Source organism: Paenibacillus phytorum (genome assembly GCF_013141715.1).
GTDB lineage: Bacteria > Bacillota > Bacilli > Paenibacillales > NBRC-103111 > Paenibacillus_E > Paenibacillus_E phytorum.
In genome coordinates, this window is sequence record NZ_WHOA01000242.1 from 1 (window position 1) to 57671 (window position 57671).

The window sequence follows — 57671 nt, forward strand, 5'->3', positions numbered from 1 at the left end:
TTATCCCGAAGGATAAATCCGCTCGACTTGCATGTATTAGGCACGCCGCCAGCGTTCGTCCTGAGCCAGGATCAAACTCTCCATAATAGTAAACGATTGCTCGTCCGTATATCTGAAAGCTGAAGTGCTCATTTGCGTTGCTAGCGAGATTTTGCAATCTCTTTTTGAACGATTTCTCGTTCGTGCTTACTCACTCGTTGTTCAGTTTTCAAAGATCAATTTCTCTTGTTCAACCTGCCCTCTTTCGAAAGCCGGAAGACCAATATACCATACCGAGAATTACTTTGCAACTTATTTTTGTAAGTTGTTTTTGTTAAGTTCTTTGTTGTCTCAGCGGCAACTTTTATAAGATACCACAGACGCCATGGACATTGCAAGTACTATTTTAAAAAATTTCGAGACACCGATCGGTGCCTCGAAACGCAAGCCATTATTCACCTTGACGTTCACGCATAAGCGGAAACAGCAGTACATCACGAATAGACGGTGCATTCGTCAATAGCATAACCAATCGGTCAATTCCTATTCCTAAACCACCCGTTGGAGGCATACCATACTCAAGTGCACGAATGAAGTCTTCATCCATCTCATGCGCCTCGTCATTGCCCTGCTCTTTCTCACGAAGCTGAGCTTCAAAACGCTCTCTTTGATCGATAGGATCGTTAAGCTCCGTAAATGCATTGGCATGCTCACGCGCTACGATAAAGAGTTCGAAGCGATCCGTGAAGCGCGGGTCCTCGGGGTTCTTTTTGGCAAGCGGTGAAATTTCTAAAGGATGTCCGTAAATAAAGGTCGGTTGTATTAAGGTCTCTTCAACAAATGTTTCGAAGAATTGATTCACAATATGACCGAATGTCATATGAGGTTCAACTTGTACATGATGCTCTTTGGCCAAGCGATGAGCTTCCTCGTTCGACATGTGAACGCTAAAGTCTACTCCCTTAACTTCTTTAATAGCATCCACCATGGATACACGTCTCCAGCCAACAGCTAGATTGACCTCGTGATCGCCATATGGAACCGTTGTATTACCAAGAACCTCTTGCGCTATATGTGCAATAAGCTCCTCCGTAAGCTTCATGATGTCTTTATAGTCAGCATAAGCCTCATAAAGCTCAATCATCGTAAATTCCGGGTTGTGACGCGTAGAGATACCTTCGTTACGGTATACACGCCCAATTTCGTATACTTTCTCTAATCCACCAACAATCAAACGCTTCAAATGAAGCTCAATTGCAATACGCATATGCAGCTGCATATCTAAAGCATTATGATGTGTGTTAAAAGGACGCGCAGACGCTCCACCCGCTACGGAGTGTAATGTAGGTGTCTCCACTTCTAAATAGCCCAGAGAATCCAAGTACCGACGCATGGACTGAATAATACGGGAACGAAGAATAAATGTCTGCTGCACATCTTGATTCATAATCAAATCAACATAACGTTGACGATAACGCAGTTCCACATCACTAAGACCATGGAATTTATCCGGCAGTGGAAGCAAGGATTTGGTCAAAACCTCAAGCGATTTCACTTTAATAGAAGTTTCACCGGTTTTTGTTTTGAAAACAACACCCTGAACCCCAACCATATCGCCTAGATCCAGAAGATCAAAGGCTTGGTATTTGTTTGCGTCTAGTGCATCTTCACGCACATAGATTTGAATTTTACCTGTGATGTCTTGAAGATGTGCGAAGCTGGCTTTACCCATGCCTCTTTTTTGCATTATACGTCCGGCAATACTGACCTCATGGTGTTCAGCATCCAACTCTTCTTTGGTTTTATCTTGGTAGGCTGTAAGGATTTCTTTGGTTGAATGCGTCCTTACGTATTTGCTACCAAACGGATCGACTCCTAGACCGCGAAGCTCGTCCAATTTATTACGGCGAATGACGAGCAATTCGTTCAATTCCAATTCCTGGCTCATGCTTTCATCTCCTACTTATTAGTAAAGGGTGCTAAAACCGGAAAAAAGCTTCCGAAAGGAAGCTTTCCAAAGGAATGCGGCTGCACGCTACTTTTTAATATCAATAATTTGATACTGAATGACGCCAGCTGGAACGGTAACGTCAACGTTCGCGCCCCTTTGTTTACCTAAAATAGCTCTACCTACAGGGCTTTCATTGGAAATCTTATTCATCAACGGATCGGATTCCGCCGTACCTACGATGTTATACTCAACCAAATCACCGAATTCCAAATCCTTCAGCGTTACGATTGAACCAACACTCACGGTGTTGGTATCGACATCATCGTTATTAATAATACGCGCATTGCGCAGCAATTTTTCTAAAGTAATGATTCTGCCTTCAATAAAAGCTTGTTCGTTCTTCGCGTCTTCGTACTCTGAGTTCTCACTGATATCGCCATATCCGATGGCAACCTTGATTCTCTCAGCCACTTCCCGGCGCTTCACTGATTTCAGATGCTCAAGCTCATCTTCGAGCTTTCTTAAACCTTCTGGTGTAAGAATGACCTCTTTTTCAGCCATTTCCAACTGATCTCCCGTCATGTGAAAGATTTTCATATCGTTGAATCGATGCTTCCTGCTAGGAGTTGGGTCTTAAAAGAGCTGATTCAAGTAGTATGAATTCACGTTTCTTAAATAAGTTAGTTGCTCGTTTGTCTTTCAATATATGCAGGAACACATTAATATTGACTGATTATATTGCAACGGTTTCAAAATGTCAATCTCAACCATAGCTGCATTTTTTACTGAAGTACGGCTGATTCTTCATTTGTAGATAATGGGGAATGCGCATATAGATGCTCGACATAATCATTCAAAGCTCGCACCATTTCATCACGCTTCAACATCTCCATAAGCGCATCCTTCACACGAGCCGCCCCTGTCATACCCTTGAGGTACCACGCCATATGTTTGCGCATCTCTTTCACAGCAACATGCTCACCCTTAAGAGCAACAAGACGGTCCATGTGTAAGATCGCGATACGGATCTTCTCTTCCGGTGTCGGCTCAGGCGGCAATTCACCATTAGCAAGGTATTGTACGGTACGGTAAAGCATCCAAGGGTTGCCTAACGCGCCGCGCCCAATCATCACGCCGTCTACACCTGTATGGTCTAACATGCGTTTTGCATCCTCAGGTGTCACAACATCACCGTTCCCGATAACGGGAATCGACAGAGCTTGCTTAACATCGCGAATGATATCCCAATCCGCTTTACCTGTATACAGCTGCTCACGCGTACGGCCGTGGACGCTTACTGCGCTTCCTCCGCCTCTTTCGACAGCTTTAGCATTTTCTATGGCATAAATGTGCTCGGAATCCCAACCGATACGCATCTTCACAGTTACTGGTTTGCTTACTGCCGCAACAACGGTTGCGATCATTTCTTCGATTTTCTCTGGTTGGAGCAACCATCTTGCACCCGCGTCACACTTTGTGATTTTCGGCACAGGACAGCCCATATTTATATCAATAATGTCTGCATTCGTCTGTTGGTCAACGATTCTAGCTGCTTGCACAAGCGTCTCAGTATCGCCACCAAAGATTTGCAGACTTAGCGGTTTTTCTCGATCATCAACATAAAGCATTTCCATCGAACGGGAATTCCCGTGAACAATGGCTTTATCACTAACCATTTCTGCACAGACTAAACCTGTACCAAATTCTTTGGCAATGAGTCGGAACGCAGGATTACATACACCCGCCATTGGGGCAAGCACGACTTTATTGGGAGCTTCGACATTTCCTATTTTCAGCACCGAAGATTCCACTCCTCTCATCTCGCAACCGCCGCGACTAACTCATCCGGTTCAATATTCAGAACTTGCGAGATTTTATTTATTATTTTGGTATCCGGTTTACGCGTACCTCTTTCAATAGCACCTAAGATGGCAATCGACACACCGAGTAAATCAGCTAATTCGTTCTGAGTGTACCCTTTTAACTTACGAAAAGCGCGTATACGCTGAGCTACTGAGCTTTTTTCCATAGGATGACGCCTTCCTTTCCTTCCAGTTTCTCCAAATGCGCGGAGATGAATTCAAATGCAGCATCTTGTCGCTTGTAGAGAACCTCAGTGAGAGGAACTAATACAAAAGCCCGCTCATGCATCCGCGGATGCGGAATGATCAAGTCGGGGGTTGTAAGCTGATGGTCGCCGTAAAGGAGTAAATCCAAATCGATCGTTCTCGGGCCCCAGCGCAAGTCGCGCGTTCGACCCAGTCTTTTCTCGATGGCTAGCATAGTGAACAACAACTCTTCTGCAGGTAAAACGGTGATGATTTGAATAACCATATTAAGAAAAGCAGATTGATCTACATAGCCAACCGGCTCGGTTTCGTAGATGCTGGACAATCCAGTCACCGTTATGCCCGATTCCTGATTCAGCGCTGTAATTGCATCCTGCAGATAGTGTTCACGATCATCTATATTGGATCCCAATGCGACATAAGCTTTCGTGCCTTGTTCTCGTTCTTCGGCTGTCATTCATTTGCCCGCTTTCGGTTAATCTCTACAGTTACCCCGTCAAAAAATACGGCAAAGGGCGGATGCGGCTTAATGACGCGAACCGTCACTTCATTGATACTAGTATAAGTATGCAGCAGCTCGGATGCAATATTTTCTGCTAAAGCTTCAATTAATTTATAAGTGCGACCTTCCACAACCTCTTTGACTTTGAAAAATACTTCCCCGTAATTAACCGTATCATCCAGATGATCCGACTTGCCGGGTTTGTCCAGCGGAAGCATAAGCTCCACATCTACATAAAAGCGTTGACCGAGCTTATTCTCTTCCGGAAAAACACCATGATTACCAAAGAACTGCATGCGGGAGAGTGTTATTTTGTCCAATGTAAGAGCCTCCAAGTTTAGGTTAACTGCGAACGAATGATGGCATCTGTCATAACCGATAAACGTTTCATCGCTTGAATATCGTGTACTCTGATCATCCCACAGCCTTGGGCAATTCCAAGCACCACGGTCGATGCTGTTCCTTCCAAACGTTCCTCAGGAGGCAGATCGAGCGTTAAGCCAATGACGCTTTTGCGGGATGTGCCTAAAAGGACCGGATATCCGAGATCGACGATCGTACGCAGATGGTTCATGAGGAACAAGTTCTGCTCGTAGGTCTTAGCAAATCCGATGCCTGGGTCTAAAATAATACGCTCTTCCCGAACGCCAACTTCTCTGGCTTGATTCGCATAGAGCTGTAAGTCGGTTGTGACGTCACGGAGAAAATCGGAATAAGTCGGGTTCACACGATTATGCGTGATAATAAACGGACAATCGTAGCTGGCCGCGACTTCTGCCATTCCAACGTCGGCTTGGCCGCCCCATACATCGTTGATGATATGCGCTCCCGCTTCTAATGCTTGCTTCGCGACCTCCGCTTTGTAAGTATCTATAGAAATAGGAATGTTTACTTCCTTACTTATTGCCTCAATGACCGGAATAACCCGCTGCAGTTCTTCTTCTTGTGTGACCTTGGCAAAACCCGGTCGGGTCGATTCTCCCCCGATATCAATGATGTCAGCGCCTTCGGCTACCATTTGGCGAGCTCTGCGCACCGCATCCTCGGCCCCAATGTAATTCCCACCGTCAGAAAAGGAGTCCGGGGTTACGTTTAATATGCCCATAATGATCGTCCGATCACCAATGGGCAGCTCATGTCCTCTACAGGATAACACTTTCATTACCGTTCACTTCCTGTTGTTTTCAAATGTTAGTTATAAAGCTCGCATAGTTGGCGGGTTATCGGACCTACGACACCCTTTCCAACGGCTTGTGATTGTCCACTGGGTGTGAACAATGTCGTGATGGGTACGATCTCTTGTATGGAATTAACGATAAACACCTCATCGGCTTCCAGAAGATCTTCCCATCTGTATAGGCCGCCCTGTGTTGGAATCTGCTGCTGCTGTGCCAGCTGTAACACATAGGCTCTTGTGATGCCAGGTAAGATGCCTGTATCCAGCGAAGGCGTATAGCAGGCTCTATCCTTTATGAAAAAGATGTTGCTCACGATGCCCTCAGCTACGTAACCTTCTTCGGTCAGCATCAGGCCTTCTGCGCAAGCTGCCCAGTCATACTGCTGCAGCTCTCTTTTAGCAAGGATATTATTCATATAGTGAAAGGACTTGAAGCGGTATAGACCTTCCGGCGTATTACGAGGCAGCTTCAGCAGCTGCAGCGCTTTGCCCTGTGTATAGATCTGCTCGTCCCTTGGTGGAAGCGGCTTGATGTAAATGATCTCTGTTGGGTTTTGATAGACGCCTGATGGCAGCCCAAGGATATCAACTCCGGCCGAAACGGAGTAGCGGATATACGCATCCTCTAGGTTATTGGCTTTAAGCAGTTCATCAATCAGACGCTGAATGTGTGCAAGGTCCGGCTCATAGCCAATCCCAAGCTCACGGCAGCCCTCTGTTAGACGCCGAAGATGCTCGGGCAGCAGGAACGGTTCTTTCTTATAGGTGCGAAATGTCTCAAAAAGGCCGAGGCCGTAAAGAAAGCCGTGATCGTAAACCGAGACCACAGCTTCCTTATCATTTGTTAGAATCCCATTGACGCTAAGAATCATAAATTAAACTCCCGCTTTGGCTGTGCGGCTAAGAAAATTCCGCAGGATCTGATGACCGTGCTGTGTAATGATCGATTCTGGGTGGAACTGCACGCCTTCAATCGGATATTCCTTATGGCGCAATGCCATAATTTCACCCTCAGCTGTACGCGCACTAACTTCCAAGCAATCAGGCAGCGTCTCGGTTTTGACGATTAAGGAATGATATCGAGTCGCTATGAAAGGGGATGGAAGCCCCTCGAACAAGGTTTTACCATCATGGAAAATCTCCGAAGTTTTACCATGCATTAAGCGCTCTGCGCGAATGACGTCGCCGCCAAAAGCTTGACCAATCGATTGATGACCTAGACAGACGCCGAAGATGGGGATTTTACCCTTGAAATGGTCGATAAGTGATAAGCTAATTCCGGCTTCATTCGGCGTGCAAGGACCCGGAGATATTAGAATATGATCGGGCGCCAAAGCCTCAACGCCAGCTAGATCAATTTCGTCATTACGACGAACGACGACTTCTTCACCGATCTCCCCCAAATATTGGACGAGGTTGTACGTAAACGAATCATAATTATCAATCACTAAAATCATTCTAAGCTCCCCTTTCGTCAGCCCTGCTAGGGCTTAAGCTCGGCTCATGCTCCGCTCGCTATATTCTATCGCTTTCCACATCGCTTTGGCTTTGTTCAAGGATTCAATGTACTCACGTTCAGGAATGGAATCAATGACGATGCCTGCCCCTGCTTGAATGTGGCCCATCCCTTGAACAGCTACCAGCGTGCGTATAATTATATTAAATTCCATATTTCCATTATAGTCAATCCACCCCATGGATCCTGTATAAGGTCCGCGGCGAACTGGCTCTAATTCTTCAATAATTTCCATGGTGCGAATCTTTGGAGCACCTGTAATCGTGCCTCCTGGGAAGGTCGCAGCAATGACATCATAGGCGTCCTTCCCCTCTGCGAGCTCGCCAACGACTTCCGAGACGATATGCATCACATGGGAGTAGTATTCGATGACCATGAAGTCTTTCACTTGGACGGAGCCGTACTTCGAGATGCGGCCGAGATCGTTGCGCTCGAGATCGACCAGCATGACGTGCTCGGCGCGCTCTTTGTCGTTGTTGATGAGCTCGCCGGCTAGGCGCAAGTCATCCTGCTCGTCCTTGCCGCGCGGGCGCGTGCCAGCGATAGGACGCGTCCGCAGGACGCCGTCCTCGAGCTGCACAAGCAGCTCCGGCGAGCCGGAGACGAGGGCGAAGCCTGCGAAGCGCAGCAAGCCCATGTAAGGCGAGGGATTGACGATGCGCAGCGCCTCGTAGATCTCCTCCGGCGTCGTGCGCAGCTGCCGGCTCTGTCTAACGGACAAGTTGACTTGGAACACGTCACCTTGGGAGATGTAGCCTTGGATGCGCTGCACCGCCGCGATGTAATCGGCTTTGCCGAAGGCAGGCTGGATGCCTGCGATGCTCTCGACGTCGATATGCAGCTGCTCGCGCGCGATCGTCGGTTGGTCTGTACCGCTCAGGTGCGAGCCTGACCAGCTGCTGGAGCGGATCGCATGCCAGCGAGCAAGCATCGCCTCGGCCTCAGCGTGCGCCTGTGCGAAAAGCTGCCGGAGATAAGTGTCATCGGCTGCTCGGCTCTTCTCAAGCGGCATATGCACCGCAATGTACAGGCTCTTATCGATATGATCCAAGGTCCAGACTTGATCATACATAGCGAAGCTATAATCCGGAATCGGCAAGTCATTTGCCGCTTGCTCTTGGAGTTTCTCAATGGTGCGGATCACGTCATAGCTCCAATAACCTACACATCCGCCAAGAAACTTGGGTGCTCCTTCGACTTTGGGGCTGTGATAAGCTGACATCCATTGCTTCACAATATCGAGCGGTTTGCCTTGCAAGCGTGAAACTTGAGGCTTCCCCTTATCAACTTGGTTGATCATGGTCAATTCCGCATCCAAGCCGTATCCATGAACGGTAGAAACCGGCTGTAAACCGAAGCACGTGTAACGCCCCCCTTTGCCGCTTTCCAGGACAAAGGAATCAGGCGCGGCTTCTTTCCACGCTTCTTGCCAAGAAGCGATCCGGTCGTCGGCAAGTCCGAGTTTAATGACATAAGGCAGCATCGTGTATGTGGAGGACCAGTTACGCCAATGCTCTACTGTAGTTAGGATCATACTTGCCCTCCTTCCTGTGATATCCGATGATTAGTTGTCCATTAGTATACTCCAACCTTAGACAGAAAAAAAGCCCCCAGCTGCAGCAGCTGGAGGCTCGTTCGTAGCAAGTAATCTTATTGCTCTTCGAATTGATAAAGTGGCGTAGAAAGGTAACGCTCACCGTTACTTGGAATAACAGCAACAACACGTTTGCCTGCACCAAGTTCTTTAGCAACTTTAAGCGCTGCAAAAATCGCTGCACCAGAGGAGATACCACCAAGGATACCTTCTTCTTTGGCTACACGACGTGAAGTTTCGAAAGCATCTTCGTTTTCTACAGCAATAATTTCGTCGTAGATGCTTGTGTTCAGAATGTCTGGAACAAAGCCTGCGCCGATACCTTGAATTTTATGAGGACCTGGCTTGCCGCCGGAAAGTACCGGGGATGCAGCAGGTTCAATGGCATAAATCTTGATGTTCGGGAAGTTTTCTTTCAGTACGCCACCTGCGCCTGTAATTGTTCCGCCCGTACCGATACCCGCAATGAAAGCGTCCAATTTGCCGTCGTGAGCATTAATCGCTTCAACGATTTCCGGACCTGTTGTTTCACGGTGAACTTTCACGTTTGCTAGGTTTTTGAATTGTTGCGGGATGAAGTAGGAAGGATTCTCTGCTTGAAGCTCCTCAGCACGTTTGATCGCGCCCTTCATTCCTTCTGCTCCTGGCGTCAGAACCAACTGAGCCCCGTAAGCGCGAAGCAGGTTACGTCTTTCCAAAGACATCGTTTCTGGCATAACCAGAATTGCCTTGTATCCTTTTGCAGCTGCGACTAAAGCTATTCCGATTCCTGTGTTACCGCTAGTTGGCTCAACAATCGTATCGCCCGGCTTCAATATACCTTCTTGCTCAGCTACTTCGATCATGGAGATGGCAATACGGTCTTTTACGCTGGCACCTGGATTTTGGTACTCGAGTTTCACATAAATCTCTGCGCTTCCTTCTGGAACAACGCGGTTTAAACGAACAAGCGGTGTATCGCCAATCAAATCCGTAATGCTTTGCACTAATCTTGCCATGCTATTTCCCCTCCAGGTTAAATAATCGATGATTTCCGAGTTAATTAGTCGGTATTAATACATTCATCTTATCAATGCACTTACTGGTTGTCAACCAAATTTTCACAGAATGTCAACGCAATTGAGGGTCAAGGATGTTAACCTTCCATTTTCCTCGAAGCTGCTGCACATAATCCTTGAGAGGCGGTGCTTCCCGAAGCGCTAGCTCTCTCCGTACATTTTCTCGAACGAAAGCAAGATCTGGATTTACTTTCTCTCGCCGATTTTTCAGCTTCACAATCGCGAATCCTTGTGGCAGAGGGACAGGCTTACTCACTTCTCCAACCTTCAGCAGTTTCGCCGCTTCAAGAACGGGAGCAGCAACAAAGGGATCGTCTCCTTCAATCCAACCCAAATCACCGCCGGTGTTATTGGTTGCATCATCCAGGGAACGATCTCTGGCAAGGGTCGCAAAACTCTCTCCTTTTGCCAACTCCGCAATGACTTTATTCGCTTGATCCTTGGTCGACACGATAATCTGAAGAATATTATATTCGATATCTTGCTTGAACTCATCGGCATGCGTCTTCATATAGTCTTCTACCTGAGCATCCGTTATTTGAATATGTTTGGTTGCGAGCTTCTCGAGTAAGAGCTTATTGGTTACATCTTCCTTGATTTCTTGCTCTGACAAACCTAACTGATTTTGCATGGATGCATAAAATTGTTGCTCACTCTCATAACCTTGACGCATCCGTTTCAACTCACGGTTAATCTCCGCGCTTCCAATCGAGGTCCCTGTCTCGTTTCCTTCAAGACGTATCACTTCACGATCCAACATTTGACCCAGCAGTTCTGCCCCATAATGACGTTCAAGAGCTGTTTGAAGCTCCAGAATGGTCAAATCACGATTTCCAACTTTGGCGACTACCCGATCATTCTTCTGCTCACCCTGCTTCTCAGGTTCTGGTGGTTGACTTGGTTCTGATTGGTTCATGGTATGGGTGACCAGCATGGATGCGAGCACGAGATTACCTACAGCCATTACGATAATGACTCCCCACAATCGCTTCACGTTTGCATCCTGACTCCCTCTTTACATCTATAATGCTGCTTGCTCTATAGTTCAATCATCCGTTTCAAATCATCTTCGTTAAACCGATAAGCTTCATTGCAGAAATGACAGACGACTTCAGCAAACCCTTCATCTTCAAGAATTTCTTGCAGCTCAATCTTCCCTAAGGAAATAAGCGTTGTTTCAACTCTTTCACGACTGCATTTACAACGGAACATGACATCCATCTGATCAAGCTTCTGGAAAGATGGTAGTACCGTTCGAAGGATTTCTTCTAGATTCAACCCCCCACCTAGCATACTTGTGAAGGATGGAATGCGAGAAAGCATCTCTTCAATGTCCCCAATTTCATCATTTGTTAATCCTGGGAGCAATTGAATAACGAAACCGCCCGAGGCAAGAATGGAGTGATCCGTATTAACCAATACCCCTAACGCTACAGCCGAAGGCGTTTGTTCAGACTTGGCAAAATAATAGGTGAAATCTTCAGCTAACTCTCCTGAAACGATCGGAACGCTGCCTTTATAAGGCTCTTTCATACCTAAATCCTTCGTTATGTACAAAAATCCATCAGTTCCCACCGCAGCAGCAACATCTAGCTTGCCATTCTCTTTAAGGGGAGGATCGACTAACGGATTATCGACATAACCGCGTACCTCACCCTTCGCATTCGCATCGACTACAATTTGACCGATGGGTCCATCGCCTTTAACTTGAACAATGAGATGCTCTTCACCCTTGAGCATGGCTGCAATGAGAAGTCCCGCAGCTGCCGTTCTTCCTAATGCGGCCGTGGCCGTTGGTGTTGTTTGGTGTCTTTGGCTAAGTTCTTCTGTGAGGACAGTCGTTTCCACGGCAAAAGCGCGAACTTTTCCGCCCAGCGCCGTTCCTCGAATTAAATAATCGCTCATGTTAAATCCTTTCCTTAAACAGCTTATGCATTTTTCTCATAAATCATTTGCAGACCTTGCAGGGTCAGCAGCGGATTGACGATCTGAATGGTACGAGATTCACTGGAAATCAGCTCCGCAAGACCACCCGTAGCAATAACTGTTGGATTGACATTAAATTCTTGAATGACACGCTCGACAATCCCATCAACTTGGCCTACATAGCCGAAAATAATCCCTGCCTGCATCGCCGCTACGGTATTACGACCAACTACGCTCTTCGGCTTGACCAGCTCGATGCGCGGCAGCTTCGCCGCCTTTTGATATAAAGCTTCCGTTGAGATACCGATTCCCGGTGCAATCGCGCAGCCAACAAGCTGCTGGGAAGGATCGATGTAGTCGTATGTTGTGGCCGTCCCGAAATCAACAATGATACAAGGTGCCCCGTACAGTTCAAGAGCCGCGACAGCATTTACTATGCGATCAGCGCCGACCTCTTTGGGATTGTCTACACGCACGTTCAGCCCTGTCTTAATACCAGGACCAACGATGAATGGCGTCCTTTTCAAATAGTGTAAGCAAAGGTTTTCCATTACATTCATAAGCGGAGGAACAACAGAAGAGACAATGACGCCTTCCACATGCGCAAATGAGATGCCCGAATGTTGAAAAAGGTTATGCAGCTGCATCCCATACTCATCGACTGTCGCTGAACGGTTCGTACTAACCCGCCAGTGATGAAGGAGCGTTCGCTCTTGATAGAGACCGAGCACAATGTTTGTATTCCCAACATCGATAACGAGAATCATAGCGCCGTCTCCTTCCGCTCATTCAGATCTAATGAGATATCCAGCGCTGCAACCGAATACGTCAAGCGCCCAACGGAGATCACATCGACGCCCGTTTCTGCCATCGCTTTAATGGTCTGAGGTGTCACAGAACCTGATCCCTCTACTACAATATGCGGCGCTTTACTTTTAATTATGGAAACTGCTTCTTTCATCTTCGCAGGAATCATATTATCGAGCATGATGATATCCGCACCAGCCGCTAATGCTTCGTGCAATTGGTCAAAATTCTCGACCTCCACCTCGATCTTCATCGTGTGGGGGATCTGCTGCCGAGCCGCTTGTACAGCTTGTGTGATGCCTCCTGAGCCTTTAATATGATTATCTTTAATCATCACAGCATCATAGAGTCCGAATCGGTGATTATGACCGCCACCCACTCGTACAGCATACTTCTCAAGCAGCCTGTGTCCCGGAGTCGTCTTCCGTGTATCGACAAGTCTAGTCGGCACGCCTTCTAAAGCATCGACAAACTCACGCGTCTTGGTCGCAATTCCTGATAATCGTTGCATCAAATTAAGGCTTAATCTTTCACCCAGCAAAATACTGCGCGTATTGCCTTCCACTTCAGCTAGTATGGTCCCTTTATAAACAGACGATCCTTCAACTACTTTAGTTTCAAAACGAAGTGAAGCATCGACCACAGCAAAAACTTCTTGGGCGATTCGGAGTCCACAGACAATTCCGTCTTCTTTGACGTGGATAATCCCTTTGGACGCATGTTCCAAAGGGATCGTTGTCAGAGTCGTGACATCGCCGGTTCCAATATCCTCTTCCAGCCAAAGCCGAATATGTTTACGAATAAGTTCCATATTTAAATCGAGCATGTTAAATCCACTCCTCAATGCTATCTTCCCCGCGCTTAAAAACAATATGCTTCTTCCATGCTTGATCATCCCGTTCAGGGAAATCTTCCCGGTAATGACCGCCACGACTTTCTTCACGCGCTAGAGCCGATGTTGTCGTTAGAAGCGCACAGTTAAGTAAATTCGCAAACTCATAATCTTCGCGTTTCGTCATCAAAGAACCGAAGATGGAGAGTTGTCTTGCCAATTCGTCATACCCTTTTTGCAAGCCTTTGGCTGAACGTTTCAGTCCTGCGTAACGAAGCATAACCTTTTGCAGCTTAAGCTTTTTCTCGACAACGGCTTGATTTGGGATTTCCGTTCTTGGCGCTTTGGATTCAGCGCGTATTTGAATGTTACCTTCCAAAGGAGCGAGCTCCTGTATCCGTTCGATGATTCTTCTACCAAACACAATGGCTTCAGATAAGGAGTTACTGGCTAATCGATTAGCGCCATGTACACCTGTAGAAGACACTTCCCCACAGGCGAAAAGACGGCGGACGATCGTTTCACCGTGTAGATCTGTCTTGACGCCGCCCATCATATAATGAGCTGCGGGAGCAACCGGAATCCAGTCAGTGCTCATATCTAGACCGTAGTTGAGGCAATATTCGTATATCGTCGGGAATCGATGTTTAATTAACTCTTCGGATTCGTGCGTAATGTCGATATAGACGAAGGTCGATTTGCAATTCTCCATCTCGTCGACAATGGCACGGGCTACGACATCCCTAGGCGCTAGCTCAAGCTGGGGATGGTAATGCTCCATGAAGCGCTCCCCCTTGATATTGCGGAGATAAGCCCCCTCGCCGCGCACCGCTTCCGAGATCAGGAAGCGCGGAGCCCCAGGGTAGCAAAGCGCCGTAGGGTGGAATTGAATAAATTCCACGTCCTGAATCTGCGCGCCGGCGCGATGAGCAATCGCAATCCCATCGCCTGTGGCGATGTCAGGGTTTGTGGTGTAGCGGAACAGCTGTCCCGCCCCGCCGGAGCAAAGAATCGTGGCATTGCCGCGGACGAATACCCGCTGGCCACTAGGCTTCTGTACGAGTGCGCCATAGCACTCGCCATCTTGCGTGATCAGGTCGATCACGAAGTGATCGTCCCAGATCTCAATGTTCGGACCCTGCTTCGTCCGTTCCGAAAGAGCTCGTACAATTTCAGCGCCTGTGGCGTCGCCATGCGCATGCAAAATACGACGTTGGCTGTGCGCTCCCTCTTTGGTCAAAGCAAACTCCCCGTTCTCAAGGTCGAACTGGGTACCCATCCGAATGAGATCCTGAACGCCGTTGGGGCCTTCATGAACGAGAACGTCAACGGCCTCCGGCGAACATAGACCTGCACCTGCTATCAGGGTATCCTGCATATGATATTCCGGTGAATCCTCGTCCGATATAACAGCAGCAATTCCGCCTTGCGCATAGCGTGTGTTACTGTCGAGGAGCGATTTCTTCGTAATCATCAGCACTTTCTTATTTTCACTAGCGCGAAGAGCAGTAAATAAACCTGCAATGCCCGCGCCAATCACAATAACATCTGTATGTACATGAGGAATGGAATCTAAATCTACATCTACGAGGTATCTAGGAATCATGCCGCTTCACCTGTTCTTCACCATTAATAGCTCGCAAAGCAAACGTATCCGATGGATTAATCGAATATAGGAGTGCTTTGCGAGGGTACCCTACCTATTAAACAAGAGAGTAGCGCATGCTACTTTACTTGTAACATGCGCTCTAAGGACAATCTTGCTTTATCAGCTACATCTTCTGGCACATAAATCTCTGGCTGCATCGTTTCAAGACACTTCACAATTTTCTTCAAATTGTTTACTTTCATATTCGGGCATACCAAGTATTTGGTTGCAAAATGGAACTGTTTATCTGGACTGTCCAGACGAAGCTGGTATCCAGTTCCATCTTCCGTTCCAACGATAAACTCTTTGCAATCGGACTCTTTGCAATATTTGATAATCGCTGTCGTACTACCGACGAAATCCCCCAGTTTGACAACTTCTGGACGACATTCTGGATGAACAACAAACTGAGCATTCGGGTATTGAGCTCTCATTTCTTCCACATCTTTAACGGTCAGCATATCATGCGTATTGCAATAGCCTTCCCAGATGATCACTTTTTTGCTTGTGAATTTTGATACATAGTCACCCAAATTTTTATCCGGTACCCAGATGATCTCATCTGAATCGACGGAATTGATGACGTTGATGGCATTTGCCGAAGTACAGCAAATATCTGTTTCTGATTTCACATCAGCAGATGTATTAATGTAAGCAACAACTTTGGCATTAGGATGCTGGCGTTTCAAAGCACGCAGACCTTCTACATTCACCATATCCGCCATCGGGCAGCCTGCACGTTCGTCAGGAATAATGACTGTTTTGTTAGGAGCAAGAATCTTAGCACTTTCCCCCATGAAATGAACGCCACAGAATACTATCACATCAGCATCGGTTTGCGCTGCCTTCTGCGCGAGCAGAAAGGAATCCCCCCGGAAATCGGCAACCTCTTGAACTTCGTCACGTTGATAATAATGAGCAAGAATAATAGCATTCCGTTCTTTCTTTAGCTGCAGCAACCGTTCTTTGAGTTCGCGGTTCTGCTCGGCTTTGCGTTCTAATGCTAGAGCTTCCATGGTGCTTCCTCCCCTGTCTGGGACGTATAATGTACTTCTTGTCTATCTAAAAATAGGATTAACAGTAGTATGATCTAATCGTAATAAAATTAGAGATTTACAACTAATTTACACATTCTCACATCCCCTGTCAATGCGCAAATATGCCGAAAAAACCAGAAAATCCGGGTACACCTGACGTGTACACCGGATTTACGAGTTGCTATTGCTTGTTACTCTTCGGAATGATCCGAATTGGAATCTTTATCTTTGTTTAACTCCAATTTATTGCTTTCGCTAGATTGGCTTTGCCCTTGAATGTTCACTTTGACCTCTTCGTCATCCGCGCTTGCATTCAATTTGCCTTTCTCTAGAAGCTCGATGATTTCGTCTTTATCGAGTGTTTCTTTCTCAAGCAGCGTTTTGGCTACGAGATGAATCTGATCTGCATGCTCCGTAAGCATCGCACGAGCACGATCATAACAAGTGCGAATAAAGCTTTGCATCTCTTGATCAATCTCATAAGCAATCGCATCACTGTAGTTTTGCTCATGTCCGATGTCGCGGCCTAAGAACACTTGGCCTTGCGAACTGCCGAACTGCATTGGTCCTAGTTTATCGCTCATTCCATATTCCATAATCATGCGACGAACAATACCGGTTGCTTTCTGGAAGTCACTATAAGCTCCAGTGCCAATTTCTCCGATAAATAGTTCTTCGGAAACACGGCCGCCCAGGAGTCCTGTTACTTTATCCAGCAATTCGTTCTTCGTCTGCATCATGCGATCTTCGCCTTCTTTGGGCAGCATCATGACATAACCGCCAGCGCGTCCGCGCGGAACGATCGTAACTTTGTGCACCATATCGGCATTCTCTGCATAATAACCAATGATCGCGTGTCCGGCTTCATGATAAGCAACAATGCGCTTCTCAGACTCACTGATAATCCGGCTTTTCTTCTGCGTACCAACAATAATACGGTCAAAAGCTTCCTCGATCTCAGCCATCGAAATGTCTTTACGGTTACGACGAGCAGCAATCAAAGCTGATTCGTTCAAAAGATTCTCTAGATCTGCGCCTGTGAATCCAGTTGTGTAGCGAGACAAGGCATCCAGCTTCACGTCTTTGGCAAGCGGTTTATTGCGGGCATGTACTTTCAGTACAGCTTCGCGGCCTTTGATGTCCGGACGATCTACCGTGATTTGACGGTCGAAACGACCTGGACGCAGTAAGGCTGGGTCAAGGATATCTGGGCGGTTAGTCGCTGCAACGATAATGATACCTTCGTTCGCGCCAAATCCGTCCATTTCTACTAGCAATTGATTGAGTGTTTGTTCACGCTCGTCATGTCCGCCGCCTAAACCAGCGCCACGTTGACGACCTACAGCATCGATCTCATCGATAAAAATGATACAAGGTGAGTTCTTCTTCGCGTTCTCGAACAAGTCACGAACACGGGAAGCACCGACACCGACGAACATCTCAACGAAGTCAGAACCTGAAATACTGAAGAATGGTACGCCTGCTTCACCAGCGACAGCTCGTGCAAGAAGGGTTTTACCAGTTCCCGGAGGACCATTGAGCAGAACCCCTTTAGGAATTCTAGCACCGACAGCTGCGAATTTCCGTGGATCTTTGAGGAATTCGACAACCTCGATCAATTCTTGCTTCTCTTCGTCTGCACCTGCCACGTCTTCAAATGTGACGCGTTTTTTCTCCTCATTATATAAGCGGGCACGGCTTTTGCCAAAGTTCATCACTTTGCCGCCGCCACCTTGAGCCTGATTTAACAGGAAGAAAAACAAGATGAAGATAATGACGAATGGGATGATGGAAGTTAGGAAACTAATCCAAACGCTATCCCGTTCCATAGTCTCGTACGTTTCTGATGGAACGCCATTCGCTTCAATCAGCTGGACGACCATAGGCTCGAACGGAGCATGGGTTTCGAAGCTCTTCTTATCAGCACCACTTGGTGGGTTAATGTACTTACCTTTAATCAAATATGTGTATCCATCAAACTTTAAGGTCACGGATTCCACATTTTTGTTAACCACCGCTTGGCGGAATTTATCGTAAGTAATTAGCTCCTTTTGCTCGTTTTGGGTACTAATGAAATGGACGATCCCTACAGTAACCAAAAATATAAGTAAATAAAAGCCGGTATTCCGGATAATTCGATTCATCCCGAGCCTCCTCTCAAACGGCACACGTTTATTATTTTACCACATCCCGGTAAAGCACTACAACATAACAGCGCTGATGAGTCTGCGGGAAATGACATTAGCTACTGTAGATCTCTGGTTTCAATATGCCTATAAATGGAAGGTTGCGATATTTCTCTGCATAATCCAGACCATACCCGACTACGAACTCATCTGGAAGCACATAACCTGCATACTCAGGTTCGAGTTCCACAGTTCTGCGTGCCGGTTTATTAAACAGCGCAACGACCGAAATCGTCTTAGCATTGCGTCGCTCTAGCACATCTATCAGATAACTCAGCGTTAAACCGCTATCGATAATGTCCTCCACGATAAGAATATGACGTCCTTCTACGGGAACATCAAGATCTTTAATAATCTTGACAACACCAGAAGACCTCGTGGATTGACCATAGCTGGATACAGCCATGAAATCGAGTTCCAATGGTACTCTGATTTGCTTTACAAGATCAGCCATGAAAATGAAAGCTCCCTTAAGCACACAGATAACCAATGGGTTCTTACCTTCGTAATCGATGGAGAGTTTCTCCCCTAATTCTTTGATCTTACCTTGAATCTGTTCTTCACTGTAAAGAACTTCTTGAATGTCGCTGTACAAGGATGAACCCCCTAGTTTTATATTATGAATCCTTATAAATTTACATTCTAGAAGAACGAAATTTACGCATATTACTTCAGCACTAGCTTCATATGAAGTACACGTACTGTATCTGGTCCAACCAGAGCGTGCTTGGACCTACGAAAGCCAGCAATCCAAAGGATTTGCCCGGAAGCATCGACTAGCAGTGGAATGACATCACGCCGGCTTAGCGGCATTTTGGCATCAATGAACATATCCTTTACTTTTTTGGATCCATTTAAACCATGCGGCTCAAACCGATCTCCTGTCTTGCGACTCCTTACAACAAGCGGCAAGTTAAGTTGATCCAGATCCAAAAACACGTCCGTTGCAGATGAGAAATAAACAGCTGTCTCCTTCGAACTAGCCGGCACCCATGAGCAGATCAGTTTGGCTTCCACTTCTGGCAGGCTCAGCTCGCTTGTATCTAATCCAACCTCATAAGCATAAGGCTTCGGAGAAGGAGCGAAGGTCTGAAATTGAATAGATTCATATTCTCTCACAATATAAACCTGTTCATCCACCTGAAGGATTTGATTAGAAACCTTATCCTGTAAAATCAACTCACGCATACTTTCAATTCGCGTAAAATCCAACCGATCTCTTTCCAAACAAAGACAGTTTAATATTAATTTAATCAAACGCCTTTGTAAAGCAACGTGCAGCTCAGTGAAATCACGTCTTACTATACGGCAGCAGGCTTGCTGGAAAGTCGTTATTCGGCGAAAAATCTGCTCGGCTTCTTTGGCCAAATAATCATCCTCAGCTCGCATCAAATCCGTCAATCGATTCAGTGACTCTGGAAGTTGTTCATTATACTGCTTCAGCATCGGCATCACATCAAGCCGAATCTGATTTCGAAAATACTTCCGCAGCTCATTGCTGCTGTCCTTACAATACGCCATTTCATGCTGAGCGCAATAATTCACAATATCTGCTTTGTATATACGTAAAAACGGACGAATCAGTTCCACTTTTTTTTCGCGCCTGCGTTCCGGCATGCCAACCAGGCCTGAAGGGCCTGTCCCTCTCAGAATCCGCATCATGACGGTTTCGGCTTGATCATCCGCATGATGAGCGAAAGCAATACGCTTAGCGCTGTATTTCGCTGCGATCTGATGTAGAAATTCGTAGCGCTTCTCACGTGCCGCGGCTTGCCCATTGAGTGACGTTTCCTCTATATAGGCAGGCACATCAATGACGCCGATTTCACATGGAAGCCCTAGGTCGTCTGAAAGCTTCTCTACGAAAAAGGCTTCCGCATCCGATTCCGCGCCGCGGAATTGATGATTCACATGCGCAACAACGAGCTGCCAGCTATAACGCTCAGCAAGGGCAAAAAGGACATGAAGCAGCCCCACGGAATCAGGTCCTCCTGAAACCGCAACGACAACTACATCTCCTGGATCGACGAGTTTTTCTTCAATAATTCGCTGTTCCACCTTGGCAACAAGATCGATTTCCATCGGGTATTCCTTTCTATTCCTGCACTTTCCGTCATGCTACCAATACATATAGAGCGTTGCCCCAAAAATAAAAATAGAAGCGGCGAAGCATATTTTCAGCCATGGCATTTGGAGCGTTGACTGCGTAATCTTCTTACCTGAAACCAACGTTCTCCAGTACTGATAGGCTTCTTGCGAAGAATTAAACTCATTATTTAAAGCTTTGTTAAGAAATGGCGCGATATAGGCGGCAACTGAATTTTCGCGCATGATGGCCGTTAATTGATCTAAATCTCGGTTTTGAGGCAGCATTTTGGATAAACCAGTGAAGCGTTTGCGTTGATCGAGCGATTTTAATAGTAAAATAGCAAATGAAAATAGATCATAGCTCTCTTCCGCAACCCGCTCCCCCATATTCCAAAAGCCGCGGTCATACACTTCGGTTAACTGTTTAATCGCTCTGCCTTTAGGAGTCACACCCCCAAAATCAATGAGATCCACATCGCCATAATTGGAAACGATCATATTCTCGATCTTCAGATCACCGAAAACATAGCCGCTCTTATGAACCTCCGTTAACTTTCGAAGCAGGTTAGAACCAATCACATAGATCCAATCCTGACCACGTTTATGTATAAAATTAGAAATCGTGATTCCCTCAATATAGCGCATGACATAGAAAGAAACTTCTTTCCCATTTATCGTCATATCATCGGCATCTATTAAAAAGTTCTTGAACGAAGTTTCTGTCAGTGAGATGGCAAGCAAGGAATTAATCTCCGATTGATGATCAACCGTCTCATGACCTGCTTTAAGCGCAAATCTAGCTGTCCCTCTTCGTACGAGCGCCACTACTCCGTTGGAACCAGCACCTAATAAACGTTCGACCACATACATCTTGCCGTTCCATTTCCCTTGGATTTCTGACCCTGGACGGAAGGCGTCTTCATACCACGTAGTCACTCAGCATCCCATCCTCGGTCTTTGGTAAGATAGGCTTCTCCGTTATGAACTGCAAAGTTTGCAGTAACGCCGGACCTGTCGGAGTTGTACCCTTCATGTTTATTTTATAGAACATCTTGTCTAAATTTGCAAGTTGATTCGTCCAGCTGAGATCCATTTCTAATTCCTGATCTCTCGTTTTGGTTGACGGAAAATGGAAAACTGCTAGCTCACTCTTGCCGCTGCGGGCTCTAAGACTAAGCAAAAGATCATGAATCGCTTCACGCACAGCTGCATGCTTAGGCTTCATACTAGCACTCGCATCTATTAAAAGAGCTACGCGGAGTGAGGTGGTTTCACTCATGGTATCGATCACTTGAACCACTTCAGCGCGCTTCTCTGGTGGTAACTGCTCCAATTGATTAAAGCCTAGAATACTTTGCAACTCTTTGCCTACGGCATGCTGAATTGTTGTGGTTACCGTTTTACGCGTCATCATCTGAACCGTCTGGGAAAGTTGTCCTGAATTCACGATTCGGCTCATCCCACCACCCGCCGCAGCAATCTCTTGAATCTCCTCAGAACCTAGCACCCCTAGCTCCCCATGGTCAATCACCCCGATGACATTCACGGTAACGCCTTCAGTATGCGCTTGTGCTGCTGCTATTACCGGACTCACTCCTACATTGGAACACCCATCTGTAATTAAAAGAATCTGCTTCATCATGATATTTGCCTCCCTGGCCCAAGAAAAGATTAGCTCTCTAGTAGTTCTACTCCTAGTTTTTCCATTTATGAGAGAGTCTAATCACGAGCTAATTAAGCGAAATTAAAAGACAGCCTGCCCAATGGTAATGGCAGACTGTCTCGAGATTGAAGAGTTATCGAGTGAATCTCCTTCTTAAGATAAGACCTAGTAGGATTAAGGTGATACCTGCGATTTCCACGTACAGATGGCTAGATTCTCCTGTCTTCGGGAGGGTCTCTGGTTTAGTGATAGGGGGTATTCCCCCCAGAGGCACATCATTATCAGTATCAATCGGTATGTCCGGATCCGTCGAAGGAGTAGGAACCGTTGGCGGTGTTGGCGTTACACTTGGCGCTGGTGTTATAGATGGCGGTGGCGTTGCACCTGGTGTCGGGCTTGGTGTTGGTTTTGGCGGTGGTGTTGGTGTCGTTGGCGGTGGTGTTGGCCCCCCCGGTGGGTTTGTTGATTCTGGGGGCGGTGAATCCGTATTAGTTGTCTTCGTGTTGATCACATTGAGATGAAGTTCATCTCCCGGATGAAGTGTTATCGGATTATCCTCTTTATTTAATACGTATCCAGGAGGAGCTGTTATTTCACTCACTACATACTCGCCTGCAAGTAGATTATTAAAGACAACCGTACCTGTTTCATCCGTTGTTAACTTGTTAATCTTCTCACCCGATTTACGTTTCAGTTCAAAGGTTGCGCCGTCGAGCAATAACGTGTTGTTTGCAGAATCAATTTTCTTAACCGTCAATGACCCTCGAACTCCGCTGCCTGTGCCAGATCCGTCAGAAACACCTACCACGATTTCCTTGGTCGTTTCTCTCGTAATAGTGGTTTCGTTAGTGCCGCTAAGACCGATTCTATTCGTGATCGTTTCGTGATCGTTGGCCATAATTAAAGATTGATATTCCAAAATGTACGCGGTTGATATCTGTTTGACGAAACTCAGTTCAAATGTTTGCTTACCTTGATTGTCCGTATTAATAACTAGCTTGTAATCCACTCCCTTCGTTAATTCAGTCCCTTTCGTGACATTCCCGTTGCTAGTCACAATCGTTGCAAACAAATGGAATGAATTCGGCAATAATTGTTGATTGATTGACGGTGTATCTATGATTTTCGCATCATTTAACGTCGATTGACCATAATTGATTTGGACGGACCAGTTTATTTTATCTCCGCTTTGCGACCCACTTTTACTCACGTATTCTCCGCCCTTAGGAATGGGCAGGGTCGCGCTGAGATTGCCGGAAACGGGCTCAGTTCCATTAAATGCTCTAGCCGTGTTAGAAACCGAACTGTTAATCACTTGACCTTGCAGACTCGTTTTAAAAACGATGTAAAATGGTTCCGAAATGGGTTGAAGAAAATGAACAACTAGCCTGTTTTGGCTATCCACTGCGTACTTATATTTTGAGGGGGCTATCTTCCCGCCCAGTGAGTGGTCGCCATTTGCCTGAATGTTCATTTGGTATACAGCAAGCAAATCAAGCGGTTTAAGCGGATCATCAATAAACTTTTGATTAGACTCTAACGTATCCTGTACGATAGCATCTGCAATAGCTTTGCCGTTATAGTTAGCTCCTACTGTCCATTCTAGTTTTTTTGAAGCAGCATCGTAGGCACCGTATTTAATCCCATTGTTCTTCACTTCATTTCTTGGAATAAATGTTGCTGATGCCGTTTGTGTCTTTGTTTTCTCAGAGCTGTCGATCCAATCGACCTTAGCTGAATTAATGAAATCAGTAGTTCCCGGAGGACTGATCAAATCTAGATTAAAATCTGTTTTGTAATCAATCGAAATTGGTTCTGAGATCGCATTCGTGAATTTCACTTTGAACCCATCCTCAACGGGGACAGAACTATCAAAGATATAATCCGTCGACGGTACGATCACGTTTCCTTTTTTTATGACTAACGAATCAGGTATGAAACGCAATCCTTTTTTCGGAAATGTATCTGTCACAACCACATTGTTCATCAACTGACTGTCTCTGTTAATAACTATATGCCAAGCTACAGTTTTGGCCTTGTAATCTACGGTTCCAGGATACTTGTGAACAGCCCCCTGTTCAATAGGCTGTGTTGCTGAATCACTTGCTTCGCTGCCTGACGTAACAGTATTCGTAATGATCGCAATATTCATGACTGGATTGCTTGCCTTGGTCTGATAAGTAATTTTATATGCGGATGAAATGTCATTCTTGAATTGGATTTTAAATCCTTTCTTGCCAGCGGCTTCTTCGTTTGTCACGGTGTACTCCCCACTCGGCAATTCACTTCCCAATATCTCATTACCATTCGAACTGAACGTTACGGGATAGACATGTAGGGATCCTGCAACTATCTCTTGTGTATCATTGAATAAGTCTTTTAGGAATGCCGCTGACTGGGCAATTGTCCTTTCGTTATAATTATATTTAATTCCCCAACTAATAATTTGCGTAAATGGATTATAGCTCTCCACAATTTTATCCAAAGAGCTGCCAAGAGTTACTTGGACTGTCGCAGAGGCTTGAACAGGGTTTTTATTACTTCCTCCAAAAGTTGCCGTATTCACAAAGGTCTTTTTATTAAAATCAGTAATTGGCGTCGTATATTGAATGCGATAAGCCGTATGAATAGGAGACTCCGTGAATCGAACAGTGAGATCTGATCCTGTGATACTTACTGTATACTTACTGACATCCACCAATGCTCCTTGTACGACAGTCCCATTTAAATGAACCCCTAAATCATAGACGGCTACAGTAACAGGAACTGATAGACCTGTAGGGATCGGGTCCGTCACCACGGCGTCCTGAACAGAATCCAGCGTCTTATTCACATCAATGGTCCAATGAATATCTTTCGAATTAAAACCAGATGATATGCCTCTTTTTTCGATTGTAGAAGTGACCGATGGTCTAAGATGAAGAGTGAAAATCTGATCACCAGATTTAACCGGTATGCTAATCGTTACCGTTGTGCTTTCCGTAAGTTGACTTGTATCTAACTTTGTTCTGAAAGTAAGCGTGCCATGTACATTATCATGGCTTTCTATGTAGTTGTTAAAGGTGATCAGCACTTGATGACTAGCTCGATCAACATGGAAAGTTCCTAACTGATCCTGCCCCATTACCAAATTACTGCTGATATCGTTGAAAAGCAAAAATTGCTGCGGCAGTGTGAATGTATACGTATCACCACTTTTATACCCATGACCGTTTGGCAGCGACCACGTATAGTCAAGCTGAATTGTGGAGTTTGGCTCGTAAACATTGCCAGTCACCACTTGTCCTGCACTGTCGTATACAGCCATCGTCACGCTGTCAAGAATAGTGTTCGAAATCGTTTTTGCACTGGCCTCAGTAAAAAAGCCAATCCCGTAAATACTCTGCATAAAAATTAATAAAGTAATCAGTAGCACACTCGTTTTTTTCAACATAATTTCATACCTCCATTCATGAATCAATTTTTATAGATATTATTTATGTGTATACCTCCTATGATTTTGAAACAAATTGTATCATTACCTATGATATATGATACAAGATGTATTGTAAATCTTGGAATTTAATATTTTTTTTGGTTGGACAAAGCAAAAAAAAACCTGTTCTCAGTTATGAGATCAGGTTTCATCCATTCATTTAATATATTTTCGATATCTTATAATTAGAATCATTTTTTATAATATCTATCGTTTCACCGGCTTGTATATGAACAGCGTCATACGTGGTATCGATCGTCACCCATTCCTGACTTTCCTTTAAGAAGACTTGATTCCACGCATGATAAGTATCTGGCGCATGGTTTTCATATCCCATAACCAGACGGGTTGGAATCCCCTCGCTTCTTGCCATTGCCGCAAAAGTAGCTGAAAAGTCATAACAAATTCCCTTGGACGCTGCGTAGACCATATCCAGATTAGGTACGTAACTATCTGCTGCAGTTTGAGCCTTCTCATAATCATACTGAAAATGTGTCGTGATATAGCCATATATGGCTTTTATTTTGTCGAAATCCGTTTCCTTATTCCCAGCTAATTGCTTAGCCTCAACGACCGCCTTCGATTCATCGTTCCAATCGATCAACGGAATGGACTGCAGAAATACGGTATTCTCGTCTTCCATTTCTAAATCTATTTGTTCTTGCTCAATAACTTTGTATTTATTAGCTCCTATGGACTCTCCAATCAGTACTTTATATGAGCCGTTTCCTAGCTGCAAAGGGTACTGATCTCCTTCTTCAAAGGTGTAGTCGTATTTGATATTTTCTCTCATAATTCTTACGAGAACTTTGGTGTTCTTAGCGTTTGAATAATTTACCGAGATAATCCCTTTATTCAGAGCATCTTTATCAATCACGGAAGGATTGGAAGCTGCAAATATCCCCTGCGGAGCAAGAGTAAACAGAAAAGTCGCCATGATCGTTCGTATAATTGGCTTTTTAAACACAAAAAAATCCCCTTTCGGTAACTGGCTGCCAACTTAGTTCGGCTAAGGAAGGCCCTTTAGTTTTGCGTCTCTAGTTTTCGCTAGATTTGCCTTTATCGGAGGAACGCACCGAATCCCTTATAATTACTATAGTGCAATCTTAACATAGGCTTGTCTCTCTGAATAGACAAAATATTACATGTTATTCCTTAGACTGCACCATGATTCCCTTAATCGCTATACGATGAGTCGGATTTTCCATAGGATGGCAAGTTATTAGCGTAATCTCCCGATCTTTGCCATTACCCTTCAGTACCCAGACATCCTCTGGGAGGACATACTGTTTGTCCACTACTTTGTAGATATACGTTTTGCTCCCTGTATTCACTTCTATGAGATCCCCTTCGGTGACTTCATCTAGTCTATTAAAATTTTTCCCATAGGTCAGGTTTCGATGACCCGCAATGGCATAATTACCAACAGCTCCTGCTTTGCCTGTTTTGGCAATACTGGCAACGGAAATCTTCAAATTATTCACGGTTGCATCTGTCAGAATAGGGAGCTTCAGATCAATTTTATCGATAGTGAGGACACCTTCTATATTCTTCTGCGGCAAAGTAACTTGCCTCGGCGTCGTTTTCACGGCCAAAGGGCTTGGTTGGCTGCTCGGCTGGCTGCTTGTCGGCAGAGCTTCCACTGCGGGACTGGAAGAAGGCACGACTAACCCCGCATCTGTCTCCTCCTCAATGTCAGAGCCTGTCTGATCCATATCCTGCAGATTTTCCTGCCATTGTTTCAAAATTTTATTCTGCTGATAGCTCTCATAACGATCGTTTAACGTTGGATAGAGAAAAATGATAATCCCAAGAACGATAATTAACAGTGATAGCTTTTTTCTAATCACCAGTGGTACCACCTTTCTCTTGGATCTCATGCACTAATAACACTCCGAGGAAGCTTTGGGAAAATTAGCTAACAGACATATTAATAAGTTAAGCATGCTTCTAATTCTGTGCGCAACCTTTATAGAGTATTAATTTACTAGTTTCGAAAAATGCAGCATCCGCTATACTCTTATGAGAATAGCTGCACATAAAAAGCCATAACAGCAAATGAGCTGTTATGGCTTCTATTTCTCCATTAGCTAACCGTCTTCGGACGCTCCATTCGCGTAATTCCTGGCCAGCGGAATGTGGCCCACTCAGGCTGCCTCTTCTCGACTCGTGCCACAACGACGGTCATATCATCTTGAATTTCGCCATGATGGTGGCGGAAAATCCTTTCTAATAAACAGTCCGCAAAATCCTGCGGCATCGTCGTATCAATTTCCTGAATCATCCGCTTCATCCACATCTCTTTGTTTACCGCATGTCCCGGTGCATCGTAGATCCCATCTGTCATCATGACAAGGATATCACCCGATTGGAGCGGAATCGAGACCAGATCAACATCAATCTCGCTTAAGATGCCGACCGGCAGATTATTAGCCGATATTGAAATCACTTCCGTTCCGCGCTTAATGAAGCTAGGGGTGGAGCCTATCTTCATAAACGTTGTATTTGCGCTGTACATGTCGATCAAAGCCATATCTACGGTTGCGTACATCTCATCCGAAGAGCGCAACATCAACACCGAGTTCAGCGACTTGATCGCCAGCTTCTCGTCCATCCCTGACTGCAGCAGCTGCTGCAGGATGCTCAGAGCCGTCTGGCTCTCCGCACGCGCGCGCTCGCCGTTGCCCATGCCGTCGCTAAGCGCCACGGCATACTTGCCATTGCCCAGCTCCACCGTGGAGAAGCTGTCGCCCGAGAAGAGGTCGCCTCCTTTGGCTGCGCCGGCGACCCCGGTCTCAACCTCGTATTCCTTGGCGGAGCCGAATACGACCGTGCTGTAGCCCTCGCCGCGCGCATGCATCTCCTCGCGCATGACGGCGACGTTCTCGCCGATAATTTCGCTCAAGAGCGGCGCAATGATTTTCCGACATTCATCGAAGCCCTTCGTGTATTGATGAATGATCTCAATCTCGATATTCCCTTCATCCAAGGAAATGATATCGATGGTATGGATGGATAAGCCCAGCTCCTCCAGGGCATTACGAATTTGCTCTTCTTGAAGGAACAGCTCCTGTCCTTCCCGTTTAATCTCCTTGGCCAAGTCCTCCATTACTTGGGATACTCCCGAAAGCTGATCAGCCACGAGATGCCGGCTATCCATAATCTGCTTTTTCCAATGCAAATCATTCTTGTATAAGCCATACTGCTGCTTCATCACATCCAGCACTTGATCCGTGCGAATACATACCTTCCTCCACTCCGGTGGAATATTCTTCTTCGTCATACTCTCCTTCATCTCAATTTGGGTCATCATATCGGTCATGTACGTATATGTTTGATAAAATTTTTGATCCCAGCACTGGCTCTTTTTCCAGCAGGAATCACAAGCCTTCTGCGCAACCGCATTCATAAAATGGCCAACATCCTCCTCCTTGCGGCTCACCGCATCATCGGTCGTCAACTGCTTAAAGCTGCGCGCCAGCTGGCGGAACACTTCAGAGAATTGTTCTACACGTCCTGCCGTAACATCCCGAACCCGCTTCGCATAGTCCTGTTGGGATTTCAGATTTTCCTGCGTGCCGGGCACATATTTAGCAAGAGTCAGAATCAGACTCCGCGGTGTCAACAGGAAGAGTGCTACAGCTGCAAGCGACTCCCATGTAGAGTTGATCACATCAGCCCCCGATCCCATATAGAAGGCAAGTATCGATGACCCAAGCAGCATTCCGAATGCAACAGCCAATCGATTACCATCTTTGAGAAGCCCTGCTAACATCCCCGAGAAAGCCAGTAAACTCATTTGATAAACTGCATTGCTATTTGCAAGACTTAGGATTAATCCTGTTATGACACCTACCGAGGCTCCGAATGGCGCTCCTCCCACCAGCGCAAATAATAGAATTAAATACCGGGACAGCACATGTTCTACGGTGATTGGACCCACAACCCAGCTCACCGTTCCTGTCATCACAGAAGCTAACAAGATAATCAGACATATAATTTCCTCATGTTTCAAATGGTAGTTCTTACGGGTAAGCGTAAATACAGGAATTGCTTGAATAAAAATTAGTGTCAGCACTAGACTTAGCAGTGCCTCAACGGAGACCATCATGAGCGTATACCAGCTTAAGTTTGAGACTACAAGCTCTGCAAAGAGCTGAACCAGCAAGGTCGAGCTGAATACAAGTAGCGGTGCTAAGGAAATATCGGAGCGTTCAAATTTCTCCAAAGCTTTTTGGATGAGTAAGAAAACGATGATCTCTGTAACAAGATAGCCCGTATTCGAACTCAGTGAGAATAGGCTTCCAGCAAATGCTGCGACACTTACCCAGTGTAAAATATCTCTCCTTGTAAAATAAATAACAGCAATGAATGCAAGCGCAAACGGAGATAGCTGTTCCAAAATCATCGCACGACCGAGTAAGAAAGCCATCACGATGAGCAGTAAAGACCACTTCTTAGCTACAAAGGCTTGTACGAATCGATTTTCCACGGCAGCGCTATGTGCGCCTATTTTCGCTTTCTGCCACAATCCCGACCAACCGCCACCAATCACTGTGCCTAAGCTTCTTCTCTGCATGTTTTCGAACACCATCCATTCATTCCTTATTTGTTTCTCTAGTATAGAGACAATCTAGCAGAAAGTTTGTCAGAATGAGTTGATAGATTCAAAGAAATTTCCGACAAGCCTCGTTCGCCTTGTCACCATGCCTCAGCCCTTGCCTAGTCTCGTTTTACCATATCGAAAACGTTTCCAAAAGTCTGATTGCCTCGAACTTTCGCCCTGCGTATGGGGGAGATACCCGTAATTCCATGTCGATTGTTCTTTACGTTATTTTAACTATTTGACGTTTGGATAAAAAAAAAACCACACTCGCCTAAGCGAATGTGGTTCGTTACTGCATCTATTAATCTCTTCTTCCGCCTCGGCCACCGCGTTTGGACTCGGTGTTCTTTTTCAAAGACGAAATCCGCTCTTCACTATCTTTAAGGAACCGAGATACTTTATCTTCGAACGAAAACGGTCTAGCTCCGCCTTGCTGCTTGTTAAAGCCGCCGCGACCACCACCGCCGCCGCCTCGATTGAAGCCACCGCCGCCACCTGGACGACCGCCACCACCACCGGGACCACCGCTTGGAGGACCACTACGTTCTCCGCCGCTACTTGGACGACCACCTTGGTAGCCTCCTGGACGATCTCCACTTGGACGTCCTTGATAGCTGCTGCCACCTGTACGTTCAGGACGAGCTGGTCTTTCCTCAACTGGCTTGTCAACCGTCTGCTTGATCGACAGTCCGATCTTGCCATCCTTGTCCACGTTAATCACTTTGACCAATACTTTGTCATCCAGCTTTAAATGGTCATTAACGTCTTTCACATAGTTGTCCGCGATCTCCGAAATGTGAACAAGACCGGTAACTCCTTCAGCAAGCTCGACGAATGCTCCAAAGTGAGTAATCCCCGTCACTCTACCCTCTAACTTGGTGCCAACTTCAATTGCCATAAAGTAAAATGTTCCTCCCTTAAAATGTTGAAAACACTGGCTACGCCGATTATAACCGATGCAGAAACCACGGTCAACACGGCAACAGCCTCTTCTTCTTGTTGATTTTTATTGCGACTTTGAGACACTTAGTGGCGTCTCTCCGGTTTTACTATAATGAAAATCTCGACGAATAATTTGATCCAAATACTCGTCATTATGAAGTCGAGCGATTTCTTTCGTTGTTTGCTCTTTGAGTTTTTTTGACTCAACAAGCTGTTGCTCCATATTCGCTACGACACTACTCTTCTCTTGCAGCTTAGCGAACTGCCCCCAGATGTTCACAGCAGCCCAGCTCATAAAACATAGGACAAAAATCATTAGAAAACGCAGTCTTCGTTTCGAGCCTACACTGTTGCTGCGCTTGGATGGAACGGTTGCTTTAGCATGCATGAATAGGAATGCCTCCTACTTTGAGAATAACCTGCGAAAGATCAATATGATATTACCCTTAAGTTTCTTCAACCAAACAGGGATAACAAAATATTTATGCACAGGCCGAGTCATCCAAAGGAGTAATCTCCACACAGGATAAAGCAATTGTAGCACAATTCTATAAAGGAATATAGCTACAGCTAGTAAAAAGCCCAAAATAATCACAGTTAGACGATATAAGCCAATAATCGGTTTAATCAGGATAATTTCGACAGTTTTAGCAATGAAACGGTAGATAGCAATCGTAATTCGAATGAGAAGCAGAGTAAGCCGGATGACCCAAGTGCTGAGGAAGGCGAAATAAAAACAAATGCCAATCCCCATCCCCAGAAAAATAAATACACGAACTTGTCCTTCATTACTGTAAATGAGCAGACGGAACACGAGGATTGTCGCCACAATCCAATAAACCATATCAATGAACGGAATCGTCCATCGCGGCAGTCTCAGCTTGCCAGAGAGCACACGAAACACATCGAAGATCGCACCTATGGCGATTCCGCTCAGGAACATCATGAAGATCGTATGGAACTGAACATTTAGAGTCACTTGAATAACTTACCAAGGAACCCCTTGGATTTCTCCTGGGTATTTCCGTCCACATAAGCTAATTCGTGAATGATTCCTTCTATGGCGACCAACCCTTGTTCCAAACTTAAGTTCTTGATGTGCAAATTCTGTCCTTTAATCATCAAGTAGCCCATTTCCGTTTCAAGGAGGAACTCTTCACTGTCAAAGCTTTCTACGTTCAAAACTCCGGAGATCTCCAAGAGCTTGCGATTCAGCATTTTAATTTCTTGCCGCTTATTCGTGTTTTTCACGGGTTCAATCATGGCCTGTACCCCTCCTTCATCTATCATTACGATATGGGAGGATGTCCTATTTTAGAACCATGCATTAGCCTTCATACAAATATAAAAATAGCCCGAGACCCCTATTCAGGAATCTCAGGCTATTTCACAACTTGCCGTGTTATTCGGATTGAAAAGCTTCTTCCTTGAGCAGCGTGTACATCTGAGCAGCGTCTTCCTTGCGGGTCGACTCCGAAAGAACCTCCACTCGAATCGTCACTTTTTTCTGACCGAATTGAATAGAGAGCTCATCTCCGACTTTCACGTGTGTACTCGCTTTGGCATCTCTACCGTTAATCCAGACACGCCCTTGATCGGACACATCCTTCGCCACGGTGCGACGTTTGATGAGACGAGATACTTTGAGAAACTTATCGATACGCATTATTTTACAGCGTCTTTAAGCTTGTTGCCCGCTTTGAAAGCAGGAACGTTGGATTCCGCGATCACGATTGGGTTGCCTGTTTGTGGGTTACGGCCTGTACGACCAGAACGTTTGCGAGTTTCGAATGTTCCGAAACCGATTAATTGAACTTTATCTCCGGATGAAAGAGCGTCCGTTACTTCACCAAGGAATCCGTTAAGTACAACTTCAACGTCTTTCTTAGTAAGTCCGCTTTTTTCTGCAATGTTGTTGATCAAATCTGTTTTGTTCATGTGGTTTCTTTACCTCCCAAAAATGTTTGAAGATCTAGTCTTCTACTATGTAGCTATTTTGCAAAGCTGAGAGACTTTGAACTTTGTTCAAAGATCCCTATATTATATTTCCATATTCAACCTTACACCAAATCTAGTATTCTGCTTTTTTCGGCAAAATCCTTCTAACTCTGGCCAAGTTTTGCAACTTTTTTTGCTTCCTGCCATAAATTTTCCATCTCTGATAATTCAGTTTGTTCAAAAGAAAGCCCTCTTAAACGTAGTTGATCTTCGATATACGAAAATCTTTGAATGAATTTGCGGTTCGTCTGCGCGATCGCCTCTTCCGGATCAACCTTCAGGAATCTAGCGACATTGACGATGGAGAAAAGGACGTCGCCCAGCTCCTCGAGCCGATCTTGAGCCCCTACTTCGGTTGGATTAGCGATGGCTTCGCGAAGCTCCGTTAACTCTTCTTCCACCTTATTCAGGACATCTTCCAGCTCTGACCAGTCAAAACCAACTGTCGCTGCCTTCTTCTGAAGCTTCAACGCCTTCATAAGGCCTGGCAGCTCGCGTGGCACACCGTCAAGTACGGATTGCTTCGTGACATCAATGCCCTTCTTACGCTTCTCCTCCGCCTTCATGGCATTCCAGTTCACAAGAGCTTCGTCAGCATCCTCAGCCTTGCTCTCACCGAATACATGAGGGTGCCGGCGGATGAGTTTCTCATTCAACGTGGCGATGACATCATAAACGGTGAACGCGCCAATTTCCTCTTCCATCTGCGCGTGCAGCATCACTTGTAAAAGCAGATCGCCGAGCTCCTCACACATGTGCTCCGGATCGTCTTCGTCTATTGTTTCAAGAACCTCATACGCTTCCTCTATGAGATTCTTGCATAGGCTGGCATGCGTCTGCTCACGATCCCAAGGGCAGCCTTCCGGGCTGCGTAGGATTTGAACGATTTCATGCAATCGGCCAAAAGTGCGGTAATAGTCTTCATCCTTTTCACTCTTCGGCACCCAGACAAGGGAAAGATTGCCGTACCCCTTCACATGATCAAGCTCATGCAGGGGGACCTCGATAATCTGTTCCTCCCCTGCCACACCCAAGGAATGACCAACGACAACACGGTAATCATCCGAATAAGCATCCATGAGGCTAATCTTAAGATCTGACGCCGTAAGGCTATCATATACTTGTCCAATAACAGTATGAAGCTGCGGATTAAGAGTATAACGGCTCAGGCTGGTCGCGTCAAGCAATTGAAAGCCATCAATCGGGTCAAAACCAAAACGTAGAAACGCTTGATCCAGAAAGCTCTCCCCGCCGATGATTTGGAGTGAGATGCCCTCAGATGGACAGTGTTGTTTCAGAAGCTGTACCGTGTATTCAGCCACCATCGGATGGCCTGGCACCGCATAAATAACCTCGGAGGATTGCGTCTTGGCGGATTGGATGAGCGCCTCTGCGATTGATTCGTACACTTGTTCAAAGGTTTGGTGCGCTAGGTAATTCTCGTCGAACGTTTGGTAAGGAATCTGGTTCGTATCCAGCATCTGAACCATCGGATGATCTTTCGTTCGCAGGTATAGCACGGCTTGCTCCTTGGCAGCCAGCTGCAGCTTTTTCCAGACACCTAGTGTGAGCTGGTCTTCGTCTCCCGTTCCGAGTCCGAGGACGGTTATTTGCGGGTTGTTTGTTGACATGTAGGAAACACCTCCTGATTGTTGGTTAACTGCTATGTATAAGGATGGGATTTAAGGATTTGCAAAAGTTCCTTTACTAGCTGGTACCAGCCTACGTTTGCTGCAGATAGTGCAGGTAATCTGAGCACAAAACCACTATCCAAAGCTACCACACCTGTTCCCCATTCCAACTGACGTTTGCTGCAAATAGTGCAGGTAATCTGAGCAAACAACCCATATCCAGCGAGTTTTGCTGCAAAATGTGCAGCTAATTTAGAGGAAATCAGCTGATTCGGCTGTTTGGATGACATTTAGCTGTAGGAAATGCAGCAAATCGATGGGAACAACGAAGTAACGTTGATTTTGCTGTAGTTTTTGCAGCTTATTAACCATAATTAGCCGCGGTTGCGGGGGCCGGCGGATGCCTTAGCCGGCCATAGCTTCGCCAGGACCGGCGCCAGCTTCCGGTCCAGCTCTGGCATCAGCCGCAGCTCCTCGCGGCTGATGCTGCCGCTGCGCAGCAGCGCAAGCGCGTAGACGGCTGCGCCGCCGACTACGCAAACCAAGGCGATTGCGCTAGCGCTCAATCGCTCAGGCACGTGCCATGCCGCCACAGCGGGCAAGGCCAGAAGCTGCAGCGCTGCGAGGCAGCCGCCCATCAGCCCCACGGCAAGCAGCGGACTGACGGCGTACGGCCGCAGCGCGAAGCGCGCCCCGGTGCAGCGGCGCAGCTGCACCAGATTCAGCCCCGCCGCAGCGGCATAGGCGATCACCGCGCTCAGCGCGGCGCCGTCAATGCCCCAGCGGGGCATCAAAACCACGTTGCCGAGTGCTTTCAGCACGATGGCAACGAGCAGGGCCTTCACCGGCGTGCGGATCGCGCCGGCGCCTTGGAGAACGCTGGCCGAGACTGCGTTCAGCGTACTAAACAAGGCCGTGAAGGCAAGCACGGCCATCGTCCAGCTGGCCTCATCACTTTTGTATAACATAACGTTAATCGGCACTGCTGCAAAGGCAAGTCCGAACGAAGCTCCGAGCCCGATGAGCCAAGAGAGCCTAATAGCCATCTCAGCCCTAAAGCGGATGAGTTCGTCCTGCCTTCTTGCTTTGGCTTCTGCAAGAGCAGGAACTAGCACGGCGGACATAGAGGAAGCGATCATGACAACGAGCTGAACAAGAGGAAGCCCTCGGTTATAAAGCCCGAACTGCCGCATAGCCTCCCCCTCGCTCCCTTGCGCAGCCTCGAGAAGACGCGGCATTGTAAATGTGTCGACAAGCGTGAGCAGTGGAACCACGATAGCCCCCAAACAAACAGGAATCGCATAAACCGTAATGCGTTTCGCCCACTCCCAGGAGGAGAGTTCCTTGTGCTGCAGAACGCCTTCCTTTCGCTTTCCATCACTCAACCCCTGCCCCCGGTCATCTTCACTCACTCCAGACTCCCGCTCCTGTCTCATCGCCTTCCGCCAATAAACATACATCACGGACAGCCCAGCCGCAGCACCTGTCACGGAGCCAAATGTAGCGCCAGCAGCAATCCACTCCTCGTCATAAGCTAAGGCCACCATATAGAGCAGCAGCGCGACCATGGTAATCACCCTTATAAGCTGCTCAATCACTTGCGAAACAGCCGTCGGCACCATATTCTGATACCCTTGGAAATAACCTCGAAGGACAGCAAGCATCGGGGATAGCAGCAGCGCGAAGGATACGCTTCGGATCGCCCTCTCTGTCTGGCTAATTCCAATCCAACTGGCAATCTCACTAGCTCCGAAGTATAACGGAACAAACACTACAATACCGGAGGCCATCAATATTCCTGTGGATACATGAACAATACTCCTAGCCCCTTGATGATCACCATCAAAAGCTCGTTCGGCTACGAATTTGGATACTGCTACCGGAAATCCGGCTGTAGCCGCAAACAAAATCAGAATATAGAGCGGATAAACCGCATTATAAATACCAAAAGCCGTATCACCGGCTACATTTTGCAGCGGAATCTTCTGCAGTGTTCCCAATAGTTTAGAGAGAATAGCGGCAGCCCCAAGTAGAGCGGCACCTCTTAACAGCTTGGCACTCTTGTTACTGACATTCCTCTGGAGCTCCTCTGTATAACCTTGATGCCCCTTGTCGGAGTCCCCCATCTTACTTCTCCTCTACCCTGACTTCATGTGTATAGACATATTATAACGAAATCAGTCATGGCAGACAAAAAAAGCTTCGCTTACAGATGCGGGGGCATCTCGGTAAGGAAGCCTTTATGTCTTATTTTTCTTTCATTGTTCCATCTGCTTCGCCAAAAATCCAGCGGCAGTCTCCACCATCTTAACTTCCATATTCCCCATTTTCACATTCTCATCTTTGGAGAGCAAAATGACACATCCAATAGGGTCGCCACCAGCTACTATCGGAGCGGCTACGAAAGAAGAGAATGTTTCACTTATATCCTTGATAAGCTCAAATTGACCACTGCCGCTTTCAAGAATCGCTTTGCGATTTTCCATACAGGATTCAACGATCGATCCAACCGACTTTTCGAAATAGTCCTTTTTGGACCCCCCAGCCATCGCAATAATGTTATCTCGATCTGAGATCAGGGCCACATGATTCGTGCTTTCAAATAACGATTCCGCATATTCTTTGGCAAAATCACCAAGTTCACCGATAGGTGAATACTTCTTTAGAATCACTTCACCATCTCGATCCACGAAAATTTCCAAAGGGTCACCTTCGCGAATGCGTAGTGTGCGTCGTATTTCCTTGGGAATAACAACTCTCCCTAAATCATCTATCCGACGGACAATTCCAGTTGCTTTCATACCTCTAGATGCCTCACTTTCCGCTCAGTAATTAGATACGACAGGAGCATGAAATCTTGTATGCTAGATCGGGATTTGGTGGGAACTCGAATTCTATCCATAGTATTCTTCACTTCCCATTCTTCTATGCAGACGCTTTTCTACGGAATTTACTTTATTTAGCTTTGCATCCTGCTGCGCTTATCATGTCCAAAAATGAGAAAATCTATATCGAAGAAATTCAATGATGAGCGACCGCGCTTAGAGGTAGATTTTATCGCCAATAAGAAAGCTGTTTTCGTTTCGTGAACCGAAAACTTATACTTGCTTTCTTATGTGGTAACAAATAAAAACAGGATGCCCGTTATTGGACATCCTGGTAAGTTCTTACTTTGCAGCTGGGCTTGCCGCCGGGCTTGCTGCTGGACTTGCAGCAGGAGCTGGGCTCGCTTCCGGTTTCGGAAGATTGTTAGTTTGAATCAAATTTGGATATTCTTTCTCTGCAAATTCAGACAGGGATTTCTCCGCAAGCTGAGATTTGATTTGTGTTTTAAGCGTATCATCCAGTGGCTTCGTGCTTCTGGACTCCACTTTCATCACGTGGTAACCGAAAGAGGATTCAACAGGATCACTGATTGTGTTCAAAGGAAGCGTGCTTGCTGCTTGTTTGAATTCAGGCACCCATTGATTGATGTCTGCATCTTTATAAGTACCGCCAGCGTCTTTGGAGCCTGGATCATCGGAATATTCTTTCGCAAGTGCTGCGAAATCGCCGCCTTTATCCAGTTTCCCTTTCACTTCTTTGGCTCTTGCCAAAGCTTCTTCTTTGGTACGCAAATCTTTTTGTGTAGCTGCATCCTTCAAGGAGATCAGAATATGGCTAACTGTTGCAATATCAAAGGCATGAGTAGCCGCTTGTTCTTTGTAGGCATCCTGAACAGCTTGGTCCGTGATTTTACTCTCCATGCTGCCCATGGTGTAGAAGCTCATTTTCATTAATGACTCGATATCCTTAAGCTCGATACCATTGTCTTTCAACTGCTTGTCCATTCCGCCTTCTTGCTTACCGAAGTAATCCGTGATGGCTTTCATTTGCTCAGTCACTTGTTTATCAGCGTCAGCTTTCACTTTATCGTCCACTTTGGCTGATAGAACACGGAAAGTAACCATTTGTTTCAACATATCTTGTTGAAAAGCCGGGTCAGTCATGAATTGCGCCAGCTGCGGTGAGAACATTTTGTTCACACTGATGAAAGAGTTAAACTCGCCGCGCGTAATTTTACCGCCCTCTTTATACGTAGCAATCACGTCACTCGGGTTACCAGTTGCTGCTGCAGTAGCGGAAGGTGAAGTTGAAGGTGAAGCCGTTGCTGCACCTTCCTTTTTGCTTCCACATGCACTTAGGACTGAAAATGCAAGGAGCAATGCCACCATGCTTAAAATCCATTTTTTCGAAAAACGTCGTTGTTCACTAGTATTATTTGGCAACATCCTGTAATTCCCCTTTCGTTTTCAGAACATCCTTATATTGTACCAGAAACTTCTCCACCAATTCGATGGAAGCTTCTGGTTTCATGCCTTTACAACGAATAACGATATGAAGCTGAGGGTCCGCGTTCAACTTGATTCGACCATCAAAGCCTTTGGACAATGTGATAAGCTTCTGTCCTTCCAGCCTGCCATTCTGGTCAATATGAACCTTGATTAAGTAATCATCCCCTTTTTGGCTGATCGTTTCTATCCGGTACTCCGAACCGTATGCTTTCAAACGAGCCACTGTCAGTAAGTTGAACACGGCCTGCGGCAGATCGCCGAAGCGATCAACAAGCTCATCATGCAGATCCGCGGCTTCTTCCAACGTTCGAATGGCGGCCACTTTTTTGTAGATTTCGATTTTTTGCATGCTGTCGTAGATGTAGTCGGATGGTAAGTACGCATCCAATTGTATATCGATGGAAGTATTCCACTCCGGTTCCGGAATGACCGCTTCCCCATCTATTTCTAGTTTCAGCTTTGCAATTTCTTCCGCTAACATTTGAGAGTATAAATCAAATCCGACAGATGCAATGAAACCATGCTGCTCTGCGCCAAGCAAATTACCAGCACCACGAATAGATAAATCCCTCATCGCAATTTTAAAGCCTGATCCAAGTTCTGTAAACTCTTTAATCGCTTGAAGGCGTTTCTCCGCTACTTCCGTGAGCACTTTATCACGCTGATACGTGAAATAGGCATACGCTACGCGATTAGATCGTCCTACACGCCCACGCAGCTGATAGAGCTGGGACAGCCCCATTTTATCCGCATCGTGAACAATCAGTGTGTTAACATTCGGAATATCGACACCCGTCTCGATAATACTCGTGCTTACCAGCACATCGTATTCCCCATCGAGGAAATCAAGGATCGTCTTCTCCAGCTCTTGCTCGCCCATTTGTCCATGTGCCACAGTAACACGGGCATCCGGAATCATCATGGAGATCTGATCAGCGATTTGAGTGATACCTTGTACACGGTTATATAAATAATACACTTGACCTTCACGCGCTAATTCCCGCTCAATCGCCTCTCGAACAAGCGTTGGTCCGTACTCGACCACATAAGTCTGGACAGGGAAACGATTTTCCGGCGGAGTCTCGATGACCGATAAATCACGAACACCTAACATGGACATGTGTAAAGTTCTCGGAATCGGAGTTGCTGTCAGTGTTAGCACGTCCACATTCGTCTTGAGCCGTTTCAGCTTCTCTTTGTGGGACACGCCAAAACGCTGCTCTTCATCGACTATCAGTAAACCAAGATCTTTGAACTGCACGTCCTGCGACAATAGCCGGTGAGTACCAATAACGACGTCAACCGTCCCTTTCTTGACGCCTTTCATAACTTCGGTCTGCTCTTTCTTGGAGCGGAAACGACTTAATACTTTTACATTAAAAGGATAGCCTGAGAACCGTTCACGGAACGTTTCGTAATGCTGCTGAGCCAAAATCGTCGTCGGCACCAAAACAGCAACCTGTTTGCCGTCAATCGCTGACTTGAAGGCGGCGCGGACGGCCACTTCTGTCTTCCCATACCCAACGTCGCCGCAAAGCAAACGGTCCATCGGACGTGCTTTCTCCATGTCTCCCTTAATTTCTTCGATCGCGCGAAGCTGATCCCGCGTTTCATCGTAAGGGAACATCGCTTCGAATTCGTTTTGATAGGAGCTGTCTTTACTAAAGCCGTAGCCGGTTGCCGCTTGGCGCTCTGCATAGAGCTTGATCAGCTCATCGGCAATATCCTTAACGGATGCCCGCGCCTTGCTCTTCACTCTAGCCCAGTCAGCGCCTCCGAGCTTATAAACCTTCGGTTCCTTCTCTTCGGAACCTACATATTTCTGGATCAAATCAATCTGATCAATCGGTACAGACAGCTTATCGCCGCCAGCATACATGATGTGGAGGTAATCCTTATGAATACCGCCCACTTCCAAGGTGCCAATCCCAACATACTTCCCGATCCCATGATTCACGTGAACAACATAGTCGCCAACCTTAAGCTCTTGATAGCTTTTGATACGCTCAGCGTTCTCCAGCTTCTTCTCGACCTTACGTGCTTTACGCTGTTTCTGTGTGAAGATCTCGCCTTCCGTGATGACAACCAAATGGATCGAAGGCATTTCAAACCCCGTCTGCAGATTCCCATCTACAATTTCGGGGACGTCAATTTGGTAGTCCTGCAGCACCCGCCGAACACGTTCAGCACGATCCTCGCCGTTAGCCAGCAAAATAACATTACTTCCATTTTTCTTCCAGCGCTCCATCTCCGCTTTGAGGAGATTCATTTGTCCATGGAAGTTTTGCATGACGCGGCAAACGAAGTTTACGATATTTTGTGGTTGAATCCCAGCCACTTGGCGCAGGAATAGCGATACATATAATGTCGGGAAAGGCCTGCGATGCAGCAGTGTTTCATACGATTTGGACAGCACAAAAGCCGGCAAGCTCTTCCCCTCTGTCAGCGCATGCATCATCCACTCTGCCTCGTCGCGTTCTAGCTGCTTTGCTGTCTCCAGCAATCGAGCCGGTTCGTCGATGATTAGCACAGTATCCTTAGGCATATAGTCCATGAGGGTCTGTCTTTCCGTATATAAAAGCGAAATATATTTATAAATACCAGGAAACGTCTGCCCTTCACGAAGCAGTTCAATATCATGTCCGATGCCTTCGAGCAGCTTGTCTTTGGCTGATCGGTCCGTCATTTTCTCCAACTGCGCTTGAAGCAGCTCATAGGCATGCTGCGCGGCTGATTGTAACCGCTTTCTATCCGCTTGAATCTCGCGGCAAGGGGGAATCGTTATCGAGTTTAATTTATCAATTGAACGCTGGTCACTTACATCAAAAGTACGAATAGAATCAACATCGACATCGAACAGCTCAATCCGAATGGCGTTCTCCGACGTTAGCGGAAATAAATCCAGAATTCCGCCGCGTACGCTCATTTCACCTTTGGTCTCAACCCGCTCCACGCGTTCGTAACCCAGGCTGGATAAAGTACCTAAGAGCTCATCCAATTGCACGGTATCCCCTACGTTGACCGTAACGCGGGATTCCTCGAATACTTGCTTGAGCGGAAGCAGTCGACGCACACCAGCAAAAGGCGCAATAACAACCCCACGGAAACCGCCAGCTAACTTAGTGAGAACGTCAATACGCTGCGCTAGCATCTCCGGGCTGGAAGCCGCTTCTTCTGTCGTCAGAAGCTCTTGAGATGGGTAGAGCAGCACTTTATCAGGTGATAGACATTCTAGTAAATCCTCCGCTATTTTCTGAGCGGCGAACATATTGTGAGTAACAATGAACAGCGGGCGTTCTAACTCACGCGCAAGAGTGGCAATCATCACCTGCCTGGAGGAACCGGTAAGTCCGGCAACGAGCTGCTCTTTCATTTCGGACCTGAGGCCTGTCACGATCGTTTGAAAGTCGCTATCCGTAGAAAAAGCTTGAATTAAAGCTTGCAAACAAGTACACTCCCCTCACAAAAAGAAGCCTCGGCACACTTGCCTCGGCTATTAACTCTTTATCTTCATCAATTTTACTGCAACGGACTTGCCAGTAGGGACAGTTCTGGGTTTGCATCTAGCGCCTCACGACAGTAGTCGCAAACGACCCTTACCGTAACATCTCCATTCGTGTTATACGATATTATATCTCTACGCTCATCGGGGGTCAAGAAATGGAAGCCTAACTGCTGCTCCGTGATCGAATTCTGATTAATTTCCCCAACAAAGGTATGACAATGTCTGCAAATATACTTAATCATATATGTATGCCTCCTTCGACTATTCGATTACATCCTAGTATGACCATTCTTCGGAGAAATTAGCCGAATGTGCCATTGTCATTTTCGAATAGGGAACTTGCATACAATGAGTCTGAAGCGGATGGTTCACTTATTTATTGAACTTCGCCATCGTCTTCTCGAATGACTCACTCAGACTGAACAGCATGGCTTCGCAGGTGAGGTCCAGTACCTCATCTATCGACTTCATCTCGTCTTTGGAAAAGTTTGATAAAACATAATCGGCAATATTATAACCGGGCGCAGGTCTGTTCACACCCACTCGAATTCGGTTGAAGCTTTGCGTCCCAGCATGCTGAATAATGGATTTAATCCCATTGTGACCACCAGGGCTGCCTTGATACCGGAGTCGAATTTGACCGAAGGATGTATCCATATCATCATAAACAATCGTAACGTCTTCCAGTTTTGCTTTATAAAAGTCCAAGAACGCTCGCATGGATTCGCCCGAAAGATTCATATAAGTCATCGGTTTAAGTAAATATACCTTCGTACCATTCACTACCCCTTCACCTAGAAGCCCCTTACCTTTATTTTGAAAAGAAGTAATACCCCATTTGGCAGCAAAACGGTCAATGGCCATGAAACCAACATTGTGTCGATTCATCTCATATTGTTTTCCCGGATTACCCAGTCCAATAAAACATTTCATCTTCTTCTAAATCCTCCTAAAGTTAAACTAAAAAATCCTTTGCGGATCCATCATCTAGAGGTTATTGTTTACCTATATGAGAAACGAACCATCAAATTTAAAGCTGTGGGTGAATCAGTCATATGTATCTAAATGGTCAACAGCTTACAACCAATCTTCATTTTCAAGATCATGCTGAATCTTGTATTCCCGTCCAAGTATACTATCAAAATGTACATAAGGATATAGGCTTCATTGAAAACTACACCCTGTATTTTATCAAAGTAAATAATACATTCTACAACCGAAATACGCACGTTTTTCTTTCGCGACCCGGATATTAAGCGCTTACATCGCAGTAATAAAGGATACCCTCCACATATCGGAGAGGGTTCCTTGTTCGTTTGGACTATACCGGCTGTCCTTCAGTTGCAGCCTCGTTCGATGTTTCCGCTTGTCCAACCTTCTCTTCATTATTTGCTGGCTCTTCTACAGCAGTCTCTTTCTGAGGTGCAAGTACCGTGAGAACCAAATCATTAGAGTCAGACTTCACTTCAATCCCCGCAGGAATGGAGAGTTGGTTTACAAGTAAGTTGTCGCCAAGCCCGATGTTGGAAATGTCCACTTTGATCGAACTTGGTATCTGATTGGGTAAGCATCGAATCTCCAGCTCATGCATCTGAATCTGCACAATACCGCCTTCTTTGGCTCCCTCAGCCTCACCAATGAATTCCAAGGTGACAACCGTTTTAACAGGCTCATCCATATTAATTTGATGAAAATCAACATGAAGCAGGCCCCTGTTTAATTGGTCGCGTTGGATCTCATTGATCATAACGGGCTGCCTACCGCTTCCGTCCGGCATATCCAGATCAATAATCGCATGCGGATTTTGGCGAAGCAGTGACAGCAGTTCCTTCTGGTCAACTGTAATGACTGTAGAGGCAACCTTCTGGCCATACACAACTGCAGGCACTCTGCCCTTCGCACGCAGTTGTTTAATATCTGATTTCGTTGTTTCTTTGCGGGATTCCGCTTTTAATGAAAATGCCATAAGAAAAAGAACCTCCTAAGAGTTTTGCTCAGCACGCTGCTTAGATAAGCAATGCCAAGTGGGTAACAGCTAGTTCATAGCCTACCCAACCTCAAGAAGTTCCATCCAATTTCATCCTCACAAAGTGAGATTTACCGTTCCTAGATCGTGAATTTACTCTTTGTTCTGTTTATTTTCTTTCTTAGCTTTAGCTCGCGCTCTAATTTTATCAGCATAGCCTGGCTTGTTGGATTGTCTCTCGCGGGCAATCGCTAGATCGCCATCATCTACGGAATGTGTAATCGTTGAGCCTGCAACAACATAAGCGCCCTTACCGATTTTCACGGGAGCAATCAAATTCACATTACTGCCCACAAAAGCATCATCGCCTATTTCCGTTAAGCTCTTATTGAAACCATCATAGTTCACGGTAATGGCGCCGCAGCCGATGTTTACATTCGTTCCAACAACAGCATCCCCTACATAGCTTAAGTGAGAAACTTTCGACCCCTCACCCAGCGTCGCGTTCTTAATCTCAACAAAGTCGCCTATTTTCACTTGCTTCCCAATATTAGCACCAGGTCTCAAATAAGCAAACGGCCCCACACTAGCCTCATTATCTACATAGGCATCCTGAAGGACGGATTGTTTAATCGTAACCTCATCCCTGATCGTCGAGTCGATAATTTCCGTTTGCGGTCCAATTGTACATTGTTCCCCAATAACGGTGCGCCCCCGCAAAATAGTACCCGGCAGCAGTACCGTATCCATGCCAATGGTAACATCTTTTTCAATATACGTATTAATTGGATCTATAATCGTAACCCCGTTCAGCATGTGCTCACGGTTAATACGCGCCTTGAACAACCGCTCGGCTTCAGCAAGTGCCACACGATCGTTCACACCGATCGACTCTGCGCTGTCAGCCATGCAGTAGCCTTGAACAACTTCTCCAGCGCCTGTCATAATCCCAATGACATCGGTCAAATAGTATTCATTTTGCGTATTATTGTTCGTAACCGACGCTAAGGCTTTGAATAGTTTCTGATTATCGAAAATATAAGTACCTGTGTTTATCTCCTGAACAGCTGCTTCCTCACTGCTGCAGTCCTTCTGCTCAACAATCCTTGCTACTCGACCGTCTTCACCGCGAATAATACGTCCATAACCATGCGGTTCATCGAGTTTGGCTGTCAGAATTGTCGCAGACGCTCCAGACAGTTCATGCAGCTCAATGGTGCTCATCAAGGTAGCTTCCGAAATTAGCGGTGTATCGCCGCAAATGACTACAGTCATCCCTTCCTCTTCGCCAAGAGCATCCTTCGCTTGAAGAACAGCATGCCCTGTTCCCAACTGCTGCTCCTGTAAAGCGTACTCCACTCGATCTCCCAGATGTCCCTTCACGGCTTCCGCCCCGAATCCAACAATGACGAGTGTTTTTGTTACTTCTATATGCTGCAGCGTGTCTACAACATGTTCCACCATTGGTTTACCTACAACCGGATGAAGCACCTTGTATAGCTTCGATTTCATGCGTTTTCCTTGTCCTGCGGCCAGTACGATCCCCATGAGTTTCAACTAACATCCAACCCCTTTAATATAAATAGTTACACACTACTATATGTATAATCGATGAGTTCTTCAACCAAATATAGCATCAATACCACCCAAAAGAAAAGAGAGCCCAACGGCTCTCTCAATAATCTGAATTATGCGCCTTCTTCAATTACCTCTTCTTCTACAGCCGCGCGATCGTATTCAGCCAATACAGCCGCTTGAATTTTCTCACGTGTTGTGGAAGAAATCGGATGAGCGATATCACGGAATTCACCATCCGGTGTTCGTTTGCTTGGCATAGCCACGAACATCCCATTATTACCGTCGATGACACGTATGTCATGAACGACGAACTCGTTATCAATGGTAATGGAAGCAATCGCCTTCATCCTCCCCTCGGAGTTGACCCGGCGGAGTCTTACATCTGTAATTTGCACTTGTGTTCACCACCTTTTTCCATCTCTGAGACTTGGGTGTAATATTCCACATCGTCGTGCAAATTCCTTCTTCTTTTTTTGAAATTTTCGATAATTTTATACAATCTTAATGTTACTGTTAAATTTCGACAGAAATCACAGCAATTAACTCGATTTCGACAAAAACATCACGAGGTAATCTAGCCACTTCGACAGTGGATCTAGCCGGTTTATGGTCTCCGAAGTACGATCCATAAATTTCATTCAGCTCTGCAAACTGATTCATGTCCTTCAAAAAAACCGTCGCTTTCACAACTTGATCAAATGATGAACCAGCTGCTTCAAGCACACCCTTCAAATTCGCGAACACTTGATGGGCTTGTCCCTTGATTCCACCCTCTACAATCTGTCCATCCAAGCCAAGTGGAATTTGTCCAGAAGTAAAGAGAAGGTTACCTAGCTTTACCGCTTGCGAGTAAGGTCCGATAGCAGCAGGTGCTGCTGTTGTTGAAATAAGTTCCATCGTTTTACGAATCTCCTTTTTTACTGTCAAAATAGTTGCCTGGCTCTACCGTGATTTGTTTCGTCTTGGAATCTACGCCGTATAAACGAGCAAGCGATACGTAGTGATCAACCAAATGCTCTTCAACCTCACAAGACTCCATGAATACACCAACCCCTTGAACTGAGGCTTTGAATTCCGCTAACAAATCCATCATGCCGTGGATGGTTCCGCCAACATGCATGAAATCATCAATGATAAGCACCTTAGACTCTTCTTTCAATGCACGCCTTGCTAGTGACATCGTCTGGATCCGCTTGTTGGACCCTGAAACATAGTTGATGCTAACCGCTGAACCTTCCGTAACTCGACTGTCCCTGCGGACAATCACAACAGGCAGATTCATATAAGTTGCTGTCGCATAAGCGAGTGGAATGCCTTTCGTTTCTACCGTCATAATCACATCAATATCACGACCAGCGAAAGCGGATGCAAATGTCTTGCCAATTTCATTCAAATATTGGGGCTGCCCCATAATATCTGACATATACAAATAACCGCCTGGAAGAATCCGTTCTGGCTGCTGCAGTTGTAAACAAAGGTTCTGTATAAATTTCAGTGATACTTCCTTAGGCACCTTTGGTGAAAATCTCACACCTCCGGCAGCCCCCGCAAGCGTATTCAGCTCGCCTAGTCCTTCTTCTTCAAAAACTTCCTTGATGATCGCTAAATCTTCACTTATGGAGGATTTAGCAGAGTTGTAACGCTCGGCAAAAGTCGTTAAAGGGATTAACGAATGGGGGCGGAATAACAAATATTGCGTCATTTCCACCAGCCTAGCGCTCCTTTTCAACTTTTTCATCGCACTACCCCCAAAAATCCGAATATTATAATGAAAATATACCATTTTTATACGTATTTATTCAAGCTTCTCATGAAAATTATATTAACATGAACTTGACATCAATCTGACACAGTTTACGGGAATGGATGGAATCATAGTCCACCCTCTATTCAATGAAAAAGAGCCCTTCACGGGCCCTGCAACCGTCCTACTTCATCTACGTCAACATCCGCACTGCATAAACATCCTTACAAAATCCACGCAGCCCGTTATAAATCCGGGGCACCTTCGCTTCCTTGGATACGAGACCGAATACCGTCGGCCCGCTGCCCGACATCAACACACCATCCGCACCAAGCCTCTGCATGCATTCTTTGAGATGTCTCACCTCGGGATAAAGGTCCAGCGTCACTTCCTCAAGCACATTGCCGAGGCTTCCGCAAAGCTGATCAAACCGCTTCTCTCGAATCGCGTTTAGCACACCTTCCGTCGAAGGATGATTTTTAATCTCCCGAGCATTCAGTTTCCCGTAAATCTCCGATGTAGATACATTGATAGGTGGCTTTGCAAGTACGACCCAGCACTGAGGTGGCGAGACGATCGGTTCCAGCTTCTCTCCACGTCCTCTAGCGACAGCCGTCCCTCCCGTTACACAGAAGGGTACATCCGAGCCAAGCTCCGCTCCAAGCACCTGCAACTCTTCCATAGGGATGTTTAAGTTCCAAAGCCGATTCAAACCTCTAAGTGTAGCTGCTGCATCGCTGCTGCCCCCTGCTAGACCCGCTGCTACGGGGATCTGCTTGTCCAAATGGATGTACACGCCCTGTTTGACGTCGTATCGATCCTTAATAAGGCGTGCTGCCTGAAAGGCTAAGTTCTTCTCATCGAGCGGAATGTACCCCGCCTGACTGGAAATGATGATGGTGTCCCGCGAAAGCTCCTGCATTTCGATCCGATCTGCTAGATCTACCATCGTCATGACCATCTCAACTTCATGGTAACCGTCTGATCTTTTATGTAAAACATCAAGGGATAAATTGATTTTAGCCGGTGCTTTTTCAAAAATCTTCATCAGATCACCTTCTTTTGCTCGTTTGCCGTTAAAATATTATAACAAAAGCGCAAAAAAAAAGCTAAAGCATTCGCTTTAGCTGTAGAAGGGACGCTGTTCCGCTTGCGTTGCTTGCTGTGATCCGGGAACTATTTGATTTAAAACCGCCGCATTAGGTTGTATTGGATTAGAAGATCTATATCACATTGGTCGTATTCGGCGTGTAGGCAGCAGGTGTATAGGAAGATTGCGTTTGCTGCGTTCCACTGTATACGTTCTGATTAAAGCTCGATTGAGGCTGCGAATAGGGTTGTTGGGAAGTTACAGATTGATAGGTCGACTGATTATAATTCGATGGGGTGTAGTTAGACGGATTGGAAGTAGCTTGATTGTAGCTAGTTTGATTGAAGTTAGGCTGACTATAGTTAGGTTGTATGTTACTTTGTTGACTGTACGTTGATTGCGTCTGGTTGAATGTAGAAGCCGAAGGGTTATACTGTTTTACCAGCTGTTCCTGAGCAATTTGGATCGCCCGCTTCACCATGTTCCCTGCATCCTTCGTTCGGATGCCCTCCCAGCCCTCACGCTGTACCACATCATAAAACCCTAGATCTTTGGCTAATTCATATTTAAAGCTTTCGGACATGATCCCTCTTCTGCGACTCATAATTGGAACCTCCTTGGAGTTTTGCTATAGTATGCCCAACCCGATAAGGTCCATTCAAATGCAAAAACAGACCCTCTGGGTCTGCTCATATAGGAATGCATTAAGCTAATGTTGGATGTAGGTGATACGAACCTGACCATCGTCATTACATACGGTAACTTCAACGGATTCGGTAAGGATATCGGCGTAGCTGTACGACACTCGTTTGAAGGCGTGGGATTCTTGATCTAATTTCACAATAAACACAGAAGGGTAGGTTTCTTCTAAAACACCAGAACGCTCGACAGTCTTCCGACGGCCACCATTCGCTCTTAACATGATCTTCTGCCCAACGTGGGGCTCCAAACTGCGTTTGATCTCCAACAGCGCATTTTTTGCCATTGTCAACTACCACCTCTTTCCTAGTTAATTATAACCCATTCAGACAGGCATGTCAAACGAGGTCAAATATTATATCAGCACCACATTCCTGTTGTCAACGGCATTTTTGCTGAATTTTCGAAATCCCACTCTTACAGGTTGTCTCCAAAGTTCGCAAATTATTCACACTTTTCCACTAAAAAAAGAACACTTACCCAGTCAGCCCCCTCCAAGGAGTCGAATGACAGGTAAGTGTCGATATTGTAAACCATATGTTTTGTCGGTTCATGTTGTTTTTACATATATCACAGGGATATTTAATCATGATCTTCCAAATGTTGAATACCCGGAACCCCCATGCGATAGCTGCCTCTCGTCTCCACCCCACCTAATCCATCCAAACCTGTCACCGTCAAGTCAACGATATCAAGCATGGATATGGTATCCTTCACAGAAGTATACGACAGTTTAGCCGCGATACAAAGCGGATCTAAGGCGTGAATGAGGATTCGAGCAGGAGAACTCGCAAAATTAGCTCCAGCCCGCAGTAAGGCCTCAAAATGAGACTGACAAGCACCAGCCACAATAATCATGGAGTCCCGATTACGCTCATACTGCCTAGCGATCTGAACAGCATTCACAAAGTTTTGTGAATTCTTATAGCTGGAAAGGTTGCTTGGACCTCTACCCTTGCGCTGCTTAAGTATTCCGTCATGACCGGTAACAACAACAATGTCTGGCTTAATTTGTGGAAGCAACCTGTGAAGAGCATCCGCCATTTGTGCTTCAGGAATATAAAACCCCTCGGCAGGCACACGCAATTCCCCATAGATTTGCATACTTTTACGTAAGTAAGTAGGATCGCCATCTAGGTGCAGCACTTTGCCAGGCACTTCGAAGTAGGTTTTATTGGTATTTTGTTTATGGTTTATTGAGAGTTGGTTCTTCTCCTGCAGCTGCACCTGGGATACCGCCAGACGCCGGAGCGATTCCCGAAATTCGGGTGAACTCGATCGCGGATGATCCATGACATCTGTCGGATTCGAAATGGTTAAATCAACTAACGGCGCATCCGCGAGCAGCCTATAATCTACACCTCGCAGGATAGCCTTCAGCTGCTCTATGCGCTCAATCTTAAACATGACGTCTCCGCCATAGGATTTACGGGTAACAAAGTCTCCTTGCCTCATCGCACAAATCCCCTCCTAGGGTTATCCTATGGCGGGACTAGGCATTTGGTGCGGGTTATTTGCAGCCGTGCGCGCGAAGAGCCGACGACAAGCGCGCGAACTCTTCCATACTGAGCGTTTCGCCGCGACGCGAAGGCTCTATGTTAATGCCGAGCAGCAGAGCTTCCAGCTCAGGCTTGTTTTCTTTGGTAAAGAACCGCGCAGCTAGGTTATTGTAAAGGGTTTTGCGCCGCTGGACGAAGGACGCCCCAACAACGGCGAAGAAGAAGTCCACGTCCGCCACCTCGACCGGCGGGGTTTTGCGCACACGCAGCCGGATCACGGCGGAGTCGACGTTCGGCTGCGGCACGAAGACGGTGCGTGGCACGATCGTGACAAGCTCCGGCTCGCAGTGGAACTGCACGGCAATGCTAAGGCTGCCGTAATCTTTGGTGCCCGGGCGAGCCGCCATGCGGTCGGCCACTTCTTTTTGAATCATCACGACGATATTCTCCAAGGGAAGCTTCTCTTCGAGAAGCTTCATGATGATCGGAGTCGTGATGTAGTAAGGCAAGTTGGCGACGACACTGACGCCGTCCATGCCCTCGAAGTGCTGCCGGAACAGTTCTGGCAGGTCGGTCTTCAAGATGTCCCCATGGACAACGGTAGCATGGGGATAGGGCTCTAGCGTCTCGTCCAGGATGGGCAGCAGACGCTGATCGATCTCGACGGCCAAGACACGGCCAGCGAGCTTGGCCAGCTGCTGCGTGAGCGCCCCAATACCGGGGCCAATCTCAAGCGCAGCCTTGTTCGGTCCGAGCTCAGCAGCCATGACAATCTTGCTTAGGATATTTTGGTCAATTAGAAAGTTTTGACCTAAGCTCTTTTTGAGCACCAAACCATTTCTCTTAATAATTTGTTTCGTTTTACTCGGTGTAGCTACGTCATCTGCTGTTACAATCACTTCATTGTTGGGTATATTCATGATATAGACCTCATTATCTATAGGATCTGGACTTCACATTCTTCATTATCACTCAAATTCGCATTAAAACCCTGCAGGAAGTGCAACAATTGCTGCTCAAATGCCGTCTTAATTATTAGAGAAAAATAGCCATTCTACTTATCAGCTTTCAAATGCTCCAAAGCCGCCTCAAATTCCTCACGCGAGATTTGAAACATCGCACAGCGCTTATAAAACTGCTTGCCATTGCAATAGCCAATTCCTAACGCTTTACCCACAATCAGCCGGCGAGATGCCGCCTCAGCATGAACAATCAACCCTGCGGCCATGAGATCCTCCATGGTCAGTTGTGAAACCGCACCATCATATTCCGTGCGAAGGCTCTGGAGAGCCTGACGGATCGTCTCAGGCGCTGCATTCTCGACGCCAATATCACCCTTGTACTCAGCCTGCTCCTGCGTAATGAAGGCATGCTTGCAGCCAGGCACCTTGGCCGCTACAATCTTCCGAATCCGTTCACCTGCGTGATCCGGATCCGTGAATATAATAACGCCTCTGCGCTGCTGTGCAAGTGCAATACGCTTTAATACGGCTTGTCCGATCGCAGAGCCGCCTGTTTCAATCGTATCCGCCTCTACCGCTCGGCGAATAGCAGCTGTATCGTCTTTGCCTTCGACGACAATCACTTCTTTTATCATAAGTGGTTCCCTTCCCAGTACCAAGGATAAACGACTCCGTCGTCCTTCAGGGACGAGCGCGTTTGTCAAGGTCGATGCGGAGCTAAAGTATAGAACTTATACTTTCATATTCAACGCAGAAAAAGAAGAGGGGTCCCCTCTTCTTTCGCCCAGGTTGTTACCTGGCAACGTATATATGACATTCTTCCCGCTGAAACAGACGTTTACACGTTAATTTTCAGACGGCTTTTTCGGTCCTACCACATACACGGTGTACCCTTGCTTCGTTCCGAATTTATTGGCATAACCATGATCTTCAAAGTAGACATCAATCATTTGACCTTTCACACCGCTGCCAATATCTTCAGCACGGCGGAAGCCAATGCCCTCAATGTAAACCCACCATCCGAGCGGGATAACTTTGGGATCAACCGCTATCGTTCTGCCTTCTGACACGGTAGTCCCTGTATAGGTTTTACCAAAACCAGGAGTTCCTTCGGACTTACCTGTAGATGCCACGTCTGCCGAATAGGCAGTCAACTTCACATTCTTCAGGATTTGTTTGTACCCAAATGTTACACCATTCTTCGAAACCTCATCCACACTAGGTGATGAAGACGAGAGAACAACAACAGGATTTTTCGTGCCCACGGACACGACTTTATTAATACTTTCTGTTTGTACTTCTTCACCCACAACTGCTTCCGCGACTAAAACACCATCTTCGAAAGTCTTTTCTTTCTTCTTCAAGAGTACGCCCTCTTTACCTTCTTGGACGACTTGCTCTTTGCCTTTGAGCAGCGATGCGTCGCTTTTCTTTTCCGTATCGAACGCAATCGGCTCAGTTACTTCCTCCGTCTCTTTTTTCACACGTACGATTTTGATTTCATCGCCCGAGCTCAGAGCGGCTGTCGGTTCGGGAGTTAAACGATCGTGCTCCCCAAGTGCAATATATAAACGTTGCAATGCACTTTCTACCGTTCTTGCAGTTGTGTAAACAGTGGTGGTCTTTCCATCAGCAGTCAATTGAATCGGTGAGGCATGTTCGATGACAATTTTGTCTCCACCCTTGATTGTTGTCGTTGGCGCAGTAGAAATTTCATCGTGTTCACCAATCTTTATGGCTTGTTCATCCAGTAGGCGTTGCAGGACCCATTGCTTCGTATGCACAACGGTTTCTTTTCCATTCACAACCACGGATACGCTCTTGGTAGCCGTACCGTACAACAACACCAAAAACATGAAAGTCATTGCGATTGAAATTATGGCTAGACTTAAAATCAAACGCAAGTTTTCATGCTTCCATCGCAATGCGAAGGACATGCTGGATGATCGTTTTACATGGGTCTCGCTAATAGAGATACTGCCCACTTCTTCGGTCCTCCTTCAAAGCCTCGCCGCCAGGTTACAGCATGATTAGATTTGACGCGACTAAGGTTTTTTAGTTTAACTTAACGTGTTCGCCATCAGCAGTACGGTGCTATACCGCTGCCTTCTGGTCGTCCCACACCAGTTTGCCTATTCAACATTCATATGAATTCCGGGCAATTTTTAGTCGTCCGAAATGTGTATAGCCCTTTATGAAGACAAAAAGCCAGCAAGAAGAGGACTCTTCTCGCTGGCATAGTTTGTATAGTAAAATACACAAATAGCACGCACGACAATCGTTACCTCTCTTACGCTTACGAGGTTAGCTGACGGATTCGGACGTGAGAGTCGCCCTACTAAGAGCATACGAAGTATACTCAAAGATTCACCCCTGTTACTCACTCTGTTCACTCAAGAAGCATGCTTCTTCAGCTTACAGTGGTTCCCCCGTTCCCATAAATGGAACTCAGCGAATGGAAAAATGGCAAATTGGTTATTAAGTTATTATGAAAAGTATATTACGCTGTTAATCTTAACCTGTAAAGGGATTAACACCTACTAAAAAGGGCTAAATCAACTAAAATTCGCTTAAACGAACAATTAAACAGCCCTATTTCTACTTATATCTCATTTTTACGTACGTATACTAACTATTTTCAACTTTTCACCCCTAAACTAGGCTTAAATTACAAATTTGTTTATAATGATCGTATAGGAAAGTGATTCATAAATACCAATAATTTGCTAATCAGGGAGGCAATGAGATGGGCTCCATTCTACAAGTTGACTCTTTATACGGGGGATATTTACCAAAAAAACCTGTTCTTCATGACCTAACCTTTTCTATCCGTCAAGGTGAAATGATGGGTCTGATCGGACTTAATGGTGCGGGTAAAAGTACAACAATCAAAAACATTCTCGGCCTTCTTCAACCGCAAAAAGGATCGATTCGAATCAACGGACTAACTTTAGCTGAAAATCCTTTGTCCTATCGCGCAACCTACGCTTATGTACCCGAAAGTCCTGAGCTCTACGAAGAGCTTACGATCCGCGAACACCTCGAGCTCACCGCTATGGCCTACGGATTGTCGAAGGACGACTATTTGGCTCGATCTAGCTCCCTTTTGGAGCAGTTTCAAATGAAGGACAAGCTGAACAGTTTCGCCAGTCATTTATCCAAAGGCATGAAACAGAAAGTCATGATTATGAACGCATTTCTGATCGAACCCTCGTTATATATTATCGATGAACCCTTTCTCGGCCTCGACCCTTTAGCGATTCGTTCCTTACTCGAATTAATGGTCAAAATGAAACATAAAGGAGCATCATTCCTCATCTCATCGCATATTTTGTCAACGATTGAAAAATATTGCGATAACTACGTTGTCCTTCATCGAGGTCGTATGGTTGCTCAGGGTGATTTAGTCGAATTACGCGGGCAAACCGAACTCCCGGGAGCGTCACTAGACGACATTTTCTATAAGCTCGTACAAGGGGATTCGTTATGAGAAATATGGACATCAACACCCGTACCTTATGGCAGCAAAGATTCGAGCATTATATGAAGGAATCCATGGGCTATTGGCAATACGCAGCGCGTAGTAATTTCATCGGTCTCGTGTTGTTTCTTGTCATCATTTCTTCCTATTATTATGCAAAAATACTACAGCGTCTTCCGACAGATTATCCCTATCTGTGGATCGTGCTTTTGCTGCTCGCTCCGCTTCTATCTTCAAGCCCCATCCGTACATTAGTAAGGAAAGCAGACCGCATGTTTTTGTTACGGATCGAACATCAAATGGGCGCTTATTTTCGAAGTGGATTCATGTACAGTTTGACACTGCAAGCTTTCGGGACATTTATCGCCTGGGTGATTTTATGGCCGCTTTACCATCACTGTCTTGGCGCTTCAGAGCAGCATTTCTTACTGATGCTTGCATTACTTCTTCTATTAAAGATAGCTAATTTACTAGCGAGCTGGCAGGAAAGTCGCTTTGCTCATGAGCGCACCAGATTAGCTTCGGTTAGCTTTCGCTGGATGGCAACAACCGCTCTCATTTCGCTGCAATTTCTAACTAGTATTTTATGGGCAAGTTGCGCTGCGCTGCTTCTCATTTTCGTATGGTTAGCAGCCGTTCATTTCGTATCTAAATACGTCATCGGCTGGGACTACTTGATCTCCAAGGAAAGTCAGCAGCAAGCGCGGCTTTACGCCTTTTTCAGCTGGTTCGTCGATGTGCCTCAGATGGGAACGCGAATAGCCCGCCGAAGTTGGATCAGCGGGCTAACACGGTTCATACCTTTTAGACAAGATGCTGCCTATTTGTACCTATATATGAAGACATTGGTGCGTACGGAGCTGTTCGCGATCGTACTGCGTATCACCTTGTTAGGGGTACTAGCTATAGCGGTTTCAAGCAGCGGTACTGCAAGAACGTTGATCTTCCTGATCGCCCTAGTGATTTCACTTGTTCAGTTATCATCGCTCGAGCGTGCCCATCGCTATACGTTCTGGCTGGAGATGTATCCACTCAATCAGAATACGAAAGCCGGTTCGCTGGCCTTTATCATTTGGTCTGTCTTGCTTCTAGAACTATGTATCTTGACGATTCCTCTGATGATTCGCTCTTCACCAATCTATCTACTCGTTCCACTCATCAGTCTCATCTTCATTTCTTTCAGCTGCGGTATTGTGCTTCGCCGCAAGTTCGAGAAAAACGCTTTACTTGAGACCTAGCAATCGAATGGCATTGTTTGTTGTTATTTCCGCAATCTCTTCCAAGGTCATACCCCGAATTTCCGCGGCTGTCTCAGCTACCAAGCGAACATAGCCGGTTTCATTACGCTTGCCGCGGAAGGGATGCGGGGTTAAATAAGGAGCATCAGTCTCAATTAATAAACGATCTAGCGGAACTTGCGCCAACACTTCCTTCGGTTGCTTAGCGTTCTTAAACGTAACTGGACCTCCAAAAGAAATATGAAAATTCATATCCAGACACTGCTTCGCTGTCTCCCAGCTTCCTGAGAAGCAGTGCATGATTCCCCCCACTTCCTCGGCCTTCTCTTCTTTTAAAATGTGCAAAATATCTTGATGAGCATCTCGATTATGGATGACAATGGGCATCTCCAATTTACGAGCTAGACGAATTTGCTCCCGAAATACCCGCTGCTGTATATCCTTCGGAGACTTATCCCAGTAGTAATCCAGTCCAATTTCCCCGATGGCAACAACTTTCTCATGCTTGCACAACTCTTCAATCCATTCTAAGTCGCCAGGCATCATATCAATAGCATCAACAGGATGCCACCCTACCGTAGAATAGATGAAATCGTACCTCTCGGCGAGGGCAATTGAACTAGGTATAGTCTCCCGGTTGAAGCCTACATTGACTATTCTTGTCACTCCGGCGTCCAGCGCTCTTTGAATCACTTCATCTTGATCTTCATTAAATTGTTCAGCATTTAAATGTGTGTGTGAATCCGTTAGCATTTTTGTTCTCCCTTAAGTTGAAATATTCTGCTGCATTTATTTTTCTAGTTAATCTTGCTCACCAAGCAGTGCCCATAATTCAGGATAATTGGTTGCGTTCAAACGTTCCAACAGCTCCTCCGGATAATAAACATGAT

56 protein-coding genes, 1 rRNA gene, 1 pseudogene and 2 riboswitches (1 of these 60 running past the window's edge) are annotated in these 57671 nt (G+C 46.1%); of the genes and pseudogenes, 3 read left to right on the forward strand and 55 right to left on the reverse strand.

Annotated features, from left to right (window positions below; genetic code table 11):
- The 37 genes from GC098_RS35700 to spoVT all read right to left on the reverse strand — a co-directional run.
- Positions 1 to 87, reverse strand: a 16S ribosomal RNA gene (locus tag GC098_RS35700); the annotation flags it as partial.
- A 343-nt stretch (positions 88 to 430) separates the two neighbouring features.
- On the reverse strand, positions 431 to 1927 hold the full coding sequence (gene lysS / locus GC098_RS35705) for a lysine--tRNA ligase (protein ID WP_171649100.1): 1497 nt from the start codon (positions 1925 to 1927) through the stop codon (positions 431 to 433).
- An 87-nt stretch (positions 1928 to 2014) separates the two neighbouring features.
- Positions 2015 to 2491 (reverse strand): transcription elongation factor GreA, encoded by a 477-nt coding sequence (greA, locus tag GC098_RS35710; RefSeq protein WP_029197805.1) that lies wholly within the window; start codon positions 2489 to 2491, stop codon positions 2015 to 2017.
- A 221-nt stretch (positions 2492 to 2712) separates the two neighbouring features.
- The gene (gene dusB / locus GC098_RS35715; RefSeq protein WP_171649101.1) at positions 2713 to 3729 is read right to left on the reverse strand and encodes a tRNA dihydrouridine synthase DusB; all 1017 of its coding nucleotides are present in this window, start codon (positions 3727 to 3729) and stop codon (positions 2713 to 2715) included.
- A 17-nt stretch (positions 3730 to 3746) separates the two neighbouring features.
- Positions 3747 to 3959: a helix-turn-helix domain-containing protein gene (locus GC098_RS35720; protein WP_029197803.1), complete on the reverse strand. Its 213-nt coding sequence runs from the start codon at positions 3957 to 3959 to the stop codon at positions 3747 to 3749.
- Complete coding sequence (gene folK / locus GC098_RS35725) at positions 3941 to 4456, reverse strand: 2-amino-4-hydroxy-6-hydroxymethyldihydropteridine diphosphokinase (RefSeq protein WP_171649102.1); 516 nt, start codon at positions 4454 to 4456, stop codon at positions 3941 to 3943. The genes GC098_RS35720 and folK overlap by 19 nt, the downstream gene beginning before the upstream one ends.
- Complete coding sequence (gene folB, locus GC098_RS35730; protein ID WP_171649103.1) at positions 4453 to 4821, reverse strand: dihydroneopterin aldolase; 369 nt, start codon at positions 4819 to 4821, stop codon at positions 4453 to 4455. The genes folK and folB overlap by 4 nt, the downstream gene beginning before the upstream one ends.
- Positions 4822 to 4838: 17 nt before the next feature.
- A complete protein-coding gene (gene folP / locus GC098_RS35735) occupies positions 4839 to 5663 on the reverse strand; it encodes a dihydropteroate synthase (RefSeq protein WP_171649104.1) in 825 nt (274 codons plus the stop codon).
- 29 nt (positions 5664 to 5692) lie between these two features.
- The gene (gene pabC / locus GC098_RS35740; RefSeq protein WP_171649105.1) at positions 5693 to 6550 is read right to left on the reverse strand and encodes an aminodeoxychorismate lyase; all 858 of its coding nucleotides are present in this window, start codon (positions 6548 to 6550) and stop codon (positions 5693 to 5695) included.
- A gap of 3 nt (positions 6551 to 6553) precedes the next feature.
- Positions 6554 to 7135: an aminodeoxychorismate/anthranilate synthase component II gene (gene pabA / locus GC098_RS35745; RefSeq protein WP_171649106.1), complete on the reverse strand. Its 582-nt coding sequence runs from the start codon at positions 7133 to 7135 to the stop codon at positions 6554 to 6556.
- 33 nt (positions 7136 to 7168) lie between these two features.
- Positions 7169 to 8728, reverse strand: coding sequence for an anthranilate synthase component I family protein (locus tag GC098_RS35750; protein WP_171649107.1), 1560 nt, complete (start codon positions 8726 to 8728; stop codon positions 7169 to 7171).
- A gap of 116 nt (positions 8729 to 8844) precedes the next feature.
- A complete protein-coding gene (cysK, locus tag GC098_RS35755) occupies positions 8845 to 9786 on the reverse strand; it encodes a cysteine synthase A (RefSeq protein ID WP_057303843.1) in 942 nt (313 codons plus the stop codon).
- Positions 9787 to 9898: 112 nt separating this feature from the next.
- Positions 9899 to 10840, reverse strand: a complete 942-nt coding sequence (locus GC098_RS35760; protein WP_171649108.1) for a peptidyl-prolyl cis-trans isomerase — start codon at positions 10838 to 10840, stop codon at positions 9899 to 9901.
- Between the two features lie 44 nt (positions 10841 to 10884).
- Positions 10885 to 11751, reverse strand: coding sequence for an Hsp33 family molecular chaperone HslO (gene hslO / locus GC098_RS35765; protein ID WP_171649109.1), 867 nt, complete (start codon positions 11749 to 11751; stop codon positions 10885 to 10887).
- 23 nt (positions 11752 to 11774) lie between these two features.
- Complete coding sequence (locus GC098_RS35770) at positions 11775 to 12539, reverse strand: type III pantothenate kinase (protein ID WP_171649110.1); 765 nt, start codon at positions 12537 to 12539, stop codon at positions 11775 to 11777.
- Complete coding sequence (gene nadC, locus GC098_RS35775) at positions 12536 to 13405, reverse strand: carboxylating nicotinate-nucleotide diphosphorylase (RefSeq protein WP_171649111.1); 870 nt, start codon at positions 13403 to 13405, stop codon at positions 12536 to 12538. The genes GC098_RS35770 and nadC overlap by 4 nt, the downstream gene beginning before the upstream one ends.
- Position 13406: 1 nt before the next feature.
- A complete protein-coding gene (gene nadB, locus GC098_RS35780; protein WP_171649112.1) occupies positions 13407 to 15017 on the reverse strand; it encodes an L-aspartate oxidase in 1611 nt (536 codons plus the stop codon).
- 119 nt (positions 15018 to 15136) lie between these two features.
- Positions 15137 to 16075, reverse strand: a complete 939-nt coding sequence (gene nadA / locus GC098_RS35785) for a quinolinate synthase NadA (RefSeq protein WP_047682971.1) — start codon at positions 16073 to 16075, stop codon at positions 15137 to 15139.
- A gap of 212 nt (positions 16076 to 16287) precedes the next feature.
- The gene (gene ftsH, locus GC098_RS35790; protein WP_047682974.1) at positions 16288 to 18240 is read right to left on the reverse strand and encodes an ATP-dependent zinc metalloprotease FtsH; all 1953 of its coding nucleotides are present in this window, start codon (positions 18238 to 18240) and stop codon (positions 16288 to 16290) included.
- 97 nt (positions 18241 to 18337) lie between these two features.
- Positions 18338 to 18877 (reverse strand): hypoxanthine phosphoribosyltransferase, encoded by a 540-nt coding sequence (gene hpt / locus GC098_RS35795; protein WP_171649113.1) that lies wholly within the window; start codon positions 18875 to 18877, stop codon positions 18338 to 18340.
- Positions 18878 to 18948: 71 nt separating this feature from the next.
- Complete coding sequence (gene tilS / locus GC098_RS35800) at positions 18949 to 20364, reverse strand: tRNA lysidine(34) synthetase TilS (protein WP_171649114.1); 1416 nt, start codon at positions 20362 to 20364, stop codon at positions 18949 to 18951.
- A gap of 36 nt (positions 20365 to 20400) precedes the next feature.
- Entirely contained in the window at positions 20401 to 21306 is a 906-nt protein-coding gene (locus tag GC098_RS35805) for a protein kinase domain-containing protein (RefSeq protein WP_171649115.1), read from the reverse strand.
- Positions 21290 to 22009: a vWA domain-containing protein gene (locus tag GC098_RS35810; protein ID WP_171649148.1), complete on the reverse strand. Its 720-nt coding sequence runs from the start codon at positions 22007 to 22009 to the stop codon at positions 21290 to 21292. Before GC098_RS35810 ends, GC098_RS35805 begins: the two co-directional genes overlap by 17 nt.
- Positions 22010 to 22166: 157 nt before the next feature.
- On the reverse strand, positions 22167 to 25466 hold the full coding sequence (locus GC098_RS35815; RefSeq protein WP_171649116.1) for a collagen binding domain-containing protein: 3300 nt from the start codon (positions 25464 to 25466) through the stop codon (positions 22167 to 22169).
- Positions 25467 to 25668: 202 nt separating this feature from the next.
- Positions 25669 to 26475 (reverse strand): transglutaminase-like domain-containing protein, encoded by an 807-nt coding sequence (locus GC098_RS41390; protein WP_171649117.1) that lies wholly within the window; start codon positions 26473 to 26475, stop codon positions 25669 to 25671.
- A 13-nt stretch (positions 26476 to 26488) separates the two neighbouring features.
- Positions 26489 to 26576: riboswitch (cyclic di-GMP riboswitch) on the reverse strand.
- A gap of 80 nt (positions 26577 to 26656) precedes the next feature.
- Positions 26657 to 27358: a class D sortase gene (locus GC098_RS35825; RefSeq protein ID WP_312880554.1), complete on the reverse strand. Its 702-nt coding sequence runs from the start codon at positions 27356 to 27358 to the stop codon at positions 26657 to 26659.
- A gap of 236 nt (positions 27359 to 27594) precedes the next feature.
- A complete protein-coding gene (gene spoIIE / locus GC098_RS35830) occupies positions 27595 to 30087 on the reverse strand; it encodes a stage II sporulation protein E (RefSeq protein WP_171649119.1) in 2493 nt (830 codons plus the stop codon).
- A gap of 328 nt (positions 30088 to 30415) precedes the next feature.
- Positions 30416 to 31012: a S1 domain-containing RNA-binding protein gene (locus GC098_RS35835; protein ID WP_056833811.1), complete on the reverse strand. Its 597-nt coding sequence runs from the start codon at positions 31010 to 31012 to the stop codon at positions 30416 to 30418.
- Between the two features lie 108 nt (positions 31013 to 31120).
- Positions 31121 to 31444, reverse strand: a complete 324-nt coding sequence (locus tag GC098_RS35840) for an FtsB family cell division protein (RefSeq protein WP_171649120.1) — start codon at positions 31442 to 31444, stop codon at positions 31121 to 31123.
- A gap of 15 nt (positions 31445 to 31459) precedes the next feature.
- Positions 31460 to 32035 carry a spore cortex biosynthesis protein YabQ gene (yabQ, locus tag GC098_RS35845; protein WP_171649121.1) on the reverse strand — a complete coding sequence of 192 codons (576 nt, stop codon included), beginning with the start codon at positions 32033 to 32035 and terminating at the stop codon, positions 31460 to 31462.
- On the reverse strand, positions 32032 to 32319 hold the full coding sequence (gene yabP / locus GC098_RS35850; protein ID WP_029197777.1) for a sporulation protein YabP: 288 nt from the start codon (positions 32317 to 32319) through the stop codon (positions 32032 to 32034). Before yabP ends, yabQ begins: the two co-directional genes overlap by 4 nt.
- 139 nt (positions 32320 to 32458) lie before the next feature.
- Positions 32459 to 32722 (reverse strand): RNA-binding S4 domain-containing protein, encoded by a 264-nt coding sequence (locus tag GC098_RS35855; RefSeq protein ID WP_029197990.1) that lies wholly within the window; start codon positions 32720 to 32722, stop codon positions 32459 to 32461.
- The gene (locus GC098_RS35860; RefSeq protein ID WP_029197991.1) at positions 32722 to 32994 is read right to left on the reverse strand and encodes an HU family DNA-binding protein; all 273 of its coding nucleotides are present in this window, start codon (positions 32992 to 32994) and stop codon (positions 32722 to 32724) included. Before GC098_RS35860 ends, GC098_RS35855 begins: the two co-directional genes overlap by 1 nt.
- Before the next feature lie 164 nt (positions 32995 to 33158).
- Positions 33159 to 34685 (reverse strand): bifunctional methyltransferase/pyrophosphohydrolase YabN, encoded by a 1527-nt coding sequence (gene yabN, locus GC098_RS35865; protein ID WP_171649122.1) that lies wholly within the window; start codon positions 34683 to 34685, stop codon positions 33159 to 33161.
- A gap of 32 nt (positions 34686 to 34717) precedes the next feature.
- Positions 34718 to 34975 carry a hypothetical protein gene (locus tag GC098_RS35870; RefSeq protein WP_171649123.1) on the reverse strand — a complete coding sequence of 86 codons (258 nt, stop codon included), beginning with the start codon at positions 34973 to 34975 and terminating at the stop codon, positions 34718 to 34720.
- Positions 34976 to 35059: 84 nt separating this feature from the next.
- Positions 35060 to 36811, reverse strand: coding sequence for a putative polysaccharide biosynthesis protein (locus GC098_RS35875; protein WP_171649124.1), 1752 nt, complete (start codon positions 36809 to 36811; stop codon positions 35060 to 35062).
- A 132-nt stretch (positions 36812 to 36943) separates the two neighbouring features.
- Positions 36944 to 37486, reverse strand: coding sequence for a stage V sporulation protein T (spoVT, locus tag GC098_RS35880; RefSeq protein WP_171649125.1), 543 nt, complete (start codon positions 37484 to 37486; stop codon positions 36944 to 36946).
- A 56-nt stretch (positions 37487 to 37542) separates the two neighbouring features.
- On the opposite strand from spoVT, the gene GC098_RS35885 reads away from it, so the two are divergent.
- The gene (locus GC098_RS35885; RefSeq protein ID WP_171649126.1) at positions 37543 to 37713 is read left to right on the forward strand and encodes a hypothetical protein; all 171 of its coding nucleotides are present in this window, start codon (positions 37543 to 37545) and stop codon (positions 37711 to 37713) included.
- Between the two features lie 139 nt (positions 37714 to 37852).
- Here GC098_RS35885 and GC098_RS35890 read toward each other — a convergent pair whose 3' ends face one another.
- The 16 genes and pseudogenes from GC098_RS35890 to GC098_RS35965 form a co-directional block, all read right to left on the reverse strand.
- On the reverse strand, positions 37853 to 38956 hold the full coding sequence (locus GC098_RS35890) for a peptidylprolyl isomerase (RefSeq protein ID WP_171649127.1): 1104 nt from the start codon (positions 38954 to 38956) through the stop codon (positions 37853 to 37855).
- Positions 38943 to 42464: a transcription-repair coupling factor gene (mfd, locus tag GC098_RS35895; RefSeq protein WP_171649128.1), complete on the reverse strand. Its 3522-nt coding sequence runs from the start codon at positions 42462 to 42464 to the stop codon at positions 38943 to 38945. The genes GC098_RS35890 and mfd overlap by 14 nt, the downstream gene beginning before the upstream one ends.
- A gap of 74 nt (positions 42465 to 42538) precedes the next feature.
- On the reverse strand, positions 42539 to 42766 hold the full coding sequence (gene fin / locus GC098_RS35900; RefSeq protein ID WP_029197996.1) for an anti-sigma-F factor Fin: 228 nt from the start codon (positions 42764 to 42766) through the stop codon (positions 42539 to 42541).
- A 130-nt stretch (positions 42767 to 42896) separates the two neighbouring features.
- Positions 42897 to 43457 carry an aminoacyl-tRNA hydrolase gene (gene pth / locus GC098_RS35905; RefSeq protein ID WP_171649129.1) on the reverse strand — a complete coding sequence of 187 codons (561 nt, stop codon included), beginning with the start codon at positions 43455 to 43457 and terminating at the stop codon, positions 42897 to 42899.
- 388 nt (positions 43458 to 43845) lie between these two features.
- Positions 43846 to 44490, reverse strand: a complete 645-nt coding sequence (locus GC098_RS35910; protein WP_171649130.1) for a 50S ribosomal protein L25 — start codon at positions 44488 to 44490, stop codon at positions 43846 to 43848.
- Between the two features lie 153 nt (positions 44491 to 44643).
- Positions 44644 to 46047 carry a bifunctional UDP-N-acetylglucosamine diphosphorylase/glucosamine-1-phosphate N-acetyltransferase GlmU gene (gene glmU / locus GC098_RS35915; protein WP_281367172.1) on the reverse strand — a complete coding sequence of 468 codons (1404 nt, stop codon included), beginning with the start codon at positions 46045 to 46047 and terminating at the stop codon, positions 44644 to 44646.
- Between the two features lie 131 nt (positions 46048 to 46178).
- Positions 46179 to 46463, reverse strand: coding sequence for a septation regulator SpoVG (gene spoVG, locus GC098_RS35920; RefSeq protein WP_028557369.1), 285 nt, complete (start codon positions 46461 to 46463; stop codon positions 46179 to 46181).
- Between the two features lie 118 nt (positions 46464 to 46581).
- Positions 46582 to 46965 (reverse strand): RidA family protein, encoded by a 384-nt coding sequence (locus GC098_RS35925; protein WP_171649150.1) that lies wholly within the window; start codon positions 46963 to 46965, stop codon positions 46582 to 46584.
- Positions 46966 to 46969: 4 nt separating this feature from the next.
- Complete coding sequence (gene purR / locus GC098_RS35930; RefSeq protein WP_171649131.1) at positions 46970 to 47806, reverse strand: pur operon repressor; 837 nt, start codon at positions 47804 to 47806, stop codon at positions 46970 to 46972.
- A 199-nt stretch (positions 47807 to 48005) separates the two neighbouring features.
- Positions 48006 to 48860, reverse strand: coding sequence for a 4-(cytidine 5'-diphospho)-2-C-methyl-D-erythritol kinase (gene ispE, locus GC098_RS35935; RefSeq protein ID WP_171649132.1), 855 nt, complete (start codon positions 48858 to 48860; stop codon positions 48006 to 48008).
- Between the two features lie 475 nt (positions 48861 to 49335).
- Positions 49336 to 49506, reverse strand: a pseudogene (locus GC098_RS35940) (small, acid-soluble spore protein, alpha/beta type); the annotation flags it as partial.
- 105 nt (positions 49507 to 49611) lie between these two features.
- Positions 49612 to 49887, reverse strand: a complete 276-nt coding sequence (veg, locus tag GC098_RS35945) for a biofilm formation stimulator Veg (RefSeq protein ID WP_028557365.1) — start codon at positions 49885 to 49887, stop codon at positions 49612 to 49614.
- Positions 49888 to 50183: 296 nt separating this feature from the next.
- Positions 50184 to 51056 carry a sporulation peptidase YabG gene (yabG, locus tag GC098_RS35950; protein ID WP_171649133.1) on the reverse strand — a complete coding sequence of 291 codons (873 nt, stop codon included), beginning with the start codon at positions 51054 to 51056 and terminating at the stop codon, positions 50184 to 50186.
- A 55-nt stretch (positions 51057 to 51111) separates the two neighbouring features.
- Entirely contained in the window at positions 51112 to 52020 is a 909-nt protein-coding gene (gene rsmA, locus GC098_RS35955; protein ID WP_171649134.1) for a 16S rRNA (adenine(1518)-N(6)/adenine(1519)-N(6))-dimethyltransferase RsmA, read from the reverse strand.
- Between the two features lie 134 nt (positions 52021 to 52154).
- Entirely contained in the window at positions 52155 to 52697 is a 543-nt protein-coding gene (rnmV, locus tag GC098_RS35960) for a ribonuclease M5 (RefSeq protein ID WP_171649135.1), read from the reverse strand.
- A gap of 210 nt (positions 52698 to 52907) precedes the next feature.
- Positions 52908 to 54047: a resuscitation-promoting factor gene (locus tag GC098_RS35965; protein ID WP_312880556.1), complete on the reverse strand. Its 1140-nt coding sequence runs from the start codon at positions 54045 to 54047 to the stop codon at positions 52908 to 52910.
- A 293-nt stretch (positions 54048 to 54340) separates the two neighbouring features.
- Positions 54341 to 54526: riboswitch (cyclic di-AMP (ydaO/yuaA leader) on the reverse strand.
- Between the two features lie 282 nt (positions 54527 to 54808).
- Here GC098_RS35965 and GC098_RS35970 point away from each other — a divergent pair.
- Both GC098_RS35970 and GC098_RS35975 read left to right on the forward strand, forming a co-directional pair.
- Positions 54809 to 55552: an ABC transporter ATP-binding protein gene (locus GC098_RS35970; protein ID WP_057303813.1), complete on the forward strand. Its 744-nt coding sequence runs from the start codon at positions 54809 to 54811 to the stop codon at positions 55550 to 55552.
- Positions 55549 to 56781: an ABC transporter permease gene (locus GC098_RS35975; RefSeq protein ID WP_171649136.1), complete on the forward strand. Its 1233-nt coding sequence runs from the start codon at positions 55549 to 55551 to the stop codon at positions 56779 to 56781. The genes GC098_RS35970 and GC098_RS35975 overlap by 4 nt, the downstream gene beginning before the upstream one ends.
- On the opposite strand, the gene GC098_RS35980 is transcribed toward GC098_RS35975, so the two are convergent.
- Together GC098_RS35980 and GC098_RS35985 are read right to left on the reverse strand one after the other, a co-directional pair.
- Positions 56767 to 57534, reverse strand: a complete 768-nt coding sequence (locus GC098_RS35980) for a TatD family hydrolase (protein ID WP_171649137.1) — start codon at positions 57532 to 57534, stop codon at positions 56767 to 56769. The genes GC098_RS35975 and GC098_RS35980 overlap by 15 nt on opposite strands.
- A 48-nt stretch (positions 57535 to 57582) precedes the next feature.
- Positions 57583 to 57671, reverse strand: the end of a protein-coding gene (locus GC098_RS35985) for an HD domain-containing protein (RefSeq protein WP_171649138.1). The gene runs 1189 nt beyond the window's last position; the window shows 89 of its 1278 coding nt (coding positions 1190-1278); its start codon lies beyond the right edge, outside the window — the gene reads right to left on this strand; the stop codon is at positions 57583 to 57585.

Coding starts and splice junctions, on each gene's coding strand:
- lysS (WP_171649100.1), bottom strand. CDS start 1,927: ATGAGCCAGGAATTGGAATTGAACGAATTGCTCGTCATTCGCCGTAAT.
- greA (WP_029197805.1), bottom strand. CDS start 2,491: ATGGCTGAAAAAGAGGTCATTCTTACACCAGAAGGTTTAAGAAAGCTC.
- GC098_RS35720 (WP_029197803.1), bottom strand. CDS start 3,959: ATGGAAAAAAGCTCAGTAGCTCAGCGTATACGCGCTTTTCGTAAGTTA.
- folK (WP_171649102.1), bottom strand. CDS start 4,456: ATGACAGCCGAAGAACGAGAACAAGGCACGAAAGCTTATGTCGCATTG.
- folP (WP_171649104.1), bottom strand. CDS start 5,663: ATGAAAGTGTTATCCTGTAGAGGACATGAGCTGCCCATTGGTGATCGG.
- pabC (WP_171649105.1), bottom strand. CDS start 6,550: ATGATTCTTAGCGTCAATGGGATTCTAACAAATGATAAGGAAGCTGTG.
- pabA (WP_171649106.1), bottom strand. CDS start 7,135: ATGATTTTAGTGATTGATAATTATGATTCGTTTACGTACAACCTCGTC.
- GC098_RS35750 (WP_171649107.1), bottom strand. CDS start 8,728: ATGATCCTAACTACAGTAGAGCATTGGCGTAACTGGTCCTCCACATAC.
- cysK (WP_057303843.1), bottom strand. CDS start 9,786: ATGGCAAGATTAGTGCAAAGCATTACGGATTTGATTGGCGATACACCG.
- hslO (WP_171649109.1), bottom strand. CDS start 11,751: ATGAGCGATTATTTAATTCGAGGAACGGCGCTGGGCGGAAAAGTTCGC.
- GC098_RS35770 (WP_171649110.1), bottom strand. CDS start 12,539: ATGATTCTCGTTATCGATGTTGGGAATACAAACATTGTGCTCGGTCTC.
- nadC (WP_171649111.1), bottom strand. CDS start 13,405: ATGCTCGATTTAAATATGGAACTTATTCGTAAACATATTCGGCTTTGG.
- nadB (WP_171649112.1), bottom strand. CDS start 15,017: ATGATTCCTAGATACCTCGTAGATGTAGATTTAGATTCCATTCCTCAT.
- nadA (WP_047682971.1), bottom strand. CDS start 16,075: ATGGAAGCTCTAGCATTAGAACGCAAAGCCGAGCAGAACCGCGAACTC.
- ftsH (WP_047682974.1), bottom strand. CDS start 18,240: ATGAATCGAATTATCCGGAATACCGGCTTTTATTTACTTATATTTTTG.
- tilS (WP_171649114.1), bottom strand. CDS start 20,364: ATGGAAATCGATCTTGTTGCCAAGGTGGAACAGCGAATTATTGAAGAA.
- GC098_RS35810 (WP_171649148.1), bottom strand. CDS start 22,009: ATGAAGCAGATTCTTTTAATTACAGATGGGTGTTCCAATGTAGGAGTG.
- GC098_RS35815 (WP_171649116.1), bottom strand. CDS start 25,466: ATGTTGAAAAAAACGAGTGTGCTACTGATTACTTTATTAATTTTTATG.
- spoIIE (WP_171649119.1), bottom strand. CDS start 30,087: ATGCAGAGAAGAAGCTTAGGCACAGTGATTGGTGGCGGTTGGTCGGGA.
- GC098_RS35835 (WP_056833811.1), bottom strand. CDS start 31,012: ATGGCAATTGAAGTTGGCACCAAGTTAGAGGGTAGAGTGACGGGGATT.
- GC098_RS35840 (WP_171649120.1), bottom strand. CDS start 31,444: ATGCATGCTAAAGCAACCGTTCCATCCAAGCGCAGCAACAGTGTAGGC.
- yabP (WP_029197777.1), bottom strand. CDS start 32,319: ATGATTGAACCCGTGAAAAACACGAATAAGCGGCAAGAAATTAAAATG.
- GC098_RS35855 (WP_029197990.1), bottom strand. CDS start 32,722: ATGCGTATCGATAAGTTTCTCAAAGTATCTCGTCTCATCAAACGTCGC.
- GC098_RS35860 (WP_029197991.1), bottom strand. CDS start 32,994: ATGAACAAAACAGATTTGATCAACAACATTGCAGAAAAAAGCGGACTT.
- yabN (WP_171649122.1), bottom strand. CDS start 34,685: ATGTCAACAAACAACCCGCAAATAACCGTCCTCGGACTCGGAACGGGA.
- GC098_RS35870 (WP_171649123.1), bottom strand. CDS start 34,975: ATGTCATCCAAACAGCCGAATCAGCTGATTTCCTCTAAATTAGCTGCA.
- GC098_RS35875 (WP_171649124.1), bottom strand. CDS start 36,811: ATGGGGGACTCCGACAAGGGGCATCAAGGTTATACAGAGGAGCTCCAG.
- spoVT (WP_171649125.1), bottom strand. CDS start 37,486: ATGAAAGCAACTGGAATTGTCCGTCGGATAGATGATTTAGGGAGAGTT.
- GC098_RS35890 (WP_171649127.1), bottom strand. CDS start 38,956: ATGTTGCCAAATAATACTAGTGAACAACGACGTTTTTCGAAAAAATGG.
- fin (WP_029197996.1), bottom strand. CDS start 42,766: ATGATTAAGTATATTTGCAGACATTGTCATACCTTTGTTGGGGAAATT.
- pth (WP_171649129.1), bottom strand. CDS start 43,457: ATGAAATGTTTTATTGGACTGGGTAATCCGGGAAAACAATATGAGATG.
- GC098_RS35910 (WP_171649130.1), bottom strand. CDS start 44,490: ATGGCATTTTCATTAAAAGCGGAATCCCGCAAAGAAACAACGAAATCA.
- GC098_RS35925 (WP_171649150.1), bottom strand. CDS start 46,965: ATGGAACTTATTTCAACAACAGCAGCACCTGCTGCTATCGGACCTTAC.
- purR (WP_171649131.1), bottom strand. CDS start 47,806: ATGAAAAAGTTGAAAAGGAGCGCTAGGCTGGTGGAAATGACGCAATAT.
- ispE (WP_171649132.1), bottom strand. CDS start 48,860: ATGAAGATTTTTGAAAAAGCACCGGCTAAAATCAATTTATCCCTTGAT.
- veg (WP_028557365.1), bottom strand. CDS start 49,887: ATGGCAAAAAATGCGCTGTTGGAGATCAAACGCAGTTTGGAGCCCCAC.
- yabG (WP_171649133.1), bottom strand. CDS start 51,056: ATGAGGCAAGGAGACTTTGTTACCCGTAAATCCTATGGCGGAGACGTC.
- rsmA (WP_171649134.1), bottom strand. CDS start 52,020: ATGAATATACCCAACAATGAAGTGATTGTAACAGCAGATGACGTAGCT.
- rnmV (WP_171649135.1), bottom strand. CDS start 52,697: ATGATAAAAGAAGTGATTGTCGTCGAAGGCAAAGACGATACAGCTGCT.
- GC098_RS35970 (WP_057303813.1), top strand. CDS start 54,809: ATGGGCTCCATTCTACAAGTTGACTCTTTATACGGGGGATATTTACCA.
- GC098_RS35975 (WP_171649136.1), top strand. CDS start 55,549: ATGAGAAATATGGACATCAACACCCGTACCTTATGGCAGCAAAGATTC.
- GC098_RS35980 (WP_171649137.1), bottom strand. CDS start 57,534: ATGCTAACGGATTCACACACACATTTAAATGCTGAACAATTTAATGAA.